This window comes from Flavimaribacter sediminis (assembly GCF_019492055.1).
Lineage (GTDB): Bacteria > Pseudomonadota > Alphaproteobacteria > Rhizobiales > Rhizobiaceae > Flavimaribacter > Flavimaribacter sediminis.
The window spans coordinates 1-56,215 of the sequence record NZ_JAICBX010000002.1 but is presented as its reverse complement, the minus strand read 5'-3'; the positions used below and the strand labels follow the sequence as shown (position 1 = coordinate 56,215).

The window sequence follows — 56,215 nt, the reverse complement described above, 5'->3', positions numbered from 1 at the left end:
CATCGCCGGCCCTTCCGCTCAGGATCGAACCGGAAATCATTCGCACAGGGAAGTTCTGCGGATATTCTCCCTGCGTCAGATCGATCAACGACGCGCCGGCGATTGTGCGGATCAATCGCGGTTTGGCGCAAACCGGTCCGCACAGAGCGATCACGCGGGATGCGTCATAACGACCCGTGGCGAGCAATCGTCCGATCACGATCACATCATGGTAGCCGATCGTCCAGACGATCTTTTCAGCGGTGGGCGGCTCGAGGAAATGCATGTGCGTGCCAGCAAGTCCGGCAGGATGCGGACCGCTGAAGGCTGCCGGCTCGACGCCCGGGGCGTCGGAACCGGGAAGCGCCAAGCCTGCAGCATGGCACAGGTAGGTGGGCCCCTCTGTCAATTGGGCGACGGCGCCAAGCCCTCGCGCGAAATCGTCGGCGGAGTCGGCGATAACGATTTCCGGATCGGCGGCCAGTGGTTCGGTGTCCATCGCTGTCAAATAGATGGCGGCGGGACGCGTCGAAGGATCGGGGATTTTCGAATAGGGTCGCGTTCTGAAAGAGGTCCAAAGTCCGGCCGCGCAGAGCCGCTCAACGAGCCCTTCCGTGGTTTTTATGTCTCCAACGTCGGAGAAATCCACAGGCGGCGCGGCATTCTTGTCGACTTCGATCTCCACGCTGATCAGCCTGCGCCGCGCGCCGCGGTTGATCGCTTTCACTCTCCCGGACACCGGAGACGCGATGATCGCATCCGGCAAATCCTTGTGGGCGAGCACCGGAGATCCCGCGCCGACGACATCGCCTTCCTGGACGGAGAGCCTCGGCTTGAGATCGAGATAGTCGTCTCCCAATATTGCGACAGTTCTGACAATCGGACCGTTTTCAATGTCCTGAACAGGCGCGCCCAGAACAGGAATGTCGAGACCTTTTCGTAACGTGAACTGCTGCACGGATGATTGTTTCCCGAGAAATGAACTGTAAAGACGCCCGCTTATATGCAACGCGGCATCAAGGGTCAAAACCGCTTTGAGGCTTTTGGGAAAAAAATTTTGACTTGAAACAAAACGAAATGTCGAAGAAAACCCATCCGCAAGAAAGGTCATAGACCGATCACCTCATTTCAAAGGATTTTATCCTTGGCCGACTATATGAAATTTTCCCGACGCTCGTTCCTCCTGATGACGGCTGCTCTGGCCGCCTGCAAGCCAGGATCATCGATACTGGAATTGTCCGGGCAGACGATGGGCACGACCTACAATCTGGTGGGTGTCGACCATGGCGGAACAGTTGACCGGGACGAATTGCGCAAGGCCGTCGAAGCATCGCTCGCCGAAGTGAACGACCAGATGTCGAACTGGGACCGTGGCTCGGAGATCTCCCGCTTCAACGCCACGACCTCGCAAGCGACGCCGGTGTCTCCGGCGCTGGCGCAGGTCATCAAGGCTGCGCAGGACGTGCACTCCGCCAGTGACGGTCGTTTCGACATAACAGTCGGACCGCTCGTCGACGCGTGGGGTTTCGGATCCGGTCGGGACCGGAGCGACGCGCCGTCGGACGCCGAGATCGCAACGGCGCTCAGCCTTTCGGGACAGGAACGGACGCTGGCCTTTGAGAACGGCCGTCTGCGCAAGCTGGAGCCGGGCGTTGAACTCAACCTTGCGGCCATTGGCAAGGGCTACGGGGTCGACCGGGTCGCCGCTTCCATCGAATCGTTCGGCGTCAGCGACTACATGATTGAAATCGGCGGCGATCTCTACACGTCCGGCAAGAATCCGGATGGTCAGAACTGGAGGATCGGCATTGAAACGCCGGACAGGACCGGTCGCTCGGTGCTGCAGGTGGTCGAGACGTCCGGCCTCGGCATGGCGACATCCGGCGATTACCGAAACTACTTCGAACAGGACGGCCAGCGCTATTCCCACGTCATTGACCCGAAGACGGGCAGACCGATCACGCACGCCACAACGTCTGCGACTGTGCTGACCGAGAACGCAATGCTGGCCGACGCCTGGGCGACAGCCATGCTCGTGCTTGGCAGCGAGCGCGGTCTGGAGATCGCTGACGAACAGGGCCTTGCCGTGCTGTTCGTCGATGCTGACGGGGCGGAAAAACCTTACGTCATCAAGCCCAGCAAGACTTTCGCCGCCTTGCAGGCGTAGCGGGGCGGTTTGCCATGACGACCTTTCTCTTCGCTTTCGGTCTCCTGATGCTGGTCACGCTCGGCATGTCGCTGGGCGTGATCCTGATGGGACGCACCATCAAGGGAAGCTGCGGCGGGCTCAACGCGATTGCCGGCGCCGATCATTGCCTGGTCTGCAAGAAGGAAATCGATCCGGACAGCCCTTTGGTCGAGAGGCTTGCCTGCCCCAGGGCGCGGCGGATGCTGGAAAAGGTCGAGGCCGACTGATCCTGATCCGACCGCGTCAGGGTATGACCGGTACGAAGCCGAGGGTCAGAAACGCTCCTGCGGCCGCCAGTCCGAACAGCCACAACTGCCAGGTCGGGCCCTCCGCCTTCCATACCCGGCGATACTGGTATCCCATCACGCAACCCAGGATGAACAACAGCGTCGCCCAGATTGGCGTCAGGGTGAAATCTATCACGAAACAGGGGCTCCCACAGCTTCCCGAACAGGTTTAAGGTAGGTGCCACGAAGGCGCACCAATGTTCAAGGGAGGAGCGAGGCCAATGCCGGAATCATATCAACCGCCCCTGCAGAAGGACGACGAACACGAGACGACGCACAGTCAGTCTCTCGACACCAATATCTCCAAAGAGGCGGCGACCGTTCACAAGATCCTCGCCCACAAGGGCGGCGATGTGATCGGCATACGTCCCGACGATACGCTCGGCGACGCAGTGCAGTTGCTGCGGGACAAAGGCATCGGCGCCCTCATCGTCACCGAAACGGATGGCGCGTTGCTTGGCATTCTTTCCGAGCGCGACATCGTGCGCAAACTGGCCGATGCGCCGGGACGAACGCTGCCGCACCGCGTGGACGAAGTGATGACCAAAAACGTGGAAGTTTGTTCCCCAACAGATGACCTGGTGTCAGTCTTGCGACGCATGACCGATGGACGTTTTCGCCATATGCCGGTTGTTGAGGAAGGGCGTCTGATTGGCATGGTGACCATAGGCGACGTGGTGAATTACAGGCTTCTGCAGCTGGAATACGAGGCCTTGCAACTCAAGCAATTGATCGTGGGGTAGTCGCCGGCCGCCGTCGTATCGACGGACTGTGGTCGTTTTGTTTCGCCTGACGCTTTGGGGGTTTTCCGATGACGCGCGATCATGTCGCCATCAATCGAGACGTCTGGAATGCGGACGCTGAAAACTGGATCGCCGGGGGCGAGCGCCTCTGGAAGGCCGAGACGCCCGTCTGGGGCAGTTGGAGCGTGTCGGACGAGTCCCTGAAACTGATTCCCGAAGATTTGACCGGCAAAGATGCAATCGAACTGGGATGCGGCACGGGCTATGTCTCCGGCTGGATGGCGCGACGCGGCGCGCGGGTCACGGCAATCGACGTTTCCGCCAATCAGTTGGCCACGGCGCGTCGGCTGGCGCATGAGCACGGCGCCGATATTACCTTCATCGAGGGAAACGCCGAGGCGACAGGGCTGGAGGACTCCTCCTTCGATTTCGCGATCTCGGAATATGGCGCGGCGATCTGGTGCCCGCCCGAAGCATGGCTGCGGGAAGCCTGGCGCCTGCTGCGCTCTGGGGGAACGCTTGTGTTTCTTGGCAACCACCCCCTGGTGCTTCTTTGCTCGCCTGAAAGCGGCGCGCCCTGTGACACGACATTGCACCGCCCCTATCGAGGAATGTGGGGCGCGGACTGGACAGAGGTCGAGTTCGAACCAAGCGGCGTGTGCTTCAATCTGACCATATCCGGCTGGATGGAGCTCTTCGCCGCGATCGGTTTTGCGGTGAAGGGCTATCACGAGGTATTCGCGCCGGATTCCGTGACAGACACGCGCGCCTTTGTTCCTGCCGAATGGGCCAAAAAATATCCGGTTGAACAAGTTTGGCGTTTGGAAAAAGTTGGATGATGAACTCATCCGGGGCTCAAAGCACAAAACCAATATTCGCACTGTGCTAATGCAGTCCAATGACGCGTTAAGACTGTTTGCGTGAAGATTACCATTTGTTGTTCTTTCGGTTATACTGCTTCTTCACGACTGGTGATCAAAATCACACCGCCAATTCCATTGGTGGAGTAGAATGAGTGGCATGTCCGAAGGCGACAGGGAAGATAAAGGACCGTCAGGGAATTATTCAGTTTATTCCATAGCGCCGGTCACGGTGCAGTATGGTCCTGTCAGTTATGTGCCAGCGCCGCCGGAAAAACCACCGGCGAAACGGGCGCGGACAGACAGGCTGAAAAGCCTTGTCGAAGGCGTCGGACGCTTCCGCTCGCTGTTCTTCGACATCTTGTTCATCCTTCTGGTCGCCTTTCTGGCGTTTCTCGCCGTCTATCTGGCCTTCTCCGAACGCAAGTTGATCGTCGAACCCATCAAGGCGCCGGCCATGCTGACGCAGCTTGGTTACTCGGGAGACGTCGCGGCGGACCGCCTCGTGGACGCCATCAACGACGTGGAGCAGGCCGCCAAGGTGCGGCGCAACAATCTCGATGTCATTCCCCGGTCCAGAAACGTCGAAATCACGGTGCCGGAAGTCGGAACCTTGTTCGACACCAGCCTCTATTATGTGAAGAAACTGTTTTCGCGGCAAGACATCCAGATTGCAGGCGAGTTCATCTGCAGCACAAGGGAGTGCGAAACCGAAGGAATATATCTGCGTTTGCGGGTTCTTGGCGGCGCTGACGCCACGGTGAATATGGAAATGATCGGCGACAGCTCAAAAACTGGTCTGGAGGACGATTATTTTCGATCGGCGGCCATCGATCTGTTGGAGAAAATTGATCCCTACGTCGCCGCCGCCTATTACTACGATCGAAAACCCGATCGCGCGACAACGATCATCCGGCGCATTCTTCGGGGATCGCAAACCTCGGAAGACATCGCCCTTGCCAATAATTTGCTCGGTGTGATGGATCTGCATGCGGGGCGTTATACGAGCGCCATCGGCTATTTTAGCAACGCAATAGACATCGATCCGGGGCTCACCGAGGCCTACAGCAACTGGGGCAATGCTCTGCTCTCCCAGCACCGGACGGACGAGGCGATCGTCAAGTATGAAATGGCGATAAGGCTGGATCCGGAATTCGCTTCTGCGCACGCCAACATCGCCGACGCCCTGATGCGCCAAGGCGATGTTGATGAAGCCATCGAGAAATACCGGACGGCGATCGATATCGATCCCGACATCGCCTACGCCTACGCCAATCTCGGCGACGCTTTCGCGCGAAAGGGAGATGCGCTGACTGCCGTCGGCGATACGCAGAACGCCGAGGTCGCCTACGCCGAGGCGTTCGACTACTTCAGGGACGCGATCGACATCGAACCTGCTCTCGTGTTCGCTTATGTGAGTTGGGGCAACGCCATGATGAAGCAGGGGGCCTATGACGGCGCTCTTAAAAAAATCGAGGAAGGGCTGGACACCGCCACGACGCGCGACATTCCTAATCGCAGCGGCACGCTCGCCTATTTGAATGCAAGCCTCGGCGATCTTCATATCCGTATAGACGACGACCCGAAAACCGCCATCAGGCACTATCGCGAAGCGCTGAAATTCCGTCAGGACAATCTTCAGGCGCTCGCCGGTCTCGGCGATGCGCTGAGCAGTCGCCGACGCTACGATGAAGCGATCAAGCACTATCAGAAGGCGCTGGAGGTGAAGAAAGACTATGTCCGGGCTGCAGTCGGCCTTGGCGACGCCTGGTATCACAAAGGCAAGTCCTTCCACGAACAGGCCGAGATCGCCTATCTCCAGGCCGTCGAATACCAGGAAGGAGCATTCAGAGCCCATGAGGGCCTTGGCAATATTGCGTTCAGCCGCGGTAATGATATCGAGGCGGAGGCGCGCTTTGCCGAGGCGGTCAGGCACAACGTCAATGCGGTGCATTCACATGCCGGGATAGGCAACGTCAAATTCCGACTTGGATATTATGAGGACGCCAGCGATGCTTTTGCAAAAGCGTTGGAGATCAATCCGGACGTCGCCTATATCCAGGCCGGTTATGCAAGCGCAAATGCGCAGTTGGGCGCTTGCGATACGTCCATACCCAGCTTCGACAAGGCGACGCTGCTCTCGCCCAGGTCCGCGTATATCTACCGCGACTGGCAAGCCACACTCAGGAAATGCGGCAGGGAAGTTGAAATACCGGCGGCGCTTCGGCGCTGGGCGGAGGCAAGTCCCGATTCCGCCGAACCGCAGTTTCTGTTGGCTCAAGCCTATCTGGAACTGGGCGTGACACATGCGGCTGCGCAGCATTGCCGATTGGCGGTCCGGATCAATCCGGAACATACTGACGCGACCATGCTGCTGGCCGAACTGGATGAATCCTATAGGCAATCGGGGCCGCGATAGGCGCAAACTGACCAGGCGCGACGTTCCATTCGGTGCACGAGGCAGTCGTCTTCATCGAACATGCGCCGTCCGACCGGACGGAAGCCCAGACGCTGATAAAACGCATGCGCCCGGACATTCCTTGCGAGCGGGTCGATCAGCACTGCAGTCACGTCCGGATCTGAAAAGCAGCGCTCAAGTGCGAGACGCATCATCTCGGTTCCGTAACCGCGACCGAGATCGGTTTCCTCGCCAATCCAGATGTCGATCGCGCGTAGGTTCGGGGCGACATCGCCCCAGTAGTGCGTCTCCTCCTCCTTCGGATCGATGATCTGCATGAAGCCGATCGGCCGATCGGCTTCCTCCGCAATCAGAAGCTGGCGCCACGGCGGATCCCGAGGGAGTTCGTTAGCCCAGTCGAACGCGTCATCTTCGCCGCCGGCCCACACGACGTGGGGTTTGGTGTCCCAGTATTCCAGGATCTGTCGATCTGAAGGAATTGCGGTTCGCAGACGCATTGCCGATCTCCCGATTTACGGAGCGCCTTTGATTTAGTGTCGACCGGAATTTCCTCAAGACGTTGTTTAGTAGAATGCGGGCGATGCTTGTTCGTTCTCTGCGCAGAAGCGGCAAGATGTTCAAATTTCATAAAAATTGTTTGTTGCATTGCAATATGTTGGAACTTCGAGAAGGTGTTTTGCACACCATGACATTTCCGGTTGCAATGTTTAGTAAATGCTGTTTAGCTAAACAAACTGCTAAACATTCGACTTGTGAAAACGGCCGGGTGAACACTGCGGGCAGGAGGGATTTTATTGGTTCGGTCAGGAGGCCGACCTGCAAACGGGAGGAGCATCATGAGTAGAGCACTCAAACTCACATTGGGAATGACGACCGCGCTTTCGCTGACAGCGGCAGCGAGCGTATCGGCGAAGGCCGACGAACTGACGCTTTGCTGGGCCGCGTGGGACCCGGCGAATGCGCTGGTCGAACTGTCCAAGGACTTCGAGGCGCAGACCGGAACGGAAATGAGCTTCGAATTCGTGCCGTGGCCGAATTTCGCTGATCGCATTCTCAACGAACTCAACGCCGGCGGTAAACTCTGCGATCTTCTTATCGGAGACTCGCAGTGGATCGGTGGTTCCGCCGAAAACGGATACTACGTCAAACTGAACGATTTCTTTGAAGCTGAAAACATCTCCATGGACGACTTTGCGGCCGCGGCCGTGAACGCTTATTCCACCTGGCCGAAGGGCACGCCGAACTACTGGGCGCTGCCGGCCATGGGAGACGCCAATGGCTGGTTCTACCGCAAGGACTGGTTCTCGCGTCCCGAACTGCAGGCCGAGTTCAAGGAAAAATACGGCCGTGACCTCGCGCCGCCCCAGACCTGGGACGAAATGAAGGAAGTCGGCGAATTCTTCCAGGGCCGCGAGATCGACGGCAAGACCGTGTATGGAGCGGCAATCTTCACCGAGCGCGCATCCGAAGGCATAACGATGGGCGCAACGTCTGCGATGTACCCATACGGCTTCAAATATGAAAACACGCCCGGCAGCTACGACATGGAAGGAGCCGTCAATTCTCCTGAAGCCGTCGCCGGCCTTGAAGCCTACAAGGAGCTGTACAAGTGCTGTACGCCTCCGGGCTACACCGACAGCTACATGACCGAAGGGCTCGACGCCTTCAAATCCGGTCAGGTGGCGATGGCGATGAACTGGTTCGCCTTTTTCCCCGGCCTTGCAAAGGACGAGAACGTTGGCGGCGACAAGATCGGCTTCTTCGTGAATCCGAAACAGAACATCGCAGCCTCGACGCTCGGCGGTCAGGGCATTTCGGTGGTCGCCAATACCGACAACATGGACGGCGCTCTCGCCTATATCAAATGGTTCTCGCAGCCTGACGTTCAGAAAAAGTGGTGGGACCTCGGTGGATACTCGGTTCACAACGACGTGCTGAACGATCCGTCATTCAAGGACTCGCAGCCTTTCGCGGCCGACTTCCTGGTCGCGATGAACCAGGTGCAGGACTTCTGGCAGGAGCCGTCCTACGCCATCCTGCTGCAGGATATGCAGAAGCGTCTGCACGACTATGTCGTCGCCGACAAGGGAACGGCCAAGGAAGCGCTCGATCAGCTGATCGAGGACTGGACCGAGACCTTCGAAGACGACGGCAAGATCAACAATTGACCGCGCGCCTCCCGGCCGTCCCGGCGTTCGCGCCGGGGCGGCGTTTCGTATCTGCAATCCGTAGTATTTTTCAGGCGATCACATCGTGAACGAACGTTTCTCGACAACTCTGGAAGGAACAGCCGACGCTGCAGCGCGGTCGACGCCGCCTGCTGTAGCGCGGCGGCTCCGGGGCCTTTCCGACCGGGCGATCGCCTGGATATTCATCTCGCCGACAATCATATTGCTGCTGGCCATCAATATTTTTCCGCTCTGCTGGGCGATCTATCTCTCTTTTACAAACTACCGGGCGAACCGTCCCAACGCCGAAGTCAAAGGCGTGGGCCTGCGCAATTTCGAACGCGTTTTGACCGACGGCGACACCTGGCTCGCCATGCAGGCGACCGCGCATTTCGTGTTCTGGACGATCGTGCTGCAGACGCTGATCGGTTTTACGCTGGCCTATCTGATCGACCGCAAGTTTCGCGGCCACGCCTTCTGGACGACGGTCATCCTCATTCCGATGATGCTGTCGCCGGCCGTGGTCGGCAATTTCTGGCGCTTTCTCTATCAACCGCAGATAGGGCTTTTCAATTACATCGTCTCGTTCTTCACTGGCGTTGAGCCGTCCTCCTTTCAGATGCTTGGCGATGTGACGCTGGCGCCCTGGGCGATCATCATCGTGGACACCTGGATGTGGACGCCCTACGTGATGCTGATCTGTCTGGCCGGGCTGCGGTCGATTCCGGACTATATCTATGAAGCGGCCGAGGTGGATCGCGCGTCACCCTGGCGGCAGTTCTGGTCGATTACCATTCCTATGGCGCTGCCCTTCATCATGCTGGCTGTTCTCTTCCGCGGAATCGAGAACTTCAAGATGTTCGACATGGTGGTGCTGCTTACCGGCGGCGGACCCGGATCGACGACGGAGCTGGCCTCCATCACGCTGAAGCGCGAGGCGTTCGAAAGCTGGCGGACAGGCAGGGCCTCGGCCTTCGCCATTATCCTGTTCGTCGCGGTCTTCGGTCTCGCCAACATCTACGTCAAGGCGCTGAACAGGGTGAAGCAAAGATGAGCACGACAGCACATTCCGTCGTCGCGCCTGGCAGGCTTTCGAAATCGATCGCCGGAGCCGTCGTCATCATCTATGCGCTGGTGACGATGATCCCGCTGGCCTGGATTCTCTTGACCAGTCTCAAGTCGCCGCCCGATTCCATCAGCTATCCGCCGAAGGTGATCTTCGAGCCGACGGCGGAGGGATATTGCAATCTCTTCACGACGCGCAGCCGGCAGACGGACGAATATATCGAGAGCCTCGGACCGCCCCGGGGTATCTGCGACGAGATCACCCGCAAGCGGAACATGGTGATCGTCGGCGAGAGCAATTACTGGCCGCGATTCATGAACTCTCTGATCATCGGTTTCGGGTCGACCGTGCTTGCGGTCTTTCTCGGAACGCTTGCGGCCTACGGGTTCTCGCGCTTCCGGGTGCCGCTTGCCGACGACCTTCTGTTCTTCATATTGTCAACGCGCATGATGCCGCCGATCGCGGTCGCGATCCCGATCTATCTCATGTATCGCGAACTCGGCCTGTCCGACACGGCGATGGGCATGATCCTGCTTTACACCGCCGTCAACGTGTCGCTTGCGGTGTGGCTGCTGAAAGGGTTCATCGACGAAATTCCCCGCGAATATGAAGAAGCCGCGATGATCGACGGCTACAGCCGCATGCAGGCCTTCTTCAAGGTGGTGCTGCCGCAGGCGACCACAGGCATTGCGGCCACCGCGATCTTCTGCCTGATCTTCGCGTGGAACGAATACGCATTCGCCGTTCTCCTGACGTCAGGCGAAGCCCAGACGGCGCCGCCCTTCATTCCAACCATCATTGGCGAAGGCGGCCAGGACTGGCCGGCGGTCGCCGCCGGAACCACGATCTTCCTGGTGCCGATCCTCGTTTTCACCATCCTGCTGCGCAAGCAGTTGCTGCGCGGGATCACATTCGGAGCGGTCAGAAAATGAGCGTGGAGAGAAATGGCAAAGGGACACGGAGCGCCTGGCCAGGCTTCCTGAGGCGGGGGCCGATGGAAATGCTGGCGATGATCCTCATCGGTCTGGGCTTCCTCATGATGTTCCAGCCCTTCGCCGAAATCCTCTACACCTATTCCTTTGTCACGCTGCTGACGGGAACCGTCATGTTCATCATCGTCTCGAAGTTTCCGGAGTAGTCATGTCGGAGATACGCGTTGAAAACGTTCGCAAGGTCTTCGGTGATTTCGTCGCCGTCCAGGCGTCGAGTTTCGTCGTCGAGGATGGCGAATTCCTGGCGCTGCTCGGCCCCTCCGGGTGCGGCAAGACAACAACCTTGCGCATGATCGCGGGTCTCGAACTGCCGACGGACGGCAAGATCCTGCTTGATGGCGAGGACGTGACCTTCAATCGGGCGCGCGAACGCGACATCGCATTCGTGTTCCAGCTGTTCGCGCTCTATCCGCATATGAATGTGCGCAAGAATATCGGATTTCCGCTGAAGTCCCAGGGCATGGGTCGCGCCGAGATACGGAGCCGGGTCGAAGAAACGGCGAAGCTCCTGCGCATCGATCACATTCTGGATCGTCCGGTCTCCGGACTTGCCGGCGGCGACAGGCAGCGTGTCGCGCTTGGCCGCGCCATCGTTCGACGGCCGAAATGCTTCCTGATGGACGAGCCGCTGGGCACCCTCGACGCGGAATTCCGCAGCGTCATGATCCGGGAGTTGCGGGAACTCCACAATCGCATCAGCGCCACCACGATCTATGTCACGCACGACCAGCTCGAGGCGATGGCCATGGCCGACAAGATCGCGGTCATGAACCACGGCGTTATCGAGCAGTTTGGTCCGCCCCAGGAAATCTACGATCGTCCCGCGTCGATGTATGTGGCGGACTTCATCGGCTCGCCGCCGATGAATTTCATCGGCTTCAATGGCGGGCTCAAGAAGGGCGGCAACGAAATCGCCATCGATCACGTCAATATCCGCCTGCCGGAGCTTGCCGAGGACGTGGCGCCCGGCGAAATGGCGATTGGGGTGCGGCCTGAGCATATCCGGCTTCGCGATGAAGGCGGCCTGCGCGGCTCTGTCTACGAGACGGAATATCTGGGCACCAACCAGATCGTGTCGATCGCCATGGTGGATGGCATCGTCAAGGCGCGTGTGCCGGCCGATCTCGCCTTTTCACATGGGCAGAATGTCGGTCTTGAACTCGACAGCGAGCGTCTGTCGGTGTTTGTCAAGGATACGGGACGGGCTGTGCGCAGAAGAGCAGCGGGAGCCGCCCATGGCTGAAGTTCGGCTTGAATCCGTAACCAGGCGTTTCGGCGACGCCGTCGCCGTGGACCATGTCGACCTGGTTATTGCGGACGGCGAGTTCGTGGTACTGCTCGGACCGACCGGCGCCGGAAAGACGACGACGCTTCGACTGATCGCCGGACTGGAAAAGCCGGACGGTGGCCGGATCGTCATTGGCGGCGAAGACGTCAGCGATCGCGCGCCTTCCGAACGCGACGTGGCGTTCGTGTTTCAGCAATATTCGCTTTATCCGCATCTGACTGTTTTCGAGAATCTGGCTTTTCCGCTCAAGTCTCCGGCGCGTCGGATGCCCAAGGACGAGATCGCCGCCCGCGTCAACAAGGTCGCCGCCATGGTGCGCATCGATCACAAGCTCGCCAATCGTTCCACGGCGCTTTCCGGCGGCGAAATGCAGAGGGTGGCGATCGGCCGGGCGCTGGTGCGCGATCCGTCGATTTTTCTCATGGACGAGCCGCTTTCCTCGCTCGACGCAAAGTTGCGCGCCGAATTGCGGGTGGAGCTCAAGCGCATCCAGAACGAGATTGGCGCAACACTGCTTTACGTGACGCACGACCAGGTCGAGGCGATGACAATGGCAGACCGGATCGGCATCCTCGCCGAGGGCAGGCTGTTGCAGATCGGCACGCCGCGTGAAATCTACACGGATCCCGTCAATCTGCATGTGGCCGCCCGTCTCGGCCATCCCCATATCAATCTGTTGAAGCCGGGATTGCTGCCATGCGAGAGCGTGCCAGGCGGCGCGCGAACGATCGGAGCGCGCACCGAGCATCTCGAAATCCGGCCGTCCTCAAAGACCAACGCCAACGCCAGGGTTGACTGGATCGAACATCTGGGCGACCAGAACCATCTCCATATCAGTTCGGAGGGCGAAAAGATCATCACTCTGGCTGATCCCTATGCCGGCATCAATCCGGGCGACACGATCAGCCTGAGCCTGAAGAACCCGTTGTTTTTTGACGAGAACGGTCACCGGATCACGTGACCGAAAGAGCTTGGACATGAGCAAGACGATGACGCGACTGACGAGTGAGGACATGAAGGCACTGATTGGCGCCATGCAGGCGGCGATCGCGGAAAACGCCGAGCGTCTGACTGCGCTCGACCAGGCGATCGGCGACGGCGATCACGGCATCAACATGAAACGCGGCTTTGATGCGATCGCGGCGGACGCCGACGCCATTTGCGATAAACCGACGCCTCAGGCCTTGAGCGCCGCAGGCATGAAGCTGGTCATGTCGGTTGGCGGAGCTTCGGGGCCGCTGTTCGGGACGCTGTTCATGACGCTTGGCAAATCGCTCCCGGAGGATTTCGAATGCGGCGCGTTCGCTGACGCCTTCGCAAAGGCTGTCGACGCGGTTGCAGCTCGCGGCAAGTCCTCGGCCGGCCAGAAAACGATGCTCGATGTGCTCTATCCGGTGAGTGATGCGCTCGCCGCGGGAAAGAGCGTCGGGGAAGTTGCGGCGGTCGCGGCAGAGGCCGCCGAGGCGACCGTCCCGATGGAAGCCAAACGCGGTCGGGCCTCTTTTCTGGGCGAAAGGTCAATTGGTCACATGGACCCGGGATCCTGTTCCTGCAGTCTGCTGGTCAACACGATCGCCGCATGGATAAGCGCAAAGGAACATGCGGCATGAATGTCGGTATTGTCATTGTTTCCCACTCACCCCTGGTGGCTGAAGGCACCGCCCAGATGGTGCGCCAGATGGTCGGCGAAGAGGTGCGGCTCGCATGGTGCGGCGGCGATCCCGATGGCGGGCTCGGCACCAGCGTACAGGCCATCATCGACGCCATGGAATCAGTCTGGTCGGACGCCGGCGTCGCCGTCCTCGTGGATCTGGGCGGCGCCGAATCCAACTCCGAAATGGCCATGGAGGTCATCGGCGAACCGCGCTCGGCCAGGATCAGGATATGCAATGCTCCGATCGTCGAAGGCGCGGTGATGGCGGCGACGGAAGCCGCGGGCGGTTCATCGCTCGCAACAGTGGTCGCGACGGCTGAAGAATTGTCGCCCCTGTGAACGTGAAGAAGGAAGCCTGAGTTGAACGGCGAAGCCACAGAGGAAGTCATCATTACCCACAAGGTCGGGCTGCACGCACGGCCTTCGGTCAAGTTCACCAAGCTTGCCAAGACTTTCCCCTGCGTTATTGAGATAGCCACAAGCCCGGACGGTCCCTGGATCGACGCCAAGAGCATCGTAAAGGTGATGGCGGCGCGCGCGCCGGAGGGAACGCGCCTGTTGATGCGGGCGAACGGCGAAGCAAGCCTGGACGCTCTGGCGGCATTGAAAGGCCTCGTCGAACGGGATTTCGACGAGGCGCACAGCGATGCCAGCCTCGGCTAGGGTCAAGGGTCGCCCGGCCAGCCCCGGATACGCCGAAGGGCGCATCCATCTGGCGCGGGATACTCACGACAGCGACTATGTTCCTGCTTCATCCGCGGAGGGCGAAACCGAGGCCCTGCAAACGGCGATCGCTGTGGCGATCAGCGGGTTGCAGGCGCTGGTCGACAGCGCGGCCGGCGACGCCGCCGACATCCTGGAGTTCCAGCTGGCCATGCTCGCCGACGACACATTTTTCGAAGTGGCCAGCGGAAAGATCGGGGAGGGCGTCCAGGCCGACATTGCCTGGCGTGACGCACTGGACGAGGAAATCGCCGGCTATCTCGCTTCCGACGATGAGTATTTCAGAGCGCGCTCGGCCGACCTTACAGATATACGCGACCGGGTCCTGGGAGCGCTCACCGGCGCGGGCGATGCCGTTATCCCGGCAGGATCGATCTATGTCGGCGATGACCTGACGCCCTCGGCCTTTCTGTCGCATGACTGGCGGGAAGGCGGCATTGCGCTGCGAAGGGGCAGCGCGACAAGCCATGTGTCGATGCTTGCGCGGGCCGCCGGCGTTCCGGCAATCATCGGCATTGGAGCCGTGGGTCTGGAAGATGGCGCCAGCGCACTCCTTGATGCAGAGCAGGCCATGCTGATCGCCGAACCGGACGCCGGTGAGCGCGCTGATTTTCACGCTGCGCATGAGCGCTATCTCAAGACCATGCGCGACGCGGATCGCAATGCGACCCAGCCTGCATTTACCGCAGACGGCGAAAGGGTCGAGGTCTTCGTCAACATCGCCGATCCATCCGAGGTCGACGCGATCGATGTCGCCACGGTCGATGGCGTCGGCTTGATGCGGACCGAATTCCTGTTCGGCGGCGTGCACGGTCTACCGGACGAAGACGTACAATACATGGCCTATCGCAAGGTGCTGGAATGGGCCGCCGGCAAACCGGTCATCATTCGCACCGCCGATATTGGCGGCGACAAGCCGATTGAAGGCTATAGCATTGTAGAGGACAATTCGTTTCTCGGCATGCGCGGAATTCGCCTGTCGTTGCGGCGACCAGCGGTTTTTCGCCAGCAGATAAGGGCGCTTCTTCGTGCGGCTTGCTTTGGCAAGCTCAAGGTGATGTTGCCGATGGTGTCCGTTCCGGACGAGATCGACCGCGCCATGGCGCTTTTTGAAGAAGAAGCCAGTCTGCTCGAGGCGGATGGCGTCGATCACGCCATGCCGGACATCGGCATCATGGTGGAAGTCCCTTCTGTCGCTGTCCAGCCGGCGCGTTTTTCAAGAGCTGCATTTTTCTCCATCGGATCCAATGACCTGACCCAGTATGTGCTGGCGGTGTCGCGCGACAATGCGGATCTGTCCGAACTGGCGGACCCGGCGGACCCGTCCGTTCTTGGGCTCATCGAGAATATCGTTGACGCTGCGCGTGCGCAGGATCGGGAGGTGAGCCTGTGCGGCGACGCGGCCAGCGACACCCGCCTTGTCCCCTTGCTTCTGCAGACCGGATTGCGCAAGCTCTCGGTCGCGGCGTCCCGCATCGGCGTGGTCAAGGAAGTCGTACGCGAATGGCGCAAGGCGGATCCGGCGCCGGGCTTGCGGCATACAGCGTGAACGGGGACTTTTGGTGGCGAGCGATACGGAAGACGCAATCCGGGATTACAAGACCTTGCTGGGCGGGCTCATCGACCGTCGCCCTTCGGGCACACGGCAACGGCTTGCAGACGCGCTCGGCAAGAACCGCAGTTTCGTGACGCAGATCACCAGCGCCTCCTACGCCACGCCGCTGCCGGCCCGCCATCTGGCGACGATTTTTTCGGTCTGCCACATGGGGTCGACCGAGCAGCAGCAGTTTCTGGACGCATACAACAAGGCGCATCCCGGCCGGTTGAAACGGGCGGGCCACGGCAAGCGGCTGCGCCATCTGTCTATTCTGGCGCCGGATTTCGGCGACGAGGAACAGAACAGACTTTTCGATCAGGCGATCACTGAGTTCGCACACAAGATGGCGGCCCTTGCCAGCCGGAAGGACGACTGACAGGCAATTCACCCGGGGAGGAAATCATGAAAAAGTTCATCAACGATCCATCAACGGCCTTGCAGGAGAGCCTCGCAGGTTTTGCCGCAGCCCACGCGGACATCGTCACGCTTGCGCCCTCTGGCAAGTTCGTTCGCCGCAAGGAACTGAAGCAGGGGAAGGTCGCGCTGATCTCTGGCGGCGGTTCCGGACATGAGCCGCTGCATGCCGGTTTCGTCGGTCACGGCATGCTCGACGCCGCCTGTCCCGGAGAGGTCTTCACCTCGCCCACGCCCGACCAGATGGTGGAAGCCGTCCAGGGCGTCGATACGGGGGCTGGTTGTCTGTTCATCGTCAAGAACTATGAAGGCGATGTCATGAACTTCGACATGGCGGCGGAAATGGCTTCCGAAATGGCCGGCGCCAGGGTGCTTCAGGTCGTCACCAATGACGACATGGCAGTTGAGGATTCGACCTTCACCACAGGACGCCGAGGGGTCGCCGGCACGCTTGTCGTGGAAAAGATCGTGGGGGCGGCCGCCGAAGCAGGCATGGATCTCGAGACGTTGCAGGAACTCGGAAAACGGGTCAACGCCAATACCCGTTCCTTCGGCGTGGCGCTGACGAGCTGCACGGTGCCGGCAGCCGGAAAACCCACCTTCGACATCGGTGAAGACGAAATGGAATTCGGCGTCGGCATCCACGGAGAGCCGGGAAGGCGTCGCGGCAAGCTGATTTCCGCCGACGAGATCGCCGAAGAAATCTGCGAGGGCATCGTCAGGGAATTGGGAGCGGCCAGAAGCAAACCTGTTCTGCTGCTTGTCAACGGATTCGGCGCAACACCCCTGATGGAACTGTATCTCATGCACAACAGCGCGCGGAAGGTGCTTGAAAAACAGGGTGTGAATATAGCGCGCTCGCTGACCGGTTCCTTTGTGACATCCCTTGACATGGCCGGCTGTTCCGTCACTGTGACGGCTCTTGAGGAGGATATGCTTACATTGTGGGATGCGCAGGTCCATACCGCGGCGTTGCGCATGGGGATGTGAGCAGCAAACGAGGAGAAAACACATGGCAACGAATATCAAGGGCCCGGCGCTATTCCTGGCCCAGTTCGCGGACGATGCAGCGCCGTTCAATTCGCTTCCGGCGATAGCGAAATGGGCCGCCTCTCTCGGCTACAAGGGCGTCCAGATACCAACTTGGGATGGTCGGCTCTTCGACTTGGAAAAGGCGGCTTCTTCGAAGGATTATTGCGACGAAGTCAAAGGTGTCTGCAACGATGCAGGTGTCGAAATCACGGAGCTTTCGACGCATCTGCAGGGTCAGCTGGTCGCGGTGCATCCCGCCTATGACAGCGCGTTCGACGCCTTTGCGCCGGAAGCTGTTCACAACAATCCAGCCGCGCGCCAGCAGTGGGCGGTCAAGCAGATGCAGCATGCAGCGAAAGCTTCCCGCAATCTTGGCCTGGACGTATCCGTTTCGTTCACCGGCGCGTTGGCGTTTCCCTATCTCTATCCATGGCCGCAACGGCCTGCCGGACTGATCGAGGAGGCCTTCGCGGAACTCGCGCGTCGGTGGAAGCCGATCCTCGACGTCTACGAAGAGAATGGCGTTGACGTCGGCTACGAAATCCATCCGGGCGAAGACGTTTTTGACGGTGCGACTTTCGAGATGTTCCTGGATGCGCTCGACGGCCACAAGCGTTGCACGATCAACTACGATCCATCGCATTTCCTGCTTCAGCAACTCGACTATCTGGCTTTCATTGATATCTATCACGAGCGGATTTCCGCATTCCATGTCAAGGACGCGGAGTTTAATCCGGATGGTCGGCAAGGGGTTTATTCCGGCTATCAGGGCTGGGTCGGACGGGCCGGCCGCTTCCGGTCGCTGGGTGACGGTCAGGTGGATTTCTCCGGCATCTTTTCAAAGCTTGCGCAGTACGACTACGACAGTTGGGCGGTTCTCGAATGGGAGTGCTGTCTCAAGCATCCCGAACAGGGCGCCGCGGAAGGCGCGCCCTTCATCGCCGACCACATCATCCGCGTGACGGAAAAGGCGTTTGACGATTTCGCCGGCGGCGAAACCGATCAGGCGCAAATCCGCAAGATGCTGGGTATTTAGGGGAGACGACATGGTTAGTGCAGCCAAAACAAGCAGCGAAGCGAGCCCAATTCGTCTCGGCATGGTGGGCGGCGGACAGGGCGCCTTTATCGGCGCGGTTCATCGCATCGCATCGCGTATCGACGGACATTATGATCTGGTGGCGGGAGCGTTGTCTTCCGATCCCGATCGGGCCGCCGCGTCGGCCGCCGAACTCGGCCTCGATCCCGAGCGCTCATACGGAAGTTTCGCGGAAATGGCGAAGGCCGAAGCAGCGCGCGAGGATGGCATCGAGGCCGTGTCGATCGTCACGCCAAACCACGTTCACTATCCGGCGGCGAAAGCGTTTCTCGACGCAGGGATCCATGTGATCTGTGACAAGCCGCTGACTTCTAACCTGGCTGACGCAAAGAAACTCGCCAAACTGGTGGACAAGACCGGCAAACTGTTCGTCTTGACCCACAATTACACCGGTTACCCGATGATCCGTCAGGCCCGTGAAATGGTGGGAAAGGGCGTGCTTGGGAATATCCGGCTCGTCCATGCGGAATATCCGCAGGATTGGCTGACGGAAAAGGTGGAAGACACCGGCGCCAAACAGGCGGTCTGGCGCACTGACCCAAAACAGTCCGGCGCGGGCGGCTCCATCGGAGATATCGGCACGCATGCTTGGAACCTCGCCAGTTTCGTTTCCGGTCTCGAAACGGACAGCCTTGCAGCCGATCTCGACAGTTTTGTCGAGGGGCGCCCGCTCGACGACAACGCCCACATCATGCTGAGGTTCAAGGCAAAGGGGAAAGAGAAGCCCGCAAAGGGCATGGTTTGGTGCAGCCAGGTGGCGCCCGGAAACGAGAACGGGCTGAAGTTGCGGATTTACGGGACGAAAGGTGGTCTCGAGTGGACGCAGGCCGATCCGAACTATCTCTGGTACACGCCATTCGGCAAGCCGAAGCAGCTGATAACGCGCGGCGGGGCGGGCTCGGGACCGGCGGCCGGGCGGATGACGCGAGTCCCGCCAGGGCATCCGGAAGGGTATCTGGAAGGTTTCGCCAATATCTACAGCGAAGCGGCCATGGCAATTCGGGCCATGCGTCGCAAGAAGGGCAAGGTTCCCAAAGACGTGATTTTCCCGACGGTGGAGGACGGCGTCATGGGCATGCGCTTCATCGAGGCGTGCGTGAAGTCATCGAAGAAGAACGGCGCCTGGGTCAAGGTCTGACCGGCTTCACGACTCCGCCCAAGGGCCGTGGAAGCTGCCTTCGCGATCGAGGCGTTCAAAAGAGTGAAGTCCGAAGAAATCCCGCTGCGCCTGGATCATGTTGGCCGTGCCGCGCTGCATCCGCATCATGTCGAAATAGGAAAGCGCGGAGGAGAGCGCCGGTACCGGCAGCGCCGCCGCTGCCGCTTTCGCGACAAGCGACCGCAATGACGCCTCGTTCTCCATCAACAATGAGACGAAGCGCGACGCGAACATCAGGTTCGTATCGGGCTCGTCGGTAAAGGCGGACGCCATGTCGTTGAGCATCGAGGACCGAATGATGCAGCCGGCGCGCCAGACCCGCGCCACATCGGGCAATGACAGGTTCCATGCGAAGCTGTCGCTGGCTGCTTTCAGGAGATCGAAGCCCTGCGCATAGCAGAGGATCTTGCCGGCGATCAGCGCGCGCTCAAGAAGATCGAGGTCTATCGATTCGGCGTCGTGGGATGGCTCGCCATAAATGTCGCCGCCGATCTTTCGCGCGGCCAGTCGCGCCGAAATATTGCGGGCTGCGACCGCCGCTTCGATGGAAGGGATCGGCGCGCCGAGATGCTGCGCCTCGATCGCCGTCCAGCGGCCTGTGCCCTTCTGGCCGGCCTTGTCGAGAATGACATCGAGCAGGGGTTTGCCTGTTTCCGGATCGACGGCGCGGGAGACTTCTCCAGAAATTTCAATCAGATAAGATTGCAGCGGCCCGTCGTTCCAGCGCGTGAAAACTTCGGCGATGGCGGCCGGTTGCATCGCCAAGCCGTCGCGCATGACGCCGTAGATTTCGGCGATCATCTGCATGTCCGCATATTCGATGCCGTTGTGGACGGTCTTGACGAAATGACCGGTCCCGGCTTCGCCGAGCCAGGTTGCGCAAGGCGCGCCTTCGTAATCGGCGGCGATCGCTTCAAGGATCGGCGCGACGCGCTGCCAGGAGGCTTCCGAACCACCGCCCATGATCGCCGGCCCGTGACGTGCGCCTTCCTCTCCACCGGAGACGCCGATGCCGAGGAAGGGATGGTTTTCGTCTTCCGCCGCGGCGACGCGTCTGTTCGTGTCGTGGAAGTTGGCGTTGCCGGCGTCGATGATCAGATCGTCATCGTCAAGCAAGGGACGCAAGGCGGCGATCTGCTGGTCCACCGGATCGCCCGCGGGCACCATGAGGATGATCGCGCGGGGCGGCCGGATGGACGCGACGAGGCTTTCAAGAGTATCGCAAGGGGTGATTTTTTGCGCGAGATCGCCGGCGTTTTCGTAAAACGAATGCGTGGTCGCGACCGTGCGGTTGAAGACCGCAATCCCGAAGCCCTTTTCGGCGATATTCAGGGAGAGGGCGGCACCCATCGTCCCCAGCCCGATCAGTCCAATTTCGGCCGGCGTCTCGTTACTCACTGTGGTTTATCCCCGCTGCTGATGTTCGAGGGGACTATAGGTCAGTCGATGGTCTTTCGAAAGGCAGCGCGCCGCCCGTCAACTCACATTCTCCGCGCTCGTCACCACCGCATGGGCAAAAAATTCGGCGGAGGAACGAGCCGACATCAGCAGGAAAGAATGCTCGTCGTTGCGGTGAATGATCATGCCGAGATGTTCCATCACGGTGCGGGCGACGGCACCGACCGTGAATATATCCGGATGCAGGTCGAGCATGCAGATCCGCTCGAGCGCCGTGCGAGATCCGGGGCCGGAGACGCGCAGCAACGCCCATCCGTCCGATTGATCCGTGACGGAACCCTGATCGCCTGCAATCTCTGCGATTTCCAGGTCCGGCCGATGACCGGTCTGCGGGAACAGCACGAAGATCTGGTCGGATTGGAGGCTGAGAACCAGGAGATCCCTTGTTTCAACACGGGCTGTGTTGCCGACAAAGGGAAGCTTCAGATCCAGGCTTTTCCGCATGGTCCGTTCAAGATTTGCCCGGTCGGAGAAGGCGACCGAAACGACGGCGCGGCCTGTGACTTCCTCGATGACGACGTCTTCGAATGTCCGGTGAAGGCCGTTGAGGGGCGTTTCTGCGATCAGGTCGAATTCAGCCACGGAGTCGCTCCCCTTCAGGATCGACGAAGTGCGGCGAGCAGATCTCGACTTCAGTTGACTTGTCGCGCAACGGGTCGGCGGCGATCACGGTCTCTCCAATGCGGCTGTCGCCCCTTTCAATGAAGCCGAGACCGATCGAAGTCTGCAGGTTGGGCGACCATGCGACTGAAGTCATCCAGCCCTCGTCGTTTTCCGTGGTCATTTCCTTGCCCTTTGCGATGAAGTGCGCGCCGGCCTTCAATTCCTGCGCTGTGTCAACCGGCTTGAAACCGACAAGTTTCAGACCGTCCTCCCGCGCGAGGTGTTCACGTTGCGACAGCACGCGGCCGATATAGTCTTTCTTTTCGGACATCATGCGGCCAAGGCCGAGATCGCGCGCCGACGTCTGTCCGTTCAGTTCGCTGCCGGTGGCGTGGCCCTTTTCTATCCGCATCACGTTCAGCGCCTCGACGCCGTATGGCGTTGCACCGAACTCCTCTCCGGCTTTCATCAAAGTCGCCATGAGAGAGTTCCCGTAGCGCGCAGGAACAGCGATCTCGTAGGCGAGTTCGCCTGAGAACGAAATCCGGAAGAGGCGGGCTGGAACGCCTCCGCAGACGGTGATTTCTCCGCAGGCCATGAACGGGAAGGCGTCGCTGGAAATGTCATGATCAGGGTCGAGGAGTTGTTCCAGAAGCTTGCGGGCATTGGGACCTGCAACGGCCGCCTGCGCCCATTGTTCCGTCACGGAGATCAGATGCACGTCGAGACCCGGCCAAAGGCACTGGCGACAGAATTCGAGATGTTTAAAGACAGTCGACGCGTTGGCGGTGGTCGTCGTCATGACGAAGTGGTTTTCACCGAGCCGCGCCGTCGTGCCGTCATCCATGACGAGACCGTCCTCACGCAGCATCAATCCGTAGCGGCACTTGCCGACCGGTAATTTTGCAAAGCCGTTGCTGTAGACGCGATTGACGAACTCGGCGGCGTCGCGGCCCTGGATATCGATCTTGCCGAGCGTGGTCACGTCGCAAATACCAACCGAAGCTCTTGTTTGCTGCACTTCCCGGTCGCAGCTTTGACGCCAGTGCGTATCGCCTTCGCGGGAGAACCATTGCGCCCGCATCCACAAACCGGATTCGACAAAGTCGGCGCCGTTTTCCTCGGCCCAGCGATGGCCGGGCGTCTTGCGGACCGGACGGAATTCCTTGCCGCGGCTCCGCCCTGCGATCGCGCCGATTGCGACCGGCGTATAAGGTGGGCGGAAGATGGTCGTCCCGGTTTCAGGAATGGATTTGCCGGACGCCTGCGCCAGAATGGCGAGGCCCAGCACGTTTGCGGTGCGTCCCTGATCCGTCGCCATGCCCAGCGTCGTGTAGCGCTTGAGATGCTCGACAGACCGGAAACCCTCCTGGTGCGACAGGCGGATATCCTTCACCGTAACGTCATTCTGCAGATCGACAAAAGCCCGGCCTTTGCCTTCCCGAACATGCCAGAACGCCGAGATCGACGTTGCTTCCTCATCGGCTGTCAGCGAGTCGTCGGCCGGTGGATTGAGGCCGAACTTCTCAAGGATTTCGACTGCTGTTTCGCGGCCGTCAGCAAGGCAGTTCTGGAGGGAAAATGTCCCTCTCGCTGCGCCGGCGACGCGCATGCCGACAGGCAGGTCGCCGCCGGGCGTGAAAGCGGCGATATCCTCTTTCCATTGCGGTCGGCCGCGCTGATGGCAGGTCAAATGCACGTTCGGGCTCCAGCCGCCGGAAATGGCCAGACAGTCGCATTCGATCGTTTGCCCGCTTGCGAGAGTGATGGACCGAACGCCGTGTCTGCCCTTCGTTCCGGTGACGCGTCCACCCATGACGACGGCGGCTCCCCGCGGCGCTGCAAGCGGTGAGGTCTCGCGGGTGTCGATGATCGCAGCGATTGAAATGCCTTTGGCCGAGAGGTCGGAAGCCGTGCGCCATCCCGTGTCATTATTGGTGAAAATCGCCACGGATGCGCCGGTTCCGACTGCGAAACGGTTTGCATAGGCGCGCACCGCGCCCGCGAGCATCACGCCCGGCCGGTCGTTGTCGGAAAAGGCGATCGACCGTTCGGTGGCGCCTGCGCACACGATCGCGCGTTTCGTGTAGATGCGCCAGAGCACCTGCCGGGGTTTGCCGCTGCCATGCGGCAGGTGATCTGTCTGACGTTCGATTGCGCCGTAGATCCCGTGATCATAGGCGCCGAAGACAGTCGTCCGCGTCAAGATGCGCACATTGTCCATTGCAGCGAGTTCGGCGCGCGCCGCGTCGGCCCAGTCGCTGCCCGCCATGTAGTTGACGCCCAGCGTTTCCGCGTTCAACCGCCCGCCAACCCGGAAATCTTCATCCGCCAGGATCACCCGCACGCCGGCCCGTCCTGCTGTCAAGGCTGCGGAAAGGCCGCTCGGGCCTGCGCCGATAATCAGGATATCGCAATGCAGATACCCCTTGTCATAGGCGTCGGGATCGGGTTCGCGCGACAGTCGGCCAAGCCCGGCGGCGGCCCTTATTGCGGGTTCGTAGAGCTTCTCCCAGAAGGATTTGGGCCACATGAACGTCTTGTAGTAGAACCCGGCCGAGAGGAATGGCGAAAGCAGGTCGTTGACCGCCAACAGATCGTATTTGAGCGAACCGCGATAATTCTGGCTGCGCGCGTCGAGCCCGCCAAAAAGCTCCGCCATGGTCGCGCGCGTATTTGGCTCCTGTCGTGCGCCGCGACGAAGTTCGACGAGGGCGTTGGGTTCTTCGGAGCCGGCCGAGAAAACGCCGCGCGGCCGATGATATTTGAAGGAGCGTCCGACCAGGCGCACGCCGTTGGCAAGCAGCGCCGACGCCAGTGTGTCGCCGCCGTGTCCGTTAAAGGCGGCGCTGTCGAAGCGAAATTCGAGCGTTTGCGATCTGTCGACCAGACCGCCCTTGGTGAGCCGGAAAGCCTGTGTCATCGGGAACGCCCTCTGGCTATCGCCACGTCCTTCGCGAGTTCCACCCGGGTGATTTCATGGGTGAGCGTATTGCGCGTCACCACCAGCCAGGAGCGGTCTCCGTGCTCATGAAACCAAAGTTCGCGATGTTCGCCGGCGGGGTTGTCGCGCAGATAGACATAGTCGTGAAACTGCTCTGCGGCGTCTTGCGCCTGCGGGTCCGGGCGATCAATCAGCGAAGCGTCCCCCAGATAGGAGAATTCGGAAGCGTCGCGCGGGCCAAGCAGAGGATGATTGATGATCATGGTCTGGCGAAATCTCAGTGAAGATTGGGTTGCGGGCCGCGGCCCGTCTCGTCGAGCATGCGCCCGCTGATTGACCGGTCGAGGCGCATTTGCGCCGCTGTCGGATGTGGTTCGTCACGGGCGATCAGATGGGCGTAGCAATAGCCGGACGCAGGGGTCGCCTTGAACCCGCCATAACACCAGCCTCCATTGAAATAGAGACCATCGACGCCTGTCTTGTCGATGAAAGGTGAACCGTCCATGGACATGTCCATCACGCCGCCCCAGCTTCTGAGCAGGCGCGCCCGGCCGATCATCGGCATCATCGCCATGCCGCCCTCGCACACATTCTCCACCGTCGGCAGATTGCCCCGCTGGGCGTAGGTGTTGTAGCCGTCGAGATCGCCGCCGAAGACCAGACCTCCCTTGTCGGACTGGGAGACATAGAAATGCCCTGCGCCATATGTCAGCACGCCGGGAATGACCGGCTTGAGCCCTTCAGTGACAAAGGCCTGCAGAACGTGGCTCTCGATCGGCAGGCGCATGCCGGCGAGCGCCATCACCCGGCTCGATGACCCGGCGACGCAGACGGCGACCTTTTTCGCGCTGATCACTCCACGCGTTGTCGCGACACCGGTGCATAGGCCGGCGTCGATCCGGAACCCGGTGACTTCGCAGTTCTGTATGAGATCGACGCCTCGGCTGTCGGCGCCGCGCGCATAGCCCCATGCGACTGCGTCATGTCGGGCCGTGCCGCCGCGCTTCTGTCTAAGGCCGCCCCGGACCGGAAAGCGCGCATTCTCGAAGTCGAGAAACGGACAGATACGCCGCAACTGTTTCCTGTCGAGGAGATCGGCGTCTACGCCCGCCAGCCGCATGGCGTTGCCGCGGCGCGCATATGCGTCGCGCTGGCTGTCCGAATGGTAGAGATTGATGACGCTGCGTTGCGAGACCATTGCATTGTAGTTGAAGTCCTGCTCCAGGCCTTCCCAAAGCTTCATGGAAAGTTCGTAGAAATGCTGGTTGCCGGGCAGGAGATAATTGGATCGTATGATTGTCGTGTTGCGGCCGATATTTCCGGATCCAAGCCACCCTTTCTCAAGCACTGCGACGTTGCGGACGCCGAACTCCTTGGCAAGATAATAGGCCGTCGAAAGGCCATGCCCGCCGCCGCCGACGATCACGACGTCGTATTCCTGTTTCGGATCGGGATCACGCCAGACCGGTTTCCAGCCGCGGTTACCGGTCAGACCTTCCAGAAATACCTTCATTCCCGAATAGCGCATAGAGCCATCTCCATCTGGCTGCATCGTCTTGCGTTCGGTCCCGCTTGACTAGTGTGAAATCGACAGTTTCATTCAAAAAATGGACATGACAGCAGAAAACCGGGAGCGTTTTCGCGTCGGCTTTCTGCTCGCCGCAACGTTTTGCCCGGTTTGCCAAGCATCGGCGTATTTTTCGCAATCATTCAAGGCGCTACGCTATGTCGCGCCCTCGGCGGCGCGGCGCAAAAACCAACTCCTGCCGAGTGGCAGGCCGACCTACTCCGCCGCCAGACCGGCGCGATGGGCTACGATCGACAATACGTTTTCCTCGATCCAGTCGACAAGGGATTCCACGCGCTTCGCCACCTCTACGCCGGATGGCGTGAGGGTGTATTCAACATGCGGCGGAACGACGGGCAACGAATTGCGGAGCACAAAGCCGTCGCCTTCTAGGTTCTGCAGCGTTTGCGCAAGCATCTTTTCGCTGACGCCGCCAATGCGCCTGCGCAACTGGCTGAATCGCATTGTCCCATCCAGAAGCGCCACCAGAACGAGGACGCCCCAGCGCGAGACGACATGGTTGAGGATGTCGCGTGACGGGCATTGACCCGAGAAGACAACCCCCCGGCGCAGGCCTTCCGCCAGGCTGCCCGTGACCGGTGTTTCCGTACGGTGTTTCGCAGACATTTACACTAACTTTTTCGTGCGTACTTACTTTTTGTTAGCGATTACCTAAATCGTCTTCATCACCCTTTCAAGTATGGAGACATGATTGTGATTGCAGTAACCGGAGCGAGCGGACAACTGGGACGGCTGGTTGTCGAAGCGTTGTTGAAGTCCAAGACAGAAACCAGGATAGCTGCGCTCGTGCGGGATCCTTCCAAGGTAGCGGATTTCGGCGAAAAGGGCGTGGACGTCCGCAAAGCCGACTACGACGCGCCGGAAACCCTGGCGGCGGCGCTGGAGGGCGTGGAGCGTCTTTTGTTGATTTCGTCGAGCGAGGTTGGTCAAAGAACCCGGCAACACAAGGCGGCCATTGACGCTGCGAAAGCCGCCGGCGTCAAGCTGATCGCCTATACGAGTATCCTCAACGCCGACGATTCACCACTCGCCCTTGCCGACGAGCACCGCGAAACGGAAGCTTATCTTGAGGAATCAGGCGTTCCTTATGTTCTGCTGCGCCATGGCTGGTATACGGAAAACTACATGGGCGCGATCCCCGCTGCAGTCGAGAACGGCGCCGTCTACGGTTGCGCCGGCGATGGCCGCTTTTCGTTCGCGACCCGCAAGGACTATGCAGAGGCCGACGCGGCCGTCCTTCTGAAAGAGGGACAGGCAGGAAAAGTATATGAGCTTGCCGGCGCGCGGGGCTATACGCTGTCGGAGCTTGCGGCAGAGATCTCCGCCCATGCGAACAAGACCATCCCTTACGTGAACATCCCCGAGGCGGCTTACAGCGATGCGCTCGTGAAAGCGGGAATTCCTGAACCCTTTGCTGCCATTCTAGCAAATTCGGAAACCGGGGCGTCCGGGGGCGCGCTCTTCACGAAAAGTCACGACCTGTCGGATCTGATCGGGAGGTCTTCGACGACGCTTGCTGAAAGCGTCGCAGTCGCAATGCAGGACTGAGGTTTGCCGTTTTTGCAAGTGTGGCTTGCAGAATGAGGGAGTTGACGGCGCCTATAAGTAAGATAGACTTACTATCAGTTTATCATACAAAAAGTTGGTCCCTTGAAAAGCGGTATAGATCCCGAGAACATTTCCTTTTTGCTGTTCGACATTTCGCGGCTGATGCGCGGCGAATTCGAACAGCGCGTGGCTGAGGCGGGTCTTGGCGTGACGCCCGCCGAGGCGCGTGTTCTCGCTCATGTCGCGCGATGTCAGCCGATCCGCCAGCATCTGCTCGCTGATCGGCTTGGCATCGCCCGCATGAGCATCACGACCTTCATCGACCGGCTGGAGGGCGCAGGCCTGCTGGAACGCGTCGCCGATCCGGAAGACCGCCGCGCCAAATTCGTGTCGCTGACCGACGATGCGTTTCCGATCATGAGCAAATTGGAAGACATCGGCGATGCGGTGCGGCTCGCCGCGCGCGGCGCCATTCCCGCCGAGGAATGGGAACTCTTCCGCAAGACAGCTCTCGCCGTACGCGGCAATCTTGCGGCAGTGCGGCAGAAAGTGAAGGAAATGGCGCAATGAACGCCACCGGCCACTCATTTGCGCCGGTGATGAGCGAACGCAAGGTCAGTTTCATTGGTGCCTTGTTCGTCGCCATCGGCCCGGTGACTTTGGCGCTCTATACGCCAGCCATGACGCAGATCATCGACGCGCTCAACACCACACAGGCGATGGTCAATCTGACCATGACGGTCTATTTCGGCGGCTTCGCCACGGCGCAGCTTGTCGCAGGTCCGATCTCCGACGCGCTCGGCAGGAAACCAGTCACCTTCGTCTTCATGGGCATATTTCTGCTTGCAACCCTCGCTGCGCTCGTTGCGCCGACAATCGAGGTCTTGATCGCCGCACGCTTTGTCCAGGGCATCGGCGCTTCCGCCGGCATCGCCATATCACGGGCGATCGTTCGTGATCTCTACCGCGGAGACAGGTCCGCCCGCATCATGAACCTGATCGGAATTATCCTGGCTGTCGGTCCGGCCTTTGCTCCGACCCTTGGCGGCGCGATGCTGCAGTTATTCGGCTGGCGCGCGATCTTCTTCTTCATGGCGCTGATGGGCGTCGCGGTGGTTCTGGTCACAGCTTTTTCGCTGAAGGAGACGGTTGTCGCCGACAGGTCCCGTTTCAATTTGGCGTCTCTTGTAAGCTCATACGGGCAATTGTTGACCAACGCCCATTTCATGGCGACGACGCTCACTCTGGCGGGTGCAATCGGCGCGGTCTACACGATGATGACCTTTCTGCCGTTCATTCTCATGGGGCAGGTCGGCCTTTCGCCAACCGAGTATGGGCTTGGCATGTTGTTGCAGACCGGCTGCTTCTTTCTCGGCTCGCTGGTCGTTCGTCATCTGATCGGGCGCTACAGCGCCTATAGTCTGGTGTTGCCCGGACTTGTTTTCATATTTCTGGGCAGCATCGCAAGCATGGCGCTGTTCTTTGTAGAACCCACCTATCTTCGCGTGATCCTTCCAACGGGCATCTACTCCGCAGGCATAGCCTTCGTGATGCCCGCGATGACGACAGCGGCGCTTGCGCCATTTCCGCGCATTGCCGGAGCAGCGGCTTCCCTGATGGGCTTTGTGCAGATGGGAACCGGCCTGGTCATGGGGACGATCGGCGGTCTTTTCGCCAATCCCACGAACGCCATGGCGACGCTGGTTCCGATCCTCGGGCTTGTGTCCTGCGTGTCCTATGTCGTTTATCGGCGTCACCCGCACATTGCCGAACCCGAACCGCGCGCCGACGTCATTGCAAGTCTGCCGGTCGGCCGCACCCAGATGCCGGACTGACGGCGGCCCGTATTATTTCCAGAAAGGCTGCGCGAGCGCTCGCGGCGCAATCTGGCGTCCGACAAGTCCTGCGACAGCGAGCAGCGCCAGCAGATAAGGCATCATGATAAGCAGCGCATTTGGCAGTTGGACACCTATTGCCGGCAACTGGAATTGTAACGCCGTCGCGGCGCCGAAAAGCAGACAGGCGAGCACAATGCGCCAGATCCGCCAGTTTCCGAAAATCACGGCGACAATCGCCAGATAACCGGCCCCCCGGGTCATGCCTTCCGTAAATGTGTGAATTTCCGCGATCGACAGAAAAGCACCGCCGAGCGCCGCCATCAGGCCGGTAAAAAGAACCGCGCCGTGCCTCAGAGCAATTACGGGAACGCCGGAAATCGCAACGGCGTGCGGATCCTCGCCGGCGGCCCTCAAAGCGACGCCCACCCCGGTGCGGGATATGAACCAGGCCAAAGCGATGATGATTGCGACGGCCAGATAGGCGAGGCCGGCCTGATGAAAGATCGGACCGATGACGGGCAGGTCTCCGAGCAACGGAGGAGACCAGGCGTTGAAACCCGTGATCATCTCGCGGGAACGGTTCCCGAAAAACTGCCTGTAGCCGAGGGTCGTCAGCCCCAGAACGAGAATATTGATTCCTATCCCGGTCACCACCTGGTTGGCGCGCAACGTGTTGGTCAAAACGCTTTGCAGCAGCGCGATCGGTAGCACGAAAACGACGGCGAAGAGCAATCCGACAAAGGGGGAACCGGTCATCGCCGCCCCGAGCGCGCCGCCGAAGGCGCCTGTCAGCATCATCCCTTCGACGCTCATATTGACCACGCCGGCCCGTTCGCTGACATATTCGCCGGTTGCGGCAAACAGCAGAGGGACGGCAAGCCGGATGGAAGAGGCCAGGAAAACCACAAACAGTTCCATAGTCATCGCGCAGACCCCCGATCAAGAAAATAGGCTGCTCCGGCGATAGAAACCACGATCATACCCTGGATGATGCCGACGAGAGCGGAGGGGACCGAAGCCATCATTTCCATGGAGATGCCGCCCGAGCGCATGAAGCCGAAGAGCAAAGCGCCGGCGATAACGCCCGTAATCGAGTTCCTTGCAAGCAGGCCGACGACGAGTCCGTCGAAGCCGTAATTCGAACAGAAACCGGCTTTCAGCGAGTATTGCTCGCCTTGCAGCATCACAGCGCCGGCAAGGCCACCAAGCGCGCCTGCAACGAACAATGCGGTGACGACGCCTGCGCCGACCGCAATGCCGGCGCGGGCGGCTGCGACCGGATTGAAGCCGATGGCCTTCAGATTGAAGCCGAAAACGGAGCGGGAGAGAATGATCGCGGCGGCAATCGCGATCACAATCGTCAGGGGCAACCCCCAGGTGACAGGCGAGGCGTATGAGCCGGTCAGCAGGGGAACCTGTGTGGATGCGGGAATGGAAAGGGATTCCGGCAGCGTTGCGGATGACGTCATGGGCTGGCGCAGCAGATTTTCAGACTGGACCGACCAGTAGAGCAGCCAGATCGCGATGAAAGACAACAGCAAGGTCGTGATGACCTCGTTGGCGCCGGCGCGAACCTTGAGGAAGCCGGCGATAGCGCCCCAGACGCCGCCTGCTATCGCTCCACCGACAAGCGGAATGATGAAGGACAGGCCAAATGGCAGCTCCGCCATGCCGGGAGCCAGGCACAGCGCCGTCGCGAACACGCCGCCCATTGCGATCTGACCCTCTCCGCCGACATTCGTCAGCCCGGCGCGGGCGGCGATGACGAAGCCGATCCCGACGAGCGCCAGCGAAACGGACCTGTTCAGCGACGCCGAAATCGAATAGGCCGAGCCGAAGGCGCCGTTGATGAATGCCGAGATCGCCCGTTCGAGCGACACGCCCATGGCCATGACCGCAATCAGTCCGACAAGAAACGCCGCAACCACGGCAATAATTGGTATGGCGATCCGCCCGAACATGTCTTTGTAGACGGCGGACCGGATGACCGGGGGATGCTGCGGGATATCAGTCATGGCGTCTTCCCGGACATCAGCAAACCAATGTGATCCCTGTTGTCGCTGCTGGCTGGCCGCTCTCCGATTATGCGGCCGCGATAGAAAACGACGATGCGGTCGGCGACGGCAAGCAACTCGTCCAGTTCCGAGGAGATCAGCAGAACGCCGGTGTTACGGTCTGCGGCCTGGCGGATGAAGGTGTAGACGGCTTCGATGGCGCCGATATCCAGTCCGCGCGTCGGATGGGCGGCCAGAAGGAATCGCAAATTCGGCGTTGTCAGTTCGCGCGCGAGCACGGCCTTTTGCTGGTTGCCGCCGGAAAGCGTCGAGAATGCCGATTGGCTGTCGGGCGCGCGCACGTCGAAACGTTGCATGAGCGTGCTTGCTGCTTCGCGTTGGTCCTTGCGGTCGATAAGGCCGTATCGGGCAAACCTCTGCATGCGGCCAAGCTGCAGATTGTCGGCGAGCGACAGCTGTCCGATAGACGCGACCAGATGCCGGTCTTCGGGAATCACGCCCACGCCCGCCGCCGTAATCTGGCGGGGTTTCGCAGCGGTCATTTCGCGCCCTGCGGCAAACCATCGGCCGCTCGTCGCACGGGAAAGTCCGGCCAGGATGGACCCAAGCTCGCTCTGGCCGTTTCCCTCCACACCGGCGACGCCGACGATTTCGCCTTCCGTGATCGTCAGCGTGACGCTGTCGAGACGTTTGACGCCGATCTCGTCGACAAAGGACAGATTGTCGATCTGCATGGCCTCGGGCCGTGGACCGCGATGCGGCGCCGGGTTTCGCGGCGGAAGCGCGCTGACCCCGAAATTGCGATTGTCGCCGGCTCCGCCTTCCCGGCTGATCATTGCGCGAACCAGCGCGTCCATGTCATTTGAGGGTTCCGCCGAATGGGCGACGGCTCGTCCGCCGCGCAAGACTGTGACGCGGTCGGCGACGCGGGCGATCTCGGCAAGTTTGTGCGTTACCATGACAACCGCACAGCCGCTTTCGGCAACGCGGCGGCAGACGTCGAGCAATGAATTGATCTCTTCCGGCAGCAACACTGCAGTCGGCTCGTCGAGGATAAGCAGACGTGGACGCTGCATCAGGCACTTGACGATTTCGATGCGCTGACGCTGGCCGACCGACAGGTCTCCAACGATCTCGAAAGGGGCCAGGTCGAGACCGAATTCCGTCGCCAGCGCCGTGATTTTTTCAGCCTCGGCTTTTCGATTCAGGCGTCCGAATTTCTTGCCGATAAGCAGATTGTCGATAACAGGCAGTTCGTTGATCAGGCTGAAATGCTGATGCACCATGGCGACGCCGTGCCCCATGGCGTCGCGCGGATTGGCTGGCGCATAGGGCGCGTCTTCAAGCCGCATGACGCCCGAGGTGGGCTGATGTATGCCGAACACCAGGTTGCAAAGCGTCGATTTGCCTGCTCCGTTTTCGCCGAGCAGGCAATGCGCCTGATGCGCGTTGAAGGCGATGTCTATGTCTGAGAGAGCTGAAAATTCGCCGAACCGCTTGCCCACTCCGGAGAGCGTCAGAAGCGGTTGTGGTTCGGTTTTTTCTGCAGGAGCGGGCACGCCCTGCACGGCCGCGCCCTGGTTCAAGTGTCTCAACCTTCGAGCACCGTGATCTTTCCGGACTCGATATCTTCCATAATGGCGTTGAGTTTGTCCATCATGCCGGGCGCCGGATCGCAGACGGCGATTCCGGAAGCTTCAGGGCCCATGGCGAGACCGAAAGGCTTGTAACCGGCTTCCCATGTTCCCTTGACCGCTTCATCGATGGCGTATTCAACCTGGAAACCGACGCCGGTGATGGAATAGGCGAGATAAAGCGGATCGGAGCCGCAATAGTCGGTATAGGAACCGATGATGTGCGTGCCTTTTTCGGTCGCCGCTTGTTCCATGCCCCGCAGGCCGAGATTCAGGATGTGATAGTGGATATCGGCGCCCTGGGCGATGGCTGCGAGCGTTGCTTCCTTGGACTTTGCGACGTCGTCGAAGTCACCGGTGTAGTTTTCGAAATATTTTATGTCGGGATTGATGTAGCGCGCGCCATTGCCGAATTCTTTGCCCGCATTGACGATCGACGGAATTTCCATGCCGCCGACATAGGATACGGCGCCGTTTTCGGAAAGCATCGCTGCTGCAGCTCCGGCGACGAAGGCGATTTCCGCCTGCTTGACGTCATAACCGGCGACATTCGGAACTTCCACGCCGGCGTTGCCCCCGACGATAGAGAACTTCACATCCGGGAAGCGCGGGGCGATCTTGACCATGGCGGCCTGGGTCTGGCCGCCAACGCCGATAACGAGATCGTTTCCGGATGCAAGCTGCGTGATCGCCTGCTCCATATCGGCGTAGTTGATGTTTTCGATCATCTGGACTTCGATCTTATCGCCATATTCTTCCTGCGCAGCGACGAGACCATTGTAGCCGGATTCCATCCAGCCCTTGTCAGACTTGGAGCCCGGGATAAGAATTCCGACCTTGAGCGGGTCGGCGGCGAACGCAGCAGCGGAGCTGGCGACCATCAGTGTCGCAGCTGCAAAGCTTGCTATGATTGAGCGTCGGGTGAACATTGGTGTCCCTTTCTCTTGGAGTCGTTCGAGGCGTTCTGCGAACCTCGCCCTTCGCCGATGCAATCCATGTGCCACACCGGGAAATCATTGAATTAAAAGGGAACTGGGTAGCGAAGAGGTTTGCCTAAGTAAGTAAATGATTATTTATTGCTCATGCGCGGGCCCATCTGCCGCCCAAATGGGCAGCGTCGTCGTCGGCGCTATCGCGGAATGCCGAAAATCCGGTGATTGCCGCGCTGGCACGCTGCTTGCTTTGTTTCAGGCAAATATGGAGACGCGAAAGGCGAACGGTATGGAAAAGCAATCGGGACAGATGGTCAAAAGCAACCCGCTGGGCGTCGGACGCAATACGCGCTGGACTGCGACGGCGGCGAATGTCGACATGACGCTTCCGGTGGTGGAGCCGGTCGTTGTCACGATTGACGCAAAACCGCAGACTGTGACCGTGGACCTGGCGCGCACCGCAATCATCATCATAGACATGCAGAACGACTTCTGCGCGAAAGACGGACTCGTTGAACAGGCTGGCGGCGATTACGAATCCGACCGGGCGCCGATCGAGCCACTCCGGGCCTTGTTGCCGAAATTGCGCGACAATGACGTGCCGGTGATCTGGGTCAATTGGGGCAACCGGCCTGACCTTCTGAACATGCCGCCCAACCAGATCCATCTCTACAAAAACAGCGGGGAAGGCATCGGTCTTGGTGATCCCCTGCCTTCGAACGGCGCGCCCGTCCTGCAGAAAGATTCCTGGGCGGCCGCCGTCGTCGATGAACTGAAGCCGCTCAACAGCGACATCATGGTCGACAAGTACAGAATCAGCGGCTTCTGGGATACGCCGCTCGACTCGATCCTTAAGAACCTCGGCGTGCGAAGCATTCTTTTCGCCGGCGTGAATACGGACCAGTGCGTGCTGCATTCGCTGACGGATGCGAATTTCCTCGGCTATGGCTGCATCATGGTCGAGGATTGCTGTGCGACCTCCTCGCCGGACTTCTGCACCGAAGCGACGGTCTGGAACGTGAAGAAGTGCTTCGGTTTCGTCTGCTCTTCCGGCGACGTGATCGCGGCGCTGCCCAAGTGACGATCAAGCCGACACATATGCATCGGACCGCCTGCAGCGCTTTTGTTCCCGGAGAGCGGCTCGATATCGCCGCGACGGGCGCTGGCGTGCTGTCCGGAAAGACCTTTGGCGTCAAGGACCTGATCGACGTGGAAGGCCGGCGCACCGGCGGCGGCAATCCGGTCTGGCGGGCCGCCGCGTCGGGCGCCGCAAAGCACGCCGACGCCGTGCGACTGTTGCTTGCGGCGGGCGCGCGATGCGTCGGCAAAACCGTGACCGACGAACTCGCCTTCAGTCTCGAGGGCGCCAACGCCCACTACGGAACGCCGGTGAATCCACGCAATCCGGACTGGTTGCCCGGCGGGTCGTCAAGCGGATCGGCCGTCGCAGTCGCAACGGGACAGTGCGATTTTTCCCTTGGCACGGATACGGGCGGGTCGGTCCGCGCGCCGGCCGCTTTTTGCGGCGTGTACGGATTCCGGCCAAGCCATGGGGCGGTGTCGATTGAAGGCGTGCTGCCCTTTGCGCCCAGCTACGACACGGTTGGATGGTTCGCGCGCGACGCACGTCTGCTGCGCGAAATCGGAGAGACACTGCTGCCGGCGGCGAATGCGCCAGCCGTGCATCGCGTGAGACTTGTGGAAGATGCGCTCGACCATGTCGAAAAGGCCGTCGCCGATGATATGGTCCACGCCGGCGGCGCGATAGCGACGGACGATCCCGTAAAGCTTTTCAACGAGTTTCCGCTTGCCGAACTGAGCGCGACCTATCAGACAGTGCAGGGCTACGAGATCAACCGCAGCCTGGGGGCGAGGATTGCGGAAATCCGCCCGGATTTCGGGGCGTCCATCAAGGCGCGATTTGAAAGCGTCCGGCGGATTGGCGAAGGCGAGTACGGGGAGGCGCTCAAGGTTCGCCAGGCTTTTGCGCGACATCTCGTTCGAGTGTGTCCTGCCGACACCGCCCTGATTTTACCCGTGTCGCCGGTCGCCTGGCTGACACATGAGGAGACGGAGGAGACATTGGGAGAATTCTATGGGCGGGCTCTGGGACTGAACGCGGTCGCCGGGCACTCCGGGGCGCCACTGGTCCAGCTTGGCGCGGCATCAGGCGGTCGAGGCATCGCCTGTTCACTCCTTGGCGCGCCGGGCGCAGATCGGGCGCTGCTTGATCTCACCGAGCGACTTTCCGGTCAATTCCGGTCAGACCATGCTTGACGAAAACAGGCAAGCCCGCCCGCGCAAGCGCACGCGCAACGCCGCCGACACCCGCGGCAAATTGCTGACGGCGGCGAGAATCGAATTCGCGCAGCACGGTTTCGCGGGCGCTCGAACAGAGCGGATCGTCAAGCGGGCCGGCTCCAATCCGCGCATGATCTATCACTATTTCGGCGGCAAGTCGGGTCTTTATCTGGCTGTGCTCGAGGACGTGCTGGGTGATCTTCGCAAGGAAGAGCTGAAGATTGACGTCGAGCACCTGGAGCCGATGGAAGGGTTGCTGCAGCTCTTCGACTTCATGAACCGGCATTTTGCCGCCAATCGGCATCTTGTCAGGCTTTTGTCGAATGAGAACATTCAGAAAGCACGATACCTCAAGAGCTCGAAGCGTGTCTCGGAAATGGCGTCGCCGGTTCTGGAGCTCATTCGGGACCTGTTGTTGAAAGGTGAAGAAAGCGGAACGGTTCAACCAGGGCTCGATCCGCTCTATGTTTACGTGATGATGGTTGCGCTGAACCAGTTTCACCTGTCAAACGTGTATACGCTGTCGGTAATTTTCGAACGCGATCTGGATACTCCCGAATGGCGCGCCGGCCAGCATGAGGCGGCCCGAAAAATGGTTCGCGCCTTTCTCGCCGCCTGACGGCAACAAGAAGGAACAAGCAGGTGAAGCAAAGAGATTTCCAGAAACCGGGCCGGTCCTTCTGTATATCGGACACCGCCATGGCGGCCACATCCCATCCGTTGGCGACGCTGGCGGCTGTCGATATTCTCAGATCCGGCGGCAATTGCGTCGACGCGGCCATAGCGGCCGTCGCCCTGCAATCCGTCATGGAGCCACAGATGACCGGCATTGGCGGTGACTGTTTCGCCCTGCTTGCCCTTGATGGCCGGGAGCCGGTTGCGATCAACGGATCTGGACCCGCCCCGGCGGCGCTGACCGCGCACGCCCTGAGAGACGCCGGTTTGACGCAAATACCGCCCGACAGCGCCCACGCGGTGACCGTGCCGGGGGCGATCGACACATGGTGCGCGCTGGTCTCGAAATATGGCCGGTTCGACATGGAGCGCATCCTGGCCCCCGCCATTGCCGCCGCGCGCGACGGCTTCTGCGTGACGCCGCGGGTCGCCTATGACTGGAACAAGTCCCGTGACCGGATTTCGCATCATGCGCCGTGCCGCACGGCTTTTCTTCCCGACGGGAAAGCGCCTCTGGAAGGGGAACGTTTTCGCCAGCCCGCGCTGGCTGAGACGTTGCAACGCATCGCGATGGAAGGACGGGACGCCTTCTATGCAGGCGACATCGCGGAAGAGATGGTCGGCGTGCTTCGACAGGCAGGCGGGCTGCATACGCTCGAGGATTTCGAAAGCTTCTCAAGCTTCGAGACCGAGCCGATCACAGCGCCCTACAAAGGTTACGAGTTGATGGAGTGCCCTCCGAACGGCCAGGGACTTGCCGCGCTTCTGATCGCTCGCATTCTCGATGGCTTCGCGTTTTCGGAAATGTCGGAAGCCGACCGGATCCATGTGCTCGCGGAGGCCTGCAAGATCGGCTACGCCATGCGCGACGCCGTCATTTGCGATCCCAGAAGCCATCCGGTCGATGTCGAGGCGATCTTGTGCGACAACACGATAGCCAGGCTGAGAAAGCAAATCGACATGGGACGGGCGACGCCCGCCAAGCCCTGGGAAGGGCCTACTCACAAGGATACGGTGTACCTCTCGGTCGTCGACGCCGACGGCAATGCCATTTCTCTTATCAACTCGATTTTCGATAGCTTTGGCAGTGGAATTTACGCGCCGGAGTCCGGTGTGCTATTCCAGAACCGAGGTTCGGGTTTCAGCCTGCAGGAGGGGCATCCCAACGAAGTCGAGGGGGGCAAGTTGCCGTTTCACACGATTATTCCCGCCATGCTCATGAAGCATGGCAAGCCAGTGCTGTCGTTCGGCGTCATGGGCGGGCAGTACCAGGCCGCGGGTCAGGCGCATTTTCTCAGCCAGTTGATCGACATCGGGCTTGATCCGCAGATGGCGAACGAGGCTCCGCGCAGTTTCTGCTTTGACGGAACGCTGAAGCTTGAAACGACGATTTCGGAGGACGTCAGGGCCGATCTCGATTCCCGCGGACACAAGACAGCCTGGGCGGACGAGCCGATAGGCGGCTGCCAGGCGATCTGGATCGACCGCGAGCGCGGCCTGCTCCTCGGGGCTTCCGATCATCGCAAGGATGGCATCGCGCTAGGCGTCTGAACACGGGCCGAACATGGACATTTCCAGCATCTTCACCGCCGAACATCTCGTTTTTCTAATCTCGATGATCGGAGCCGGCGTCGTTGGCGGACTGATCGCGGGGCTGCTGGGCGTCGGCGGCGGCATCGTCATCGTGCCGGTGCTCTATTCCGTGCTGGTCGCAATAAAGGCGCCGGAGGCGATCGCCATCAAGGTCGCGGTGGCGACTTCGCTTGCGACCATTGTCGTGACCTCGCTTTCGTCGGCGCGCAGTCATTCGAAACGAGACGCGGTCGACTATTCCCTGCTGCGGTCGTGGGCCGCGCCGATAATCATCGGCGTGGTGATCGGCACCACGATCGCCGGCTATGTCGGCGGCGAGGTGCTGACGTTGGTCTTCGCGGTGGTGGCGCTGGTCGTCGCGGTCAATATGCTGGCGCGCGCGAACAACGCGGCGCTGACGAGCGATTTTCCGAACGCCGGCGTCAAGTTCGGCTCCGGCGTCGGCGTCGGTCTGATTTCATCGATGATGGGCATCGGCGGTGGAACGCTTGGCGTGCCGATACTCACGGCATTCGGTTTCGACATCAGGCGCGCAGTCGGCACAGCCGCGGCAATCGGCTTTGTTATCGCGGTTCCCGCTACAATCGGCTATATTATCGCCGGCTGGGGAGCATCCGGCCTGCCGCCTTTTTCCATCGGTTACGTCAACCTCCTCGGCTTCATAGCGATTGTTCCGCTGACGACCCTGTTTGCTCCAATCGGAGCAAAGATCGCACATACAATCCCGCGCCGCGTGCTGAGCTACTGTTTCGCAGGATTTCTTGTCGTCACGTCGGCGCGCATGTTCTACAGCCTGCTGAGCTGATTACACCAGCGAAGACATCGCTATCGGTTCGCGGTTGACCGAAGTCCACAGGCTCCAGGTTTCCTGGACTTTTTGCGCTGTTTCCCTGATGTCGGGCACGAGGCTTTCCAGCGTGTTGCGATCCAGTCTCGCCGTTGGACCGGCAACGCTGATTGTGCCAAGCAGTTGGCCCGGCGCATTGTTTTGGTAGACGCCCATGGCAATGGCGCAGACGCCGACTTCCGCCTCCTCTATGATGATAGAATAGCCGAGTTTGCGAATGGACTTCAGATCGGCCAGCAGCGACTTGACCGAGGTGACAGCCTTCGGGCCGGCGTAGTTTCGCGATTGCTCGATGTTCCAGTTGGCGACGATGCGCAGCGCCTCCTCGTCATTCAGGCTTGAGAGCCACATTTTTCCGGAAGCTGTCGTATGCGGAATGATCCTGGTGTCTATTCCGCCGCGATATTGCAGACCGTGGCTGCTGACGACTGCGCGCAGGACCCAGATGATCTGGCCGTCGACGACGGAGGACAGGCGGACATGTTCACCTGTCAAGGCTGCAAGCCGGTCCAGATGCGGTTGAAGCAGCTCTCTAAAACCCGTTCCGCCGATATAGTTGGCGCCCATGGATGGCAGCAGCAGGGAGAGATAATAAATTTCCCGTGCGTCCTGATAAACGTAACCGCGGTTCTTTATAAAGCTCAATATCCGGTGTGCGGTCGCCATCGGTATATCGGTCCGCGCGCTGATTTCCGAAAGGCTCAGCCCGCCTGGGTTCTCGAAAAACAGCTCCAGAATATCGAAGCATCTGTTGATCTGTGACATCTAACCGGCCCCCGGCGCTGTGATTCCGTCTCGCGCCTCTTGATCGCGGACGCGGACTGCCGTTCCGCCCTGTTCGTTCGATTCGTAGCCGCAATCTATCACATTGATGATCCGCTCCATCCTGTCGAGCCCCGCAAGGGGTTTCCTGCCCGTGCGGAAGGCTTGCAACGTGTCCCGCACGAAGGCGGCGTAGAAAATGTCTGTGTTCAGCTCGATGTCGATTTGGCGCGTCGGCGATCCATCCCGCGGCGTTCTCGTCACACCCTCTGGCCGGGAGCGGTAGTAGGCGTCGTCTGACGCGAGCGCAAAGGTGAAATCCCGGAGTTCGGGGGTTCCGCCGGGGTACGTGTAGCCGGTTTCGATGGTTGCGATCTGACCGCCTTGCGTCTCCAGTGTCATCGACGAATAGATTTCCACATCGGCCTTGTCCGGCGCGTGAGTCATCCGGGCTGAGACCGAAATGACGTCCTGTCCGGTAAGGCGCAGCACGAGATCGACGAAATGAACCCCGAGATTGATGGCGCACCCGCCGCCAGCGAGGTCGCGCGCGAGCATCCACGGACAATTGGCGTCGAGGTATCGTTCTATCGGTCCGGCTATAAAGCGAAAGGCCATGTGCCGCCATGGCGAGGACGGATCGTCTTTCGTCAGGGCCGCCGGAAGGTCGCTGAAGCCGAAAATGAGAGGAATTGAAACGAAGGCGTTCTGCGCGTCGGCCAGTTGTCTGAGTTCCGACACCTCGACGCCATTCATGCCGCACGGCTTTTCCAGCGCAAGGGGAATCTTGCGATCGATCAGTGTCGTCGCGATTGCCTTCATGTCGCAATGGCGACCGAACGCAAAGGCGAAATCCGGTTGCTCATTGTCCAGCATCGATTCGTAGCGCTCGTAAAATCGCGCCCCGAAACGGTTTGCAATCGCCGGCCCCGGACCGCGTGCAGAATCCGATACGCCCACCACCTCAATCCCGTGGTCACCGAGTGCGTCGAGATAGAGTGGGACATGCCAATGGCTGGCTTCAAGTATGACGATCTTCATTTCAGATTCCGAATGTGGTTGTGCAACAAGCTCATTACGCGGCTCCGATGTGCTTGTTTATCATCATGTTTCTAACAAAATAAAATAGGAATTGAAAATGGAATTGAATTCCGTTATTGAAAAAAGCCTCTTGTACAGCCTTTGGGAGGTAATGATATGTTTCGAATTTTCAGACGTGAATTCACCATGCTGGCGGCGGCTGCTTTCGCCGGCGCCGTAGCGGCAGGCTCCACACTCGCGCCGAGTGAGGCCCAGGCCGACGATCCGGTCGTGCTCAAATACTCGGCGGTCTTTCCCGACGCGGGCGCGCAGGCAAACGGCGCCAAGCAACTCGGCGTGTTCCTCGAGGAGTACTCCGACGGGAAGATCGATTTCCAGTTTTACCCGAGCTCTCAGCTCGGCAACAAGATTCAGAGCCTCGAGGGTCTGCGCAACGGCTCCATCGAGATGACCGAAGCAGCCGCGTCGGACCTCGGCAATTTCAGCGATCTGTGGTCGATTTTCTCGGTTCCGTTCCTGTTCAACAGCGGCGCTGACGCGATCCGTGTGATCACCGATCCGCGCGTCGCCGAACTGCTCAACAAGGACGCCGAAGCCAACGGTTTCAAGATCATCGGATGGTGGAATCTCGGCGAACGCAGCATCATCAACTCGAAGCGTCCGGTGAACACGCCGGAGGATCTCGACGGCATCAAGATCCGCGTCATGCAGAGCCCGATGCTGGCCAAAGCCATTACCGCCATGGGCGCGACCGGCGTTCCGATGGCGTGGAGCGAGGTCTACACGGCGGTTCAGCAGAAGACCATCGACGGTCTCGAGAATTCACCGCCGGTGATCGCGTCGAACAAGATGTACGAGGTTGCAAAATTCTACTCGCTCACCCAGCAGTTCATCATTCCGGATCCGCAGATGATCAGTCTCAAGGTCTTCGACAGCCTTTCGCCTGAACTCCAGGACGCCATTCTCAAGGCGGGGGAAGCGTCTCAGGAAGACTTCAATGCGAAGTGGGAAGAGGCGATGGCCTCCGACATGCAGACGCTGAAGGACAACGGCGTCGAGGTGAACGAGGTCGACAAGGCGGCGTTCCGCGAAGCTGTGCAGCCGTTGATTGACGAATATCTCAGCAATGCCAGTCCAGAAACGCGGGAGCTTTACGAGACCATCATCAAGGTTCGCGACGAGGGATAATCGCCACCATGCGGTGTGACGACTGTTGACGCACCGCGCGCCTTTCGAGTTACAGTCCTCCCAGGCAACGTGACTCGGCGTCCGGCTTCGTCGGTTTCCTGTTTCACCGGCGGAGTCGGATCATTTCAAACTCAATCTTCGTCAGGCTCCGACACAGTCAATGGCAAGCAGATCCGCAAATGGCCGCATGACGACGGCAAGACTGGCCGACGGCGTCATCCACATGTTCGAGAGCGCCGTCTGCATCGCATCGCTGGCGGCAATCGTGGTTCTGGTGCTTGTTCAAGTGTTCTATCGCTACATCCTTTCCAGCGGCATTCTGTGGCTGAACGAAGTCGTCATAAACCTCATGATATTGCTTGTCCTTGTCGGTGCGGCGCTCGCCACGCGCCATGCAGTCCATACCGATCTGCGGATGCTGCTCGACAACACGCCGCCGCGCATCGCCGCAATCTTGCGGGTGATCGGCGTGGTTGCGACTATCGGCTTCCTGGTGGCCATGATCTGGTCGTCGACGACTTACGCCTGGGAATCGCGACGGTTGACGGCGACGATGACGGGCATGCCGCTCTGGCTCGTTTACGGGATCATGCCCTTTGGCGGCGTCCTGATACTCTATGAATTCCTGGCCAAGCTCTTCGGCGGGTCGTTCGGGCGAAGCATTGAACCGTCATGATCGCCGGCCTGCTTCTCATTCTCCTGCTGTTCGTCCTGATCATGATCGGGGTTCCGGTCTATATTTCGCTCGGCGTGGCGGGAACGGTCGGGCTGGCCGTGATCAGCATGGGCCAAACCTTCGGCAACCCCTTCATAGCCATTCCGCAGTCCATCTATTCCGGGATAGGTTTCTTTCCACTCCTGGCGATACCGCTGTTCATCTTCGCCGGAGAGATCATGAACCGCTCCGGCATCACCGATCGACTCGTCCGCTTTTCCGTGATGCTGATCGGACGCATGCCAGCCAGCCTCGCCAACGCCAACATCGTCGCCAGCATGTTCTTCGGAGGCATCACCGGATCGGCGCAGGCCGATACCTCTGCGATCGGCGGCGTGCTGATTCCGGCCATGGAAAAGGAAGGCTACAGCAAGGAAATCAGCGTTGCCGTGACCGCGAGTTCATCGACGGTCGGGCCAATCATCCCTCCCAGCATCATGATGGTGATCTACGGAGTGTCGGTCGGCACATCCATCGGCGCGCTGTTTATCGCCGGTCTCATTCCTGGAATACTGATCGGGCTTGCGCTGATTGCAACGGTTCTCATTCTCGACCGGAAGCACAAGTTTCCGCGCCGGACCGGATCGCTTCCCTTGAATGAAAAAGTGGCGATCACCCGAGACGCATTTTGGCCACTCGGCATGCCGCTGATCATCGTCGGCGGCATTCTGGGCGGCGTGGTGACGCCAACGGAAGCCGGCGCGCTCGCCGTGCTGTATGCATTGATCTTCGGCTATCTGATCGAGAGATCGCTCAAGGTCGCCGACATGCCGGTGATGTTGAAACATACGGCCATGCTGACGGCCGCGGTGATGATGATCATCAGCTGCGCCAAGATTCTCAGCTACGTGCTGACGATATTCCAGTTGCCCATGATGCTCGGCTCCTTTTTTCAGACCGTTTCGGAAAACCCGATCATCTTCCTGCTGCTGGTGAATATTCTGCTGCTGGTGATCGGAACCTTCATGGACGGTGGCGCGAGCGTCATCATCATGGCGCCGATCCTGACCCCGATTGCGCTGTCCTATGGGATAGATCCCATCCATTTCGGCGTGATCATGGTCCTGAACCTGATTATCGGTTGCGGCACACCGCCCCTGGGTCTTTGCCTGTTCATCGCCTGCGGCATAGCCAAGCTGCCGGTGGAGAAAGGCGCAAAGGCGATCCTGCCCTTTATCGCTGCTGAAATTTTCATCCTGTTCCTTGTCACCTACATTCCCTGGCTGGCGATGGCGCTGCCCAGATATTTCGGTTTCGCGTCATGACCGACAGGCTCGTTATCAATCACGCGACCGTGCGTGAAAAGATGGACATGACGGCGTTCGTGAAGGCCTGCAGCAGACGCGGGTTGTCCATGGTTTCGATATGGGAGAACGAAATTGATCGCATCGGCAAGGCTGCGGCCAAAGAGGTTCTGACGCAGACCGGCTCGCGAGTCTTCGGCTACAACCGGGCGGGACCGCTGCTGGCCTCATCTGCAACGGAGCGCAGACAACGACTCGACGCAGCCAAACGTTCGATCGATTTGGCCCTGGAATTCGACGCCGACCATGTGTTGCTGTTCCCGGGCGGCGCGCCGGAAGGCGAGAAGGGGCTGGACGGGGCGCGAGGAATGACCGAGGAGGCGGTGGGCCATTTGCTGGATCACCTCGGCGACGGCGCCGCGCGGCTGGCGCTCGAACCTTTGCATCCGATGCTCGCTGGTGATCGATCGTCTATCGTTTCCATGTCTCACGCCAACGATATCTGCGACCGACTTGGACGAAACCTCGGCATAGTCGTCGACGTCTATCATGTCTGGTGGGACGAGCGACTGGACGAGGAAATCGCCCGGGCTGGAAAACATGGCCGGATTGCCGGATTCCACGTCAATGACTGGCTGGTGCCGACAAAGCATACGCTGACCGATCGCGGCATGATGGGAGATGGCGTTATCGACCTGGCCCATCTCTGGAATGCGGTGAAGCGCGCCGGATATGACGGGCCGATCGAGGTGGAAATCTTCTCCGATGACTGGTGGGCGAGGGACGCAGACGCCGTCATCGATCTCTGCATCGAGCGATGCGCGTCTATCTTCGGCCTCGTGATGGAACGCGCTTGACGTTGGCGATCGATATCGGCGGGGCGACGCGCATCTACCCCGTGATCGGCGATCCGATTGCGCAGGTCCAGACGCCGCGACTCATCAATCCGCTCTTTGCCGAGCACGGGCTCGATATCGTCTCCGTGCCGGTTCACACGCCCGCCGTCCGTCTTCGCGACGTGTGGGAGGCGTTGAGGGTGACGCCCAACGTCGCAGGCATCGCCGTCACGGTTCCGCACAAGGTGAGCGCAGCGGGTTTGTGCAGCAGTCTGACGGACGCAGCGCGGGCCGTTGGCGCGGTCAATACCGTCCGACGCGCTGAAGACGGCGCGATGCATGGCGCTCTCTTCGATGGCGTCGGTTTTGTCGAGGGGCTGGGAGACGAGCGCAAACGCCTGGAAGGCAGCACGGTGCTGCTGATCGGCGCAGGCGGGGCGGGCAGGGCGATCGCCCATGCGCTCGCAGCCGAGAAGATCGCCCGACTGCACATCGTCGACGAGAGAAGCGATGCGGCGGCGATGGCGGCGTCGATGGTCAATCAGGGCAAGGGGTGCGCCATCGCCACGACGGCATGGCCGGATTTTGCTTCCTGTGGTGTCGTGATTAATGCGACGCCCCTTGGTCTCAAGCCGGGGGATGCGATGCCGTTGTCGGAAAGCTGCATCAGAACCGACATGCTGATCGCTGATATTGCGGCTCTCGACCGCGAAACACCGTTGCTGGCCGCGGCCCGCAGGCTTGGTTGCGCGACAAGCGACGGCGACGCCATGCTGAAGGCGCAGCTCGGTCTGGTCGCCGGTTTCATAGCCGGACTGCCGGCCGGCGCTCTTCTCTCTCAGGACCCGACGGCGATCAGATGATCGGCGATCAACTGCGCCTGGCCGCGGATCATGTGTATGCCTGAATGCACTTTCGCCCCACGGTCCCGCGCAAGCGCCAGCAGCCGTGTCTCTTCCGGTTTTGCGATGACTTCCGCGACCGTCATCGTGTCGTCGATCAGCGCCGGATCGAAAGGCAATGCGTCGTCCGGGTTCAGTCCCAGCGATGTTGCATTGACGAGCAATTGTCCTGGCTTCGGCTCCGCCCGCTCCGCGACTGCAATCTCCGACCCCGTGACGCGATTGACCTGATCGGCTATGTCTCTGGCCTTCTCCATCGTCCTGTTGGCGATCGCAAGACGCGTCACGCCGGCCTCGACCAATGCAAAGGCGATCGCCATGGCTGCGCCGCCCGCGCCGACCATGAGCGCCTCACGGCCTGCGGGATCATGCCCCTCAGTCCGCAGCCCGTTGACGAAGCCAAGCCCGTCGAACTGGTAGCCGCGGAAGCCGCCATCGGCCTCTCGTCGCACGACATTGACGGCCCCGACGCGTTCGGCGAGAGGATCGAGGCTGTCACAGAGCGCAAGGGCGGATTGTTTGTGCGGCAGGGTGACGCCGAAGCCCGCAAGATTTTTAACGCCCTTCAGCCCGGCCCAGACGGTCGCAAGATGCGCCGCCGGAATATTCAGCGGAATGCAGACCATGGCCGCGCCCCTGGCTTCGAATATCGGATTGATGTTGTCCGGCGTGCGGGCCTGCTTGATCGGGTCGCCGATGACTCCCATCAGGCGAAAGTTGCCGTTTATCGCCGTCACCATGACAGATCACCGCGAGGCAGCCACACGATGCTTCCGTCTTCCACGCCGACGATCAGGCCGGTTGATCCGTCGCCTTCCCAGTCGACCGCCTCCGGCGACGCCACGTGCATCGCCATCTGGATGACCTCGCCCCTGTAGCGCATGGCTTTCGGAGCTGCAAAGACCGGAGCCGCATTGGAGCCGACATTCTCGAAGTAGAAGACGCCGGCCTGGCCGGTGGTGTTTCGCGGCGCTCCCGAGGGGCCCGGCGGCAGGCTGGCGCGGGCATGGACGCCGACAATCAGATCGTAACGGCCGGAGGCCGTCCAGTCGCAGATGCAAAGTTTGGCGCGCCCGCGGCCGCCGCCGACATCGACCGTAAAGCGGATTTCGTCCCCTGTTTCGAAGACGAGGCGGCGCTTGTCTTCGAGCGCCGTGTCGGAAGCGCGCCGAAAGTCCGATAACACGCCTTCCTCGTCAAGGCAGACATAGTGCAGTTGCCCGTCGCCGAGCCAGTCGACGACCGCCGGGCGCACGCGCCAGACAGTCTTCAGAGGCTTGCCTTCGAAGGTCAGCAGCCGGCAGGTTTCGAATGAGGGCGCGCCCGCCGCGCCCGTGTTTTTGTAGAAACGGTGAAATCCGGTGACGTCGCTGACCAGAAGATCGGGTTTGCCGTCGCCATCCCAGTCGGCGACTGTCGGGCAGGTGTAGCCGAAGCGTTTTTCCGACGGGCCCTGGATCGATCCGGAAAGACCGGCGGCGATGCGGATCGGTTCCCCGCCCGCCTTTACCATTACTTCCTTTTTCAGGGTTGGTGGGCTTCCCCCGGCGTTCTCATAAAAGAGGATCTCTCCGGCGCTGTTGCCGACGACCAGGTCTGGCCGGCCGTTGCCGGTGAAATCGAAAGCCGCCGGCGACGGCAGGACTCCGGCGTGAACGACCGGAGCGGCGGTTTCCACCCGACCGCGGTTTTCGAAGCGCGGAACGCCGTCTTCCCCGTTGCCGATGTTGCGCAGGAAGGTGATGTAGCCATCTTCTGCGCCGACGAGCAGGTCAAGTTTGCCGTCGCCGTCCCAGTCCACGGCGCAGGGCAGGTGAATGCAATGGTCGAGTTCCAAGGGGTCGCCGGCGGCGTCGGAGATCAGTCTTGCCGGATCGAAGGACAAAGGTCCGGTCCGCGCGCCGTAGTGCAGGATGTTCCAGAATTCGCCGCAGACCAGATCATCGCGACCTGCGCCGGAAAAGTCGCCGAAGGCGGGCGCAAGCTGACCATAGACTTCGTAGGCCGCATCGCCGCCCATCACGGGAACGCCCTTTTCGAGCACCGGCTTGTCAAGCGTCCCGGAATTGCGGAACACGTAGAGATAGCCGCGCAGCGGCCCGCCGAGCCAGCGGCCGGCGGCGTCATAGGCGCGGTAGCCGTGGTCGTTCCATTCGAGCCCGTTCGGCCAGTAATCGTCCCAGCAATCCGTGCCGACTATGAGTTCCAGTTGTCCATCGCCGTCAATGTCGTGAAACCGGGCGAGGTGGAAATACTCGTTGCCCTTGACCCAGTCGGCGTCGAGATCCAGCGCCACCGGATCGCCGAATTTCGGATCGCCGGGCTCTCCGATGTTGGGAAAGACGTAGATCTGCTTGCGCATGCGCGACGCGGACACAAGGTGAAACCGTTCCCCATCGCGCACGGCGGTCACATAGCCCCGCACGCCTTCCACGAGACGTCGTTCGCCAAGGATCGGCGCGCCGTCTTCGGCAGTTCCCGTTTGCGGGTGCAGGAAAACGCGACCGTCATAGCAGGCGTCCCAGCTCGACAGCAGAAGGTCGCGATTGCCGCTGTTGCTCCAGTCGACTTTTTCGACGCATGTAATGATTTGTCCCGCAATGGTTGCAGGCCCAGTCTCCGGCTGGTATTGAATTGCCCGGTCTCCGTAGAAGGGACCGGACCAGACAGTCGCGTCGTCTTCCCATCTGGTAACTTTCATAAGTCGGTTTTTCCTGTGCAATTTGAAAAATGGAATGCTATTCCATATTTATAACTAGCAGACTCGACACCAGAAAAAAGTAAAAACGGATTAGTCCATGGCAATTTCCATCGAGGGCATCGTCCCCGTCATGCTTACGCCCTTCACAGGGCAAGACACGATCGACGACGAAGGTCTAGCGGCGCTCGTCGAGTGGTATCTGGACAATGGGGCCGACGCGCTGTTCGCGGTTTGCCAGTCCAGCGAAATGCAGAAACTCTCGCTCGATGAACGGGTCGCGCTGGCGCGCTCCGTTGTCGAGAAAGCAGCCGGCCGGGCGCCGGTGATCGCTTCCGGTCACATATCCGACAGGATCGAGGACCAGATCGCCGAACTGCAGGCGATGGCCGATACCGGCGTCGACGGGCTGGTTCTGGTGACAAACCGCCTGGACCCCGACGATGCGGGAACAGAGGCCTTCAAGAGCAACCTGGACCGGCTGATTGGCGAACTGCCCGCCGACATGCCGCTCGGCCTCTACGAATGCCCGGCGCCCTACCGCCGTCTGCTCTCCGACGAGGAGCTGGCCTATTGCCGCGACACCGGTCGTTTCGTCGTCCTCAAGGACGTTTCGTGCGATATCGACACGGTGCGCCGGCGCGTCGAACTGACCGAGGGGTCGCCGCTCGCCATCATCAACGCGAACGCGGCGATTGCCTTCGAGGCGATGCAGGCCGGCTCCAGGGGCTTCAGCGGCGTCTTCACCAACTTCCATCCCGACCTCTACGCCTACGTCTACGCCAATCGTGACCGGGGCGACGATCCGCTGATCTCCGATCTCGTGACGTTCCTGGCGCTGGCGGCGATGGCCGAAGGCATGGGCTACCCGCGCATCGCAAAGGAATATCATCGGGAACTCGGAACGTTCGAGAACACCGCCTCGCGGGTCGTGGACTACGACGTGTTCGATCGGCACTGGGCTTCCCGGGATCTGCTGAACCATATCAAGAAATGCACGACGCGGTTTCGCACGGCGATCGCCCGGCAGGCCGAGGCATAGGGACGATCCGTTCATTTTTTGCCCTCGCCACTGGACGAATGCGTTTTTACTTCCAGAATAGAAGGAAGCGAGGGCTATTCGGGAGACGGCGGCCCGCATCGTTTCGGCGTGACGCAGATGTCCGATATTGAAACAAAGACGAAGACAAAACCGAAGATCGCGCGCCCACGGCGTTACATGGTCATTCTGTTGAATGACGATTATACGCCGCGGGAATTCGTGATCCGGGTGCTGAAAACAGTCTTCAAGCTCTCCGAAGACCAGTCTTTGCGCGTTATGATCACAGCGCACACCAAGGGCAAATGCGTTGTCACCGTGCTGCCCAAAGACGCCGCCGAGACCAAGGCGAAAGAGGCCACGGATTTCGGCGCGCAGGAAGGATATCCGCTGCTCTTCGTCGCTGAACCGGAAGAATGATCCTGAAGCCGGATGCACTAATATCTTATAAATTATTGATATTGTTGTGTAAATTATAATTTCGGAAAAATCTGGCTTTGTTTCGGGAATCCGCGTTTCTCGCCGATCGGGATATTTGGCTTCGTTTCGGGAATTGCGCTTTTCAGTCCTTTTCATGACACTGCGGCGAGTCTGGGTTTGTTTCGGGAATCGGAATTTTTGGGTCAATTGAATTCTGGCCGCCGAGATCGCTTCACGGCGAGAGAACGAATACGCGCCTGAATGGCGTCATGCATTTTAGCATATTTTGCCGCGTAATTCATTACAAAAGTTCCTCTTTTGTTCTGAACTTGGAATTGGGCGCCCGTTCCTGGTGAAACGACCGCCTGGGGCTTTGCGACGCCGTTCCGACGTCAGTCGAGGCACGGTCTGCTTCTTCAGTGCAGGCATGTTCCGACGCTCGGGAAGTATTCAAAAGCGCATGCCGGCCGTTTCGAGAAAAGAGATGAAATCTAGTCGATTATTCTTCTCCATTAGCCTTCCGGTAACAATCGGCATTTAGCAAATACAGTGTCAAGGCTTCTGCAACTGTGGCGATAACAGTATAGTATCGTAACGACGAAGTATCCGATCATAAAACGTATCCGTCACCAGTCCTGACAAAAATAGGGCGAAGGAATGGCTGCAGACCGTTCCGCCTTCGAATTGGCGTCAAACCGCGCTCCGGCGCAAAGCGAGAAAACGACATGCGAACCGACAACAAGAAAACCCTGACCTGGGCTGCGCTGGCCCTGTTTTCCAGCGCAACGGTCCTGCCTTCCGATGCCGAGGCCTGCACCCGCACCCTCTACACCGGAAGCGAGAACGAGGTGATGACCGGCCGGTCGATGGACTGGATGCAGGACATGCAGACCGACTTGTGGGCATTTCCCGCCGGCATGGAGCGCAATGGCGCCGCCGGACCGGAATCGCCGAAATGGGTCTCCAAATATGGCAGCGTCATCGCCTCCGCCTACAATATCGCCAGCGCCGACGGCATGAACGAGAAGGGTCTCGTCGCCAACATGCTCTATCTCGCAGAGGCGCAATACGGCAATCTCGACGACAAGCCGCCGATGTCGATCGGCCTTTGGGCGCAGTATGTGCTCGACAACTTTGCGACCGTCGCCGAAGCCGTCGAGTCGCTGCGGGCGCAGCCGTTCCGCATCGTCGCGCCGAAACTGCCGAACGGCTCTGCCGCCACGCTGCATCTTTCGATCTCCGATCCAAGCGGCGATTCCGCGATTTTCGAATATCTCGACGGCGAACTCGTGGTTCACCACGGCAAGCAGTATACGGTAATGACCAACTCGCCGAGCTACGACCAGCAACTGGCGCTCAACGCCTACTGGGAAAAGATCGGCGGGCTGAAATTCCTGCCCGGCACCAACTCCGCGCCCGACCGTTTCGCCCGCGCCTCCTTCCTGCTCGGCGCGATCCCGACCAAGACCGATCCCAATTTCATCGCCGCGGTTCCGGATCAGGCCTACGCCAACCAGGCCGTCGCCTCGGTCTTGTCGGTCATGCGCTCCGTCAGCGTGCCTCTCGGCATCACCACACCGGGAGAGCCGAACATCGCCTCCACGCTCTGGCGCACGGTCGCCGACCAGAAGAACCGGATCTATTTCTTCGATTCATCGACGACCCCGAACACCTTCTGGGTTGCGATGGACGATCTGGACCTGTCGAAGGGGGCTCCGGCGAAGAAACTTCCGATCGCCGGCGGCAAGTACTACTCGGGCAATGCCGCGGAACATTTCGAGGAAGCCAAGCCGTTCGAGTGGCTGCAGGCCGATCCTTCGAAGTAGTGCGAGCTTTCCGGTAGCCCGCAAAAGATCGATGTTTACCAGGGGGGGCGCTGCGGCCCCCTCGTTCGTGTTCTTGACCGAACGGCTTCGACTGTCCGGCGGCAGCACAGGGAGGTGTTTGCAATGATCATGCGCGTTTTTCAGGTCGTGACACGGCCAGGCAAGGAGGTGGAATTCGGCAAGTTTTTTCACGAGACCGCAATTCCACTGATGAAAAACACTGACGGGATCGTTTCCGTGCTTCCGGGCGCGCCGCGACCGGACAGTCCGCGGGAATTTTGCTTCGTCATGGTCTGGAAGGATCTCGAAGCCTTGAAGGTCTTCGTCGGAGACGATTATCAAAGCCCCCATATCGACCCGGCGGAAGCAGAGCTGGTCGAAAGCAGGTCGATCCGGCACTACGAGTTCATTGAGGCCTGAAGGCGTCAATCCGGCGCCGTCTGTCTCCATGTTGCGACCGGCAATTCCAGATAGACGCTGTCGCACCATTCGTCGCCCACTAGGATGGTTCGGGCGGCGCGGCCGGTTTCGCGAAATCCGAGCCGTGAGAGCAATTTGAGGGAGGCGTCGTTTCGCGGATCGACATCGGCCTCCAGCCGGTCGATCGGCAGGTTTTCGAAGATGTGGGGTATCGCAGCGCTCAGCGCCTCGTGGGCCAGGCCCTTGCCCCAGTGGTCGGGATGCAGGATGAAGCCTATTTCTCCGAGGCGCCAGCAGCCCGCCTTGCCGATTGCCCGGCCTTCATGCTCGATGACGAAATCGTCGCTTTCGTCCGGTGAGGCCGCGATCATTGCTTCGAGCAGCCGCTGCGTCTGTTCTATCTCCTGATAGGGCAGGCTGTCCCAGAATCGCATTGCCGCCGGATTGGAGAAGACCTGATGCAGGTCGTCCAGATCGCTCATCCGCGCGCGCCGAAGAAGGAGCTGCTTTGTGATGATCATGCCGCTCTCCTTCCTGCTGGTGGCGCCCTCGGCTCAATTCACTTGCAGATCGGCAATTCCATTGGCGGCTGTTTTGGAAGCGACTGCCGCCATTCATTGATGATCGGCTGGAGGGTTCTTTTGGGCCAGAACTTCGGCGCCTTGATTTCCTTCAGGCATGATGCGTTCCAGTATAGCCCGGCGCGCGACAGGGATTTCCGTTTCTTGACTGCGTTCGCCACGGCGTCGATGTCGCCGGATTCCGGGTAGATGTAGAGCGTCGTCGGATTGCCCTCCACCAGAGAAAGAATTTTGCTGGAAGCGGACTGCGACCATGTCGTGCAGCCATTGCTGCGCCCACCGGTGTAGTTCACCAGTTTGCCGTAAGGCACATAGCCTTCATTGTCGGCATAGGGGCTTTTCGGATTTTTGTAACGGCACTGCCATTTCAGGAAAACGGCCGGATGCCCGCCGATCGCCCGCTCTCTGGCGTTCGCCGTGTCGCCTTCGCCGTCGAACAGAAGGAATGTGCGGTGGAACGGTTGTCGCTTGCCGGACTGGCTGTAGTAGCCCTTGAAGGAGGTTCTCGTTTCGGCAGTGACATACGAGCCGCCCATGGTCAGCTTCGACCCCTCCGCATTGCTGAAATTCTTCGCGCACTGCCGGCCATTCGAGAAATTCGCGCGTTTCAGTTTTCGCCCGTTGCCATAACCCGACGAAACTGCGCGGAATGTTTTCTGTCGCTCGCAAATGACGTAAAACCGCTGACCCGGCGCGCCGTTGCGCGATGTACTCGGGCGCGTCGCGTCCTTTGCAAGGTAACAGGGATTCCTGACTTGGCCCTGGCGCAGCTTTTGCTGGTAGAGGGCGCGCGCCCTCTCAAGAACCACGGGAGCAATCTGACCTTCGCCCGTGCCGACATGTTTTTGCAGCCAGGCCGGAATGTTCGACGAGGCCGCCATCGACGGTGGCGAACCCGACAGAGCCGCAAAAATCATGATCGTAAGGGCGAGACGGAGCGAGTTCAACAGCATCGGGAAAATCTCCTTCCGGTCCATCCTCGGCGCAATTCTAGCACAAATCGTTACCGAAAAGGTTGCAACATGAAGGCAGTTCGAAAATCAGAGACCCGCAAAGGTATTTGAGCTTCTGGACGACGGGCGTCGGATGGATCGCGGGTCAGGTTCGCGATGAGGCGAAGGCGTCTCTCTAGCGAGTATCTCCGGTTCCTTCGAGACTTTTGTAATGATCGAGATGACGCAGCCACTTCCGCTCAATGGCGGCTTCGATGTCTATATCGTGCGCGCGCAAATAGAGGACAAACTGCCCGAACAGATCCGCCGCCTCATTTCCAACGCCCCGCGCGCGCCGCCTGATCCGTCAGGACCTGGCCGGGCTCGGCCGTCCATGAGCAGATGCTCGGCGGTGAGCTCGCCAAGTTCTTCCGTCAGCTTGAGCAGATACCAGTCGGAACTGCGCGCGATATTGTGCCTTTTTGCGTACAGCTCTCCCACCTCGCCGATCCGGTCGCTCAATTCCCTGAACGTCGCACTCATTCCCTGTCGCTCCCTTTTGACCGATTCGCGCTTTTTACGTGTCCATTCTACGACAGCGTGTGACAGAATTGTTGGCGTGCAACCGGCTCAAACGGATTGAACGGCGCGACATTTGCATTTTTCGCGTCGCGGACGCGACGCCGGCTGGATCGCGGATCAAGTCCGCGATGAGGGTGTTGGGGAAAGTTACTTGCAAACGAACAAATGCAGCTGTGTGCTGTGCTGGTCGAGGCGCAACTTGCATGGCCTGCGCTTGAGGCACATTGGCCGACTGGTGTAGATTTCGATCATAGTTTGTACATTCAAATAAAATCAATAAATCTGACTCGATGGTTTTGATGCAGAAAAAATACGGAATAACGGCGCTTTGGGTTATCAATATCGCACTGCTGTTCAGGCCGTGGCTGCATCCATTCGTGTCTTATGTGCTGATGTTTTCCTCAATTGGGCTGATTGGATACCTGTCTCTCCTCGTTATTCGTGTCGACAAATTCGACGTAAAAAGGGCGCTGAGATGGGACCCCACTTGGTCGCGTGACCTGTCTTCAATGGCGCTGCCGCTCTTTGTAACCCTTTTCAATATCTCCGTCGTGAATCAATACGGATTCATTTTTTGGTGAGCTACTTTCATGGATTTGCGGGAAACATCGAATCCAGTTTCATGTTCTTGGTTGATCAAACACTGTTCGTATTGTTCCTTCTGTCCTACGGAATAGCGATACACAAAGCATTTTCATGGTCTCCTGATAAAAATCCGGAGCCACCATCTGCACATTGAATGACGTGACGAGACAGGTGCGCAGATTTTCCCTGCGTCGCGGACGCGACGCCGGCTGGATCGCGGATCAAGTCCGCGATGAGCGACTATCTGTGCTGTCAAGTTGCATTTGCAAACTCTGTTCTCGCATCGCGCGCTTTGGCGTTGAGGATGACGAGAAGTTTGCGTGCAAGCGCAATGCGGATGACCATTTTCGGTTTTCCGGCCTCCTGCAACCTTTGCTGGAAGGCAGCCATGTGCGGATCATACCTGGCAACGGTGCGTGCAATCAGGAAAAGGATCGAACGCGGCCCGGCTCGACCGCCGCGCACCGGTCTTCGCCCCTGGCGCTTGCCACTGTCGTTGGCAATCGGCGCAAGACCCGCCAGCTTGGCGATAACCTTGTTGGAGACGAGTCCGAGTTCCGGCATTTCGGCCATCAGCACAGCCACCGTCCGTGACGCAATCCCCTTGAAGGCGCGCAACGTCGCGTCAAGACAGGCCCACAGCGGATCGTCATCGATCATCGAGGCGATCTCGCCCTCCAGATGACGCCGCTGGCGCACAAGAAGGACAATGACTTCGTCAATGCTCGCAGCCGCTTCGGCGCTGGCCGCAGTGCGCTTGCGTTGCCTCTGTACCGTCAGGTCGCCCGTGACCTGAGAAAGCC

Annotated in this window: 58 protein-coding genes (1 of these 58 cut by a window edge); 37 read left to right on the top strand and 21 right to left on the bottom strand. The window is 60.0% G+C overall.

The annotated features are described in order from the left end of the window. On the bottom strand, positions 1-937 hold the 5' portion of the coding sequence (locus K1W69_RS08490; protein ID WP_220227950.1) for a Na(+)-translocating NADH-quinone reductase subunit A. Its footprint begins 407 nt before the window's first position; only the first 937 of its 1,344 coding nucleotides appear in the window; its start codon is at positions 935-937; its stop codon lies off the left edge, out of view. A gap of 186 nt (positions 938-1,123) precedes the next feature. On the opposite strand from K1W69_RS08490, the gene K1W69_RS08485 reads away from it, so the two are divergent. Continuing rightward, the gene (locus tag K1W69_RS08485; protein ID WP_258570949.1) at positions 1,124-2,146 is read left to right on the top strand and encodes an FAD:protein FMN transferase; all 1,023 of its coding nucleotides are present in this window, start codon (positions 1,124-1,126) and stop codon (positions 2,144-2,146) included. A gap of 14 nt (positions 2,147-2,160) precedes the next feature. After that, positions 2,161-2,394, top strand: a complete 234-nt coding sequence (gene nqrM / locus K1W69_RS08480) for a (Na+)-NQR maturation NqrM (RefSeq protein WP_220227949.1) — start codon at positions 2,161-2,163, stop codon at positions 2,392-2,394. A 16-nt stretch (positions 2,395-2,410) separates the two neighbouring features. On the opposite strand, the gene K1W69_RS08475 is transcribed toward nqrM, so the two are convergent. Further along, positions 2,411-2,590, bottom strand: a complete 180-nt coding sequence (locus K1W69_RS08475; protein WP_220227948.1) for a hypothetical protein — start codon at positions 2,588-2,590, stop codon at positions 2,411-2,413. Positions 2,591-2,675: 85 nt separating this feature from the next. Between K1W69_RS08475 and K1W69_RS08470 the strand changes: the two genes are divergently transcribed. From K1W69_RS08470 to K1W69_RS08460, 3 genes are all read left to right on the top strand, one after another. Beyond that, the gene (locus K1W69_RS08470; protein ID WP_220227947.1) at positions 2,676-3,197 is read left to right on the top strand and encodes a CBS domain-containing protein; all 522 of its coding nucleotides are present in this window, start codon (positions 2,676-2,678) and stop codon (positions 3,195-3,197) included. 68 nt (positions 3,198-3,265) lie between these two features. Continuing rightward, a complete protein-coding gene (locus K1W69_RS08465) occupies positions 3,266-4,036 on the top strand; it encodes a class I SAM-dependent methyltransferase (RefSeq protein WP_220227946.1) in 771 nt (256 codons plus the stop codon). Between the two features lie 172 nt (positions 4,037-4,208). Beyond that, positions 4,209-6,476, top strand: a complete 2,268-nt coding sequence (locus K1W69_RS08460) for a tetratricopeptide repeat protein (protein ID WP_220227945.1) — start codon at positions 4,209-4,211, stop codon at positions 6,474-6,476. On the opposite strand, the gene K1W69_RS08455 is transcribed toward K1W69_RS08460, so the two are convergent. Then, positions 6,452-6,973 carry a GNAT family N-acetyltransferase gene (locus tag K1W69_RS08455; protein ID WP_220227944.1) on the bottom strand — a complete coding sequence of 174 codons (522 nt, stop codon included), beginning with the start codon at positions 6,971-6,973 and terminating at the stop codon, positions 6,452-6,454. The two genes, K1W69_RS08460 and K1W69_RS08455, sit on opposite strands and share 25 nt — an antisense overlap. 339 nt (positions 6,974-7,312) lie before the next feature. Here K1W69_RS08455 and K1W69_RS08450 point away from each other — a divergent pair, with 339 nt between their 5' ends. The 14 genes from K1W69_RS08450 (at position 7,313) to K1W69_RS08385 (ending at position 19,644) form a co-directional block, all read left to right on the top strand. After that, complete coding sequence (locus K1W69_RS08450; protein ID WP_220227943.1) at positions 7,313-8,644, top strand: ABC transporter substrate-binding protein; 1,332 nt, start codon at positions 7,313-7,315, stop codon at positions 8,642-8,644. An 85-nt stretch (positions 8,645-8,729) separates the two neighbouring features. Next, positions 8,730-9,698, top strand: coding sequence for a carbohydrate ABC transporter permease (locus K1W69_RS08445; RefSeq protein WP_220227942.1), 969 nt, complete (start codon positions 8,730-8,732; stop codon positions 9,696-9,698). Then, positions 9,695-10,642: a carbohydrate ABC transporter permease gene (locus tag K1W69_RS08440; protein WP_220227941.1), complete on the top strand. Its 948-nt coding sequence runs from the start codon at positions 9,695-9,697 to the stop codon at positions 10,640-10,642. Before K1W69_RS08445 ends, K1W69_RS08440 begins: the two co-directional genes overlap by 4 nt. After that, positions 10,639-10,848, top strand: a complete 210-nt coding sequence (locus K1W69_RS08435) for a hypothetical protein (protein ID WP_220227940.1) — start codon at positions 10,639-10,641, stop codon at positions 10,846-10,848. Before K1W69_RS08440 ends, K1W69_RS08435 begins: the two co-directional genes overlap by 4 nt. A 2-nt stretch (positions 10,849-10,850) precedes the next feature. Further along, positions 10,851-11,945 carry an ABC transporter ATP-binding protein gene (locus tag K1W69_RS08430; protein WP_220227939.1) on the top strand — a complete coding sequence of 365 codons (1,095 nt, stop codon included), beginning with the start codon at positions 10,851-10,853 and terminating at the stop codon, positions 11,943-11,945. Beyond that, positions 11,938-12,951 (top strand): ABC transporter ATP-binding protein, encoded by a 1,014-nt coding sequence (locus K1W69_RS08425; RefSeq protein ID WP_220227938.1) that lies wholly within the window; start codon positions 11,938-11,940, stop codon positions 12,949-12,951. The genes K1W69_RS08430 and K1W69_RS08425 overlap by 8 nt, the downstream gene beginning before the upstream one ends. A gap of 16 nt (positions 12,952-12,967) precedes the next feature. After that, positions 12,968-13,600 carry a dihydroxyacetone kinase subunit DhaL gene (dhaL, locus tag K1W69_RS08420; RefSeq protein WP_220227937.1) on the top strand — a complete coding sequence of 211 codons (633 nt, stop codon included), beginning with the start codon at positions 12,968-12,970 and terminating at the stop codon, positions 13,598-13,600. Next, positions 13,597-13,983, top strand: a complete 387-nt coding sequence (gene dhaM, locus K1W69_RS08415; protein WP_370688222.1) for a dihydroxyacetone kinase phosphoryl donor subunit DhaM — start codon at positions 13,597-13,599, stop codon at positions 13,981-13,983. The genes dhaL and dhaM overlap by 4 nt, the downstream gene beginning before the upstream one ends. A gap of 21 nt (positions 13,984-14,004) precedes the next feature. Then, positions 14,005-14,307 carry an HPr family phosphocarrier protein gene (locus K1W69_RS08410; protein ID WP_220227935.1) on the top strand — a complete coding sequence of 101 codons (303 nt, stop codon included), beginning with the start codon at positions 14,005-14,007 and terminating at the stop codon, positions 14,305-14,307. Then, complete coding sequence (gene ptsP / locus K1W69_RS08405) at positions 14,291-15,916, top strand: phosphoenolpyruvate--protein phosphotransferase (protein ID WP_220227934.1); 1,626 nt, start codon at positions 14,291-14,293, stop codon at positions 15,914-15,916. The genes K1W69_RS08410 and ptsP overlap by 17 nt, the downstream gene beginning before the upstream one ends. Before the next feature lie 10 nt (positions 15,917-15,926). Next, on the top strand, positions 15,927-16,340 hold the full coding sequence (locus K1W69_RS08400; RefSeq protein WP_220227933.1) for a hypothetical protein: 414 nt from the start codon (positions 15,927-15,929) through the stop codon (positions 16,338-16,340). A 26-nt stretch (positions 16,341-16,366) separates the two neighbouring features. Next, the gene (gene dhaK, locus K1W69_RS08395; RefSeq protein ID WP_220227932.1) at positions 16,367-17,368 is read left to right on the top strand and encodes a dihydroxyacetone kinase subunit DhaK; all 1,002 of its coding nucleotides are present in this window, start codon (positions 16,367-16,369) and stop codon (positions 17,366-17,368) included. Between the two features lie 22 nt (positions 17,369-17,390). Next, positions 17,391-18,446, top strand: coding sequence for a sugar phosphate isomerase/epimerase family protein (locus K1W69_RS08390; protein WP_220227931.1), 1,056 nt, complete (start codon positions 17,391-17,393; stop codon positions 18,444-18,446). Positions 18,447-18,456: 10 nt separating this feature from the next. Continuing rightward, positions 18,457-19,644: a Gfo/Idh/MocA family protein gene (locus tag K1W69_RS08385; RefSeq protein ID WP_220227930.1), complete on the top strand. Its 1,188-nt coding sequence runs from the start codon at positions 18,457-18,459 to the stop codon at positions 19,642-19,644. A gap of 6 nt (positions 19,645-19,650) precedes the next feature. On the opposite strand, the gene gnd is transcribed toward K1W69_RS08385, so the two are convergent. The 6 genes from gnd to K1W69_RS08355 all read right to left on the bottom strand — a co-directional run bounded on the left by gnd (position 19,651) and on the right by K1W69_RS08355 (position 26,864). Continuing rightward, positions 19,651-21,063, bottom strand: a complete 1,413-nt coding sequence (gene gnd / locus K1W69_RS08380; RefSeq protein ID WP_370688221.1) for an NADP-dependent phosphogluconate dehydrogenase — start codon at positions 21,061-21,063, stop codon at positions 19,651-19,653. A 78-nt stretch (positions 21,064-21,141) separates the two neighbouring features. Next, entirely contained in the window at positions 21,142-21,705 is a 564-nt protein-coding gene (locus K1W69_RS08375) for a sarcosine oxidase subunit gamma (RefSeq protein WP_220227929.1), read from the bottom strand. Beyond that, the gene (locus K1W69_RS08370; protein ID WP_220227928.1) at positions 21,698-24,649 is read right to left on the bottom strand and encodes a sarcosine oxidase subunit alpha family protein; all 2,952 of its coding nucleotides are present in this window, start codon (positions 24,647-24,649) and stop codon (positions 21,698-21,700) included. Before K1W69_RS08370 ends, K1W69_RS08375 begins: the two co-directional genes overlap by 8 nt. Continuing rightward, positions 24,646-24,933, bottom strand: coding sequence for a sarcosine oxidase subunit delta (locus tag K1W69_RS08365; RefSeq protein ID WP_220227927.1), 288 nt, complete (start codon positions 24,931-24,933; stop codon positions 24,646-24,648). The genes K1W69_RS08370 and K1W69_RS08365 overlap by 4 nt, the downstream gene beginning before the upstream one ends. 14 nt (positions 24,934-24,947) lie before the next feature. After that, positions 24,948-26,198, bottom strand: a complete 1,251-nt coding sequence (locus K1W69_RS08360) for a sarcosine oxidase subunit beta family protein (RefSeq protein ID WP_220227926.1) — start codon at positions 26,196-26,198, stop codon at positions 24,948-24,950. Positions 26,199-26,453: 255 nt separating this feature from the next. Next, positions 26,454-26,864 carry a winged helix-turn-helix transcriptional regulator gene (locus tag K1W69_RS08355; RefSeq protein ID WP_220227925.1) on the bottom strand — a complete coding sequence of 137 codons (411 nt, stop codon included), beginning with the start codon at positions 26,862-26,864 and terminating at the stop codon, positions 26,454-26,456. 81 nt (positions 26,865-26,945) lie between these two features. Here K1W69_RS08355 and K1W69_RS08350 point away from each other — a divergent pair, with 81 nt between their 5' ends. The 3 genes from K1W69_RS08350 (at position 26,946) to K1W69_RS08340 (ending at position 29,641) form a co-directional block, all read left to right on the top strand. Continuing rightward, positions 26,946-27,806 (top strand): SDR family oxidoreductase, encoded by an 861-nt coding sequence (locus K1W69_RS08350; RefSeq protein WP_258570948.1) that lies wholly within the window; start codon positions 26,946-26,948, stop codon positions 27,804-27,806. A 102-nt stretch (positions 27,807-27,908) separates the two neighbouring features. Continuing rightward, positions 27,909-28,376: a MarR family winged helix-turn-helix transcriptional regulator gene (locus K1W69_RS08345; RefSeq protein WP_220227923.1), complete on the top strand. Its 468-nt coding sequence runs from the start codon at positions 27,909-27,911 to the stop codon at positions 28,374-28,376. Next, positions 28,373-29,641, top strand: a complete 1,269-nt coding sequence (locus K1W69_RS08340; RefSeq protein WP_258570947.1) for a multidrug effflux MFS transporter — start codon at positions 28,373-28,375, stop codon at positions 29,639-29,641. Before K1W69_RS08345 ends, K1W69_RS08340 begins: the two co-directional genes overlap by 4 nt. 12 nt (positions 29,642-29,653) lie before the next feature. Here K1W69_RS08340 and K1W69_RS08335 read toward each other — a convergent pair whose 3' ends face one another. The 4 genes from K1W69_RS08335 to K1W69_RS08320 are packed head-to-tail and all read right to left on the bottom strand — an operon-like array spanning position 29,654 to position 34,222. Beyond that, the gene (locus K1W69_RS08335) at positions 29,654-30,568 is read right to left on the bottom strand and encodes an ABC transporter permease (RefSeq protein ID WP_220227922.1); all 915 of its coding nucleotides are present in this window, start codon (positions 30,566-30,568) and stop codon (positions 29,654-29,656) included. Continuing rightward, entirely contained in the window at positions 30,565-31,659 is a 1,095-nt protein-coding gene (locus K1W69_RS08330; protein ID WP_258570946.1) for an ABC transporter permease, read from the bottom strand. Before K1W69_RS08330 ends, K1W69_RS08335 begins: the two co-directional genes overlap by 4 nt. Beyond that, positions 31,656-33,245, bottom strand: coding sequence for an ABC transporter ATP-binding protein (locus tag K1W69_RS08325; protein WP_258570945.1), 1,590 nt, complete (start codon positions 33,243-33,245; stop codon positions 31,656-31,658). Before K1W69_RS08325 ends, K1W69_RS08330 begins: the two co-directional genes overlap by 4 nt. A gap of 5 nt (positions 33,246-33,250) precedes the next feature. Further along, complete coding sequence (locus K1W69_RS08320; protein ID WP_220227921.1) at positions 33,251-34,222, bottom strand: BMP family protein; 972 nt, start codon at positions 34,220-34,222, stop codon at positions 33,251-33,253. Between the two features lie 292 nt (positions 34,223-34,514). Between K1W69_RS08320 and K1W69_RS08315 the strand changes: the two genes are divergently transcribed. From K1W69_RS08315 to K1W69_RS08295, 5 genes are all read left to right on the top strand, one after another. After that, positions 34,515-35,306, top strand: a complete 792-nt coding sequence (locus K1W69_RS08315) for a cysteine hydrolase family protein (RefSeq protein ID WP_258570944.1) — start codon at positions 34,515-34,517, stop codon at positions 35,304-35,306. Continuing rightward, positions 35,303-36,502, top strand: coding sequence for an amidase family protein (locus tag K1W69_RS08310; protein ID WP_370688220.1), 1,200 nt, complete (start codon positions 35,303-35,305; stop codon positions 36,500-36,502). Before K1W69_RS08315 ends, K1W69_RS08310 begins: the two co-directional genes overlap by 4 nt. Then, complete coding sequence (locus K1W69_RS08305; protein ID WP_220227920.1) at positions 36,495-37,145, top strand: TetR/AcrR family transcriptional regulator; 651 nt, start codon at positions 36,495-36,497, stop codon at positions 37,143-37,145. Before K1W69_RS08310 ends, K1W69_RS08305 begins: the two co-directional genes overlap by 8 nt. An 80-nt stretch (positions 37,146-37,225) precedes the next feature. Beyond that, the gene (gene ggt / locus K1W69_RS08300; RefSeq protein WP_220227919.1) at positions 37,226-38,752 is read left to right on the top strand and encodes a gamma-glutamyltransferase; all 1,527 of its coding nucleotides are present in this window, start codon (positions 37,226-37,228) and stop codon (positions 38,750-38,752) included. 13 nt (positions 38,753-38,765) lie between these two features. Continuing rightward, positions 38,766-39,599, top strand: a complete 834-nt coding sequence (locus K1W69_RS08295; protein ID WP_220227918.1) for a sulfite exporter TauE/SafE family protein — start codon at positions 38,766-38,768, stop codon at positions 39,597-39,599. On the opposite strand, the gene K1W69_RS08290 is transcribed toward K1W69_RS08295, so the two are convergent. Then, positions 39,600-40,406 (bottom strand): IclR family transcriptional regulator, encoded by an 807-nt coding sequence (locus K1W69_RS08290; protein WP_220227917.1) that lies wholly within the window; start codon positions 40,404-40,406, stop codon positions 39,600-39,602. After that, positions 40,407-41,444 carry a Gfo/Idh/MocA family protein gene (locus tag K1W69_RS08285; RefSeq protein WP_220227916.1) on the bottom strand — a complete coding sequence of 346 codons (1,038 nt, stop codon included), beginning with the start codon at positions 41,442-41,444 and terminating at the stop codon, positions 40,407-40,409. A gap of 156 nt (positions 41,445-41,600) precedes the next feature. Here K1W69_RS08285 and K1W69_RS08280 point away from each other — a divergent pair, with 156 nt between their 5' ends. The 5 genes from K1W69_RS08280 to K1W69_RS08260 all read left to right on the top strand — a co-directional run bounded on the left by K1W69_RS08280 (position 41,601) and on the right by K1W69_RS08260 (position 46,290). Continuing rightward, positions 41,601-42,632, top strand: coding sequence for a TRAP transporter substrate-binding protein (locus K1W69_RS08280; protein WP_220227915.1), 1,032 nt, complete (start codon positions 41,601-41,603; stop codon positions 42,630-42,632). A gap of 160 nt (positions 42,633-42,792) precedes the next feature. Further along, on the top strand, positions 42,793-43,308 hold the full coding sequence (locus tag K1W69_RS08275; RefSeq protein ID WP_220227914.1) for a TRAP transporter small permease: 516 nt from the start codon (positions 42,793-42,795) through the stop codon (positions 43,306-43,308). Beyond that, the gene (locus K1W69_RS08270) at positions 43,305-44,612 is read left to right on the top strand and encodes a TRAP transporter large permease (protein ID WP_220227913.1); all 1,308 of its coding nucleotides are present in this window, start codon (positions 43,305-43,307) and stop codon (positions 44,610-44,612) included. The genes K1W69_RS08275 and K1W69_RS08270 overlap by 4 nt, the downstream gene beginning before the upstream one ends. Then, positions 44,609-45,448 carry a sugar phosphate isomerase/epimerase family protein gene (locus tag K1W69_RS08265; protein WP_220227912.1) on the top strand — a complete coding sequence of 280 codons (840 nt, stop codon included), beginning with the start codon at positions 44,609-44,611 and terminating at the stop codon, positions 45,446-45,448. Before K1W69_RS08270 ends, K1W69_RS08265 begins: the two co-directional genes overlap by 4 nt. Further along, a complete protein-coding gene (locus tag K1W69_RS08260) occupies positions 45,445-46,290 on the top strand; it encodes a shikimate dehydrogenase family protein (protein ID WP_220227911.1) in 846 nt (281 codons plus the stop codon). Before K1W69_RS08265 ends, K1W69_RS08260 begins: the two co-directional genes overlap by 4 nt. Here K1W69_RS08260 and K1W69_RS08255 read toward each other — a convergent pair. Continuing rightward, complete coding sequence (locus K1W69_RS08255) at positions 46,266-47,069, bottom strand: shikimate dehydrogenase family protein (RefSeq protein WP_220227910.1); 804 nt, start codon at positions 47,067-47,069, stop codon at positions 46,266-46,268. The two genes, K1W69_RS08260 and K1W69_RS08255, sit on opposite strands and share 25 nt — an antisense overlap. Next, the gene (locus tag K1W69_RS08250; RefSeq protein ID WP_220227909.1) at positions 47,063-49,030 is read right to left on the bottom strand and encodes an FG-GAP repeat domain-containing protein; all 1,968 of its coding nucleotides are present in this window, start codon (positions 49,028-49,030) and stop codon (positions 47,063-47,065) included. The genes K1W69_RS08255 and K1W69_RS08250 overlap by 7 nt, the downstream gene beginning before the upstream one ends. Before the next feature lie 97 nt (positions 49,031-49,127). Between K1W69_RS08250 and K1W69_RS08245 the strand changes: the two genes are divergently transcribed. The 4 genes from K1W69_RS08245 (at position 49,128) to K1W69_RS08230 (ending at position 52,732) form a co-directional block, all read left to right on the top strand. Beyond that, positions 49,128-50,069, top strand: a complete 942-nt coding sequence (locus K1W69_RS08245; protein WP_220227908.1) for a dihydrodipicolinate synthase family protein — start codon at positions 49,128-49,130, stop codon at positions 50,067-50,069. Between the two features lie 117 nt (positions 50,070-50,186). Beyond that, the gene (locus K1W69_RS08240; protein ID WP_220227907.1) at positions 50,187-50,486 is read left to right on the top strand and encodes an ATP-dependent Clp protease adaptor ClpS; all 300 of its coding nucleotides are present in this window, start codon (positions 50,187-50,189) and stop codon (positions 50,484-50,486) included. Positions 50,487-51,211: 725 nt separating this feature from the next. Continuing rightward, the gene (locus K1W69_RS08235) at positions 51,212-52,312 is read left to right on the top strand and encodes a linear amide C-N hydrolase (protein ID WP_220227906.1); all 1,101 of its coding nucleotides are present in this window, start codon (positions 51,212-51,214) and stop codon (positions 52,310-52,312) included. A gap of 123 nt (positions 52,313-52,435) precedes the next feature. Further along, positions 52,436-52,732: an NIPSNAP family protein gene (locus K1W69_RS08230; protein WP_220227905.1), complete on the top strand. Its 297-nt coding sequence runs from the start codon at positions 52,436-52,438 to the stop codon at positions 52,730-52,732. Between the two features lie 5 nt (positions 52,733-52,737). Here the strand turns inward: K1W69_RS08230 and K1W69_RS08225 are convergent, their stop codons facing one another. From K1W69_RS08225 to K1W69_RS08215, 3 genes are all read right to left on the bottom strand, one after another. Then, on the bottom strand, positions 52,738-53,253 hold the full coding sequence (locus K1W69_RS08225; RefSeq protein WP_220227904.1) for a GNAT family N-acetyltransferase: 516 nt from the start codon (positions 53,251-53,253) through the stop codon (positions 52,738-52,740). Between the two features lie 38 nt (positions 53,254-53,291). Next, positions 53,292-54,266 carry a murein L,D-transpeptidase catalytic domain family protein gene (locus K1W69_RS08220; protein WP_220227903.1) on the bottom strand — a complete coding sequence of 325 codons (975 nt, stop codon included), beginning with the start codon at positions 54,264-54,266 and terminating at the stop codon, positions 53,292-53,294. Between the two features lie 258 nt (positions 54,267-54,524). After that, positions 54,525-54,788 carry a nucleoside triphosphate pyrophosphohydrolase family protein gene (locus tag K1W69_RS08215; protein ID WP_220227902.1) on the bottom strand — a complete coding sequence of 88 codons (264 nt, stop codon included), beginning with the start codon at positions 54,786-54,788 and terminating at the stop codon, positions 54,525-54,527. 338 nt (positions 54,789-55,126) lie between these two features. Here K1W69_RS08215 and K1W69_RS08210 point away from each other — a divergent pair, with 338 nt between their 5' ends. Beyond that, complete coding sequence (locus K1W69_RS08210; protein WP_220227901.1) at positions 55,127-55,408, top strand: hypothetical protein; 282 nt, start codon at positions 55,127-55,129, stop codon at positions 55,406-55,408. 256 nt (positions 55,409-55,664) lie between these two features. Here K1W69_RS08210 and K1W69_RS08205 read toward each other — a convergent pair. After that, positions 55,665-56,215 (bottom strand): transposase (locus tag K1W69_RS08205; protein ID WP_220227900.1); only part of this gene is annotated, 551 nt, incomplete at its 5' end.

Excerpts from the sequence above, each read along its gene's own strand:
- K1W69_RS08225 (WP_220227904.1), bottom strand. The coding sequence starts at position 53,253 with ATGATCATCACAAAGCAGCTCCTTCTTCGGCGCGCGCGGATGAGCGAT.
- K1W69_RS08370 (WP_220227928.1), bottom strand. The coding sequence starts at position 24,649 with ATGACACAGGCTTTCCGGCTCACCAAGGGCGGTCTGGTCGACAGATCG.
- ggt (WP_220227919.1), top strand. The coding sequence starts at position 37,226 with ATGGCGGCCACATCCCATCCGTTGGCGACGCTGGCGGCTGTCGATATT.
- K1W69_RS08275 (WP_220227914.1), top strand. The coding sequence starts at position 42,793 with ATGGCAAGCAGATCCGCAAATGGCCGCATGACGACGGCAAGACTGGCC.
- K1W69_RS08240 (WP_220227907.1), top strand. The coding sequence starts at position 50,187 with ATGTCCGATATTGAAACAAAGACGAAGACAAAACCGAAGATCGCGCGC.
- K1W69_RS08470 (WP_220227947.1), top strand. The coding sequence starts at position 2,676 with ATGCCGGAATCATATCAACCGCCCCTGCAGAAGGACGACGAACACGAG.
- K1W69_RS08215 (WP_220227902.1), bottom strand. The coding sequence starts at position 54,788 with ATGAGTGCGACGTTCAGGGAATTGAGCGACCGGATCGGCGAGGTGGGA.
- K1W69_RS08455 (WP_220227944.1), bottom strand. The coding sequence starts at position 6,973 with ATGCGTCTGCGAACCGCAATTCCTTCAGATCGACAGATCCTGGAATAC.
- K1W69_RS08245 (WP_220227908.1), top strand. The coding sequence starts at position 49,128 with ATGGCAATTTCCATCGAGGGCATCGTCCCCGTCATGCTTACGCCCTTC.
- K1W69_RS08460 (WP_220227945.1), top strand. The coding sequence starts at position 4,209 with ATGAGTGGCATGTCCGAAGGCGACAGGGAAGATAAAGGACCGTCAGGG.
- K1W69_RS08220 (WP_220227903.1), bottom strand. The coding sequence starts at position 54,266 with ATGCTGTTGAACTCGCTCCGTCTCGCCCTTACGATCATGATTTTTGCG.
- K1W69_RS08360 (WP_220227926.1), bottom strand. The coding sequence starts at position 26,198 with ATGCGCTATTCGGGAATGAAGGTATTTCTGGAAGGTCTGACCGGTAAC.
- K1W69_RS08270 (WP_220227913.1), top strand. The coding sequence starts at position 43,305 with ATGATCGCCGGCCTGCTTCTCATTCTCCTGCTGTTCGTCCTGATCATG.
- nqrM (WP_220227949.1), top strand. The coding sequence starts at position 2,161 with ATGACGACCTTTCTCTTCGCTTTCGGTCTCCTGATGCTGGTCACGCTC.
- K1W69_RS08265 (WP_220227912.1), top strand. The coding sequence starts at position 44,609 with ATGACCGACAGGCTCGTTATCAATCACGCGACCGTGCGTGAAAAGATG.
- K1W69_RS08315 (WP_258570944.1), top strand. The coding sequence starts at position 34,515 with ATGGAAAAGCAATCGGGACAGATGGTCAAAAGCAACCCGCTGGGCGTC.
- K1W69_RS08350 (WP_258570948.1), top strand. The coding sequence starts at position 26,946 with ATGATTGTGATTGCAGTAACCGGAGCGAGCGGACAACTGGGACGGCTG.
- K1W69_RS08335 (WP_220227922.1), bottom strand. The coding sequence starts at position 30,568 with ATGACTATGGAACTGTTTGTGGTTTTCCTGGCCTCTTCCATCCGGCTT.
- K1W69_RS08390 (WP_220227931.1), top strand. The coding sequence starts at position 17,391 with ATGGCAACGAATATCAAGGGCCCGGCGCTATTCCTGGCCCAGTTCGCG.
- K1W69_RS08440 (WP_220227941.1), top strand. The coding sequence starts at position 9,695 with ATGAGCACGACAGCACATTCCGTCGTCGCGCCTGGCAGGCTTTCGAAA.
- K1W69_RS08210 (WP_220227901.1), top strand. The coding sequence starts at position 55,127 with ATGCAGAAAAAATACGGAATAACGGCGCTTTGGGTTATCAATATCGCA.
- K1W69_RS08280 (WP_220227915.1), top strand. The coding sequence starts at position 41,601 with ATGTTTCGAATTTTCAGACGTGAATTCACCATGCTGGCGGCGGCTGCT.
- K1W69_RS08365 (WP_220227927.1), bottom strand. The coding sequence starts at position 24,933 with ATGATCATCAATCATCCTCTGCTTGGCCCGCGCGACGCTTCCGAATTC.
- dhaM (WP_370688222.1), top strand. The coding sequence starts at position 13,597 with ATGAATGTCGGTATTGTCATTGTTTCCCACTCACCCCTGGTGGCTGAA.
- K1W69_RS08430 (WP_220227939.1), top strand. The coding sequence starts at position 10,851 with ATGTCGGAGATACGCGTTGAAAACGTTCGCAAGGTCTTCGGTGATTTC.
- K1W69_RS08290 (WP_220227917.1), bottom strand. The coding sequence starts at position 40,406 with ATGTCACAGATCAACAGATGCTTCGATATTCTGGAGCTGTTTTTCGAG.
- ptsP (WP_220227934.1), top strand. The coding sequence starts at position 14,291 with ATGCCAGCCTCGGCTAGGGTCAAGGGTCGCCCGGCCAGCCCCGGATAC.
- K1W69_RS08235 (WP_220227906.1), top strand. The coding sequence starts at position 51,212 with ATGCGAACCGACAACAAGAAAACCCTGACCTGGGCTGCGCTGGCCCTG.
- K1W69_RS08295 (WP_220227918.1), top strand. The coding sequence starts at position 38,766 with ATGGACATTTCCAGCATCTTCACCGCCGAACATCTCGTTTTTCTAATC.
- K1W69_RS08355 (WP_220227925.1), bottom strand. The coding sequence starts at position 26,864 with ATGTCTGCGAAACACCGTACGGAAACACCGGTCACGGGCAGCCTGGCG.
- K1W69_RS08230 (WP_220227905.1), top strand. The coding sequence starts at position 52,436 with ATGATCATGCGCGTTTTTCAGGTCGTGACACGGCCAGGCAAGGAGGTG.
- K1W69_RS08340 (WP_258570947.1), top strand. The coding sequence starts at position 28,373 with ATGAACGCCACCGGCCACTCATTTGCGCCGGTGATGAGCGAACGCAAG.
- K1W69_RS08450 (WP_220227943.1), top strand. The coding sequence starts at position 7,313 with ATGAGTAGAGCACTCAAACTCACATTGGGAATGACGACCGCGCTTTCG.
- K1W69_RS08465 (WP_220227946.1), top strand. The coding sequence starts at position 3,266 with ATGACGCGCGATCATGTCGCCATCAATCGAGACGTCTGGAATGCGGAC.
- K1W69_RS08435 (WP_220227940.1), top strand. The coding sequence starts at position 10,639 with ATGAGCGTGGAGAGAAATGGCAAAGGGACACGGAGCGCCTGGCCAGGC.
- K1W69_RS08330 (WP_258570946.1), bottom strand. The coding sequence starts at position 31,659 with ATGACTGATATCCCGCAGCATCCCCCGGTCATCCGGTCCGCCGTCTAC.
- K1W69_RS08255 (WP_220227910.1), bottom strand. The coding sequence starts at position 47,069 with ATGGTGACGGCGATAAACGGCAACTTTCGCCTGATGGGAGTCATCGGC.
- K1W69_RS08285 (WP_220227916.1), bottom strand. The coding sequence starts at position 41,444 with ATGAAGATCGTCATACTTGAAGCCAGCCATTGGCATGTCCCACTCTAT.
- K1W69_RS08320 (WP_220227921.1), bottom strand. The coding sequence starts at position 34,222 with ATGTTCACCCGACGCTCAATCATAGCAAGCTTTGCAGCTGCGACACTG.
- K1W69_RS08305 (WP_220227920.1), top strand. The coding sequence starts at position 36,495 with ATGCTTGACGAAAACAGGCAAGCCCGCCCGCGCAAGCGCACGCGCAAC.
- K1W69_RS08385 (WP_220227930.1), top strand. The coding sequence starts at position 18,457 with ATGGTTAGTGCAGCCAAAACAAGCAGCGAAGCGAGCCCAATTCGTCTC.
- K1W69_RS08425 (WP_220227938.1), top strand. The coding sequence starts at position 11,938 with ATGGCTGAAGTTCGGCTTGAATCCGTAACCAGGCGTTTCGGCGACGCC.
- dhaK (WP_220227932.1), top strand. The coding sequence starts at position 16,367 with ATGAAAAAGTTCATCAACGATCCATCAACGGCCTTGCAGGAGAGCCTC.
- K1W69_RS08250 (WP_220227909.1), bottom strand. The coding sequence starts at position 49,030 with ATGAAAGTTACCAGATGGGAAGACGACGCGACTGTCTGGTCCGGTCCC.
- dhaL (WP_220227937.1), top strand. The coding sequence starts at position 12,968 with ATGAGCAAGACGATGACGCGACTGACGAGTGAGGACATGAAGGCACTG.